This window comes from Mixta theicola (genome assembly GCF_002895925.1).
Classification (GTDB): domain Bacteria; phylum Pseudomonadota; class Gammaproteobacteria; order Enterobacterales; family Enterobacteriaceae; genus Mixta; species Mixta theicola.
Window position 1 is genome coordinate 115,051 of the sequence record NZ_NWUO01000011.1, and the last position, 43,419, is coordinate 158,469.

40 protein-coding genes, 1 tRNA gene and 2 pseudogenes (1 of these 43 only partly in view) are annotated in these 43,419 nt (G+C 49.0%); 22 read left to right on the plus strand and 21 right to left on the minus strand.

What is annotated here, in order from left to right:
• The 4 genes from ridA to argF form a co-directional block, all read right to left on the minus strand.
• Positions 1-160: the 5' portion of a 2-iminobutanoate/2-iminopropanoate deaminase gene (ridA, locus tag COO59_RS15075; RefSeq protein WP_103060584.1), read on the minus strand. Its footprint begins 227 nt before the window's first position; only the first 160 of its 387 coding nucleotides appear in the window; it begins with the start codon at positions 158-160; its stop codon lies off the left edge, out of view.
• A gap of 78 nt (positions 161-238) precedes the next feature.
• On the minus strand, positions 239-700 hold the full coding sequence (pyrI, locus tag COO59_RS15080; RefSeq protein WP_103060585.1) for an aspartate carbamoyltransferase regulatory subunit: 462 nt from the start codon (positions 698-700) through the stop codon (positions 239-241).
• Positions 701-712: 12 nt separating this feature from the next.
• The gene (gene pyrB, locus COO59_RS15085; RefSeq protein ID WP_103060586.1) at positions 713-1,645 is read right to left on the minus strand and encodes an aspartate carbamoyltransferase; all 933 of its coding nucleotides are present in this window, start codon (positions 1,643-1,645) and stop codon (positions 713-715) included.
• 238 nt (positions 1,646-1,883) lie between these two features.
• Positions 1,884-2,903 carry an ornithine carbamoyltransferase gene (argF, locus tag COO59_RS15090; protein WP_103060587.1) on the minus strand — a complete coding sequence of 340 codons (1,020 nt, stop codon included), beginning with the start codon at positions 2,901-2,903 and terminating at the stop codon, positions 1,884-1,886.
• 160 nt (positions 2,904-3,063) lie between these two features.
• Between argF and rraB the strand changes: the two genes are divergently transcribed.
• Together rraB and miaE are read left to right on the plus strand one after the other, a co-directional pair.
• Positions 3,064-3,480 (plus strand): ribonuclease E inhibitor RraB, encoded by a 417-nt coding sequence (rraB, locus tag COO59_RS15095; RefSeq protein ID WP_103060588.1) that lies wholly within the window; start codon positions 3,064-3,066, stop codon positions 3,478-3,480.
• A gap of 66 nt (positions 3,481-3,546) precedes the next feature.
• Entirely contained in the window at positions 3,547-4,317 is a 771-nt protein-coding gene (miaE, locus tag COO59_RS15100; RefSeq protein ID WP_103060589.1) for a tRNA isopentenyl-2-thiomethyl-A-37 hydroxylase MiaE, read from the plus strand.
• 113 nt (positions 4,318-4,430) lie between these two features.
• On the opposite strand, the gene COO59_RS15105 is transcribed toward miaE, so the two are convergent.
• Both COO59_RS15105 and COO59_RS15110 read right to left on the minus strand, forming a co-directional pair.
• Positions 4,431-4,670 (minus strand): hypothetical protein, encoded by a 240-nt coding sequence (locus COO59_RS15105; protein WP_103060590.1) that lies wholly within the window; start codon positions 4,668-4,670, stop codon positions 4,431-4,433.
• Positions 4,671-4,938: 268 nt separating this feature from the next.
• On the minus strand, positions 4,939-5,259 hold the full coding sequence (locus COO59_RS15110; RefSeq protein ID WP_103060591.1) for a DUF2645 family protein: 321 nt from the start codon (positions 5,257-5,259) through the stop codon (positions 4,939-4,941).
• A gap of 542 nt (positions 5,260-5,801) precedes the next feature.
• Between COO59_RS15110 and COO59_RS21295 the strand changes: the two genes are divergently transcribed.
• The gene (locus COO59_RS21295; protein ID WP_240614143.1) at positions 5,802-6,080 is read left to right on the plus strand and encodes a hypothetical protein; all 279 of its coding nucleotides are present in this window, start codon (positions 5,802-5,804) and stop codon (positions 6,078-6,080) included.
• Positions 6,081-6,191: 111 nt separating this feature from the next.
• A complete protein-coding gene (locus COO59_RS15120) occupies positions 6,192-6,539 on the plus strand; it encodes a putative T6SS immunity periplasmic lipoprotein (protein ID WP_103060592.1) in 348 nt (115 codons plus the stop codon).
• Positions 6,540-6,691: 152 nt separating this feature from the next.
• Here COO59_RS15120 and COO59_RS15125 read toward each other — a convergent pair whose 3' ends face one another.
• The 4 genes from COO59_RS15125 to pepA form a co-directional block, all read right to left on the minus strand.
• A complete protein-coding gene (locus COO59_RS15125) occupies positions 6,692-7,195 on the minus strand; it encodes a GNAT family N-acetyltransferase (RefSeq protein WP_103060593.1) in 504 nt (167 codons plus the stop codon).
• A 135-nt stretch (positions 7,196-7,330) separates the two neighbouring features.
• A complete protein-coding gene (locus COO59_RS15130) occupies positions 7,331-10,186 on the minus strand; it encodes a valine--tRNA ligase (RefSeq protein ID WP_103060594.1) in 2,856 nt (951 codons plus the stop codon).
• 5 nt (positions 10,187-10,191) lie between these two features.
• Complete coding sequence (locus COO59_RS15135) at positions 10,192-10,662, minus strand: DNA polymerase III subunit chi (RefSeq protein WP_103060595.1); 471 nt, start codon at positions 10,660-10,662, stop codon at positions 10,192-10,194.
• 259 nt (positions 10,663-10,921) lie between these two features.
• Positions 10,922-12,433, minus strand: coding sequence for a leucyl aminopeptidase (pepA, locus tag COO59_RS15140; RefSeq protein WP_103060596.1), 1,512 nt, complete (start codon positions 12,431-12,433; stop codon positions 10,922-10,924).
• 263 nt (positions 12,434-12,696) lie between these two features.
• Here pepA and lptF point away from each other — a divergent pair, with 263 nt between their 5' ends.
• From lptF to COO59_RS20715, 5 genes are all read left to right on the plus strand, one after another.
• Entirely contained in the window at positions 12,697-13,797 is a 1,101-nt protein-coding gene (gene lptF, locus COO59_RS15145) for an LPS export ABC transporter permease LptF (protein WP_103060597.1), read from the plus strand.
• Positions 13,797-14,873 carry an LPS export ABC transporter permease LptG gene (lptG, locus tag COO59_RS15150; RefSeq protein WP_103060598.1) on the plus strand — a complete coding sequence of 359 codons (1,077 nt, stop codon included), beginning with the start codon at positions 13,797-13,799 and terminating at the stop codon, positions 14,871-14,873. The genes lptF and lptG overlap by 1 nt, the downstream gene beginning before the upstream one ends.
• 560 nt (positions 14,874-15,433) lie before the next feature.
• Positions 15,434-15,841 (plus strand): DUF2382 domain-containing protein, encoded by a 408-nt coding sequence (locus COO59_RS15155; RefSeq protein WP_103060599.1) that lies wholly within the window; start codon positions 15,434-15,436, stop codon positions 15,839-15,841.
• A 30-nt stretch (positions 15,842-15,871) separates the two neighbouring features.
• Positions 15,872-16,810, plus strand: coding sequence for a YsnF/AvaK domain-containing protein (locus tag COO59_RS15160; RefSeq protein WP_103060600.1), 939 nt, complete (start codon positions 15,872-15,874; stop codon positions 16,808-16,810).
• Positions 16,807-16,953 carry a hypothetical protein gene (locus COO59_RS20715; RefSeq protein WP_165786523.1) on the plus strand — a complete coding sequence of 49 codons (147 nt, stop codon included), beginning with the start codon at positions 16,807-16,809 and terminating at the stop codon, positions 16,951-16,953. The genes COO59_RS15160 and COO59_RS20715 overlap by 4 nt, the downstream gene beginning before the upstream one ends.
• On the opposite strand, the gene COO59_RS15165 is transcribed toward COO59_RS20715, so the two are convergent.
• Together COO59_RS15165 and COO59_RS15170 are read right to left on the minus strand one after the other, a co-directional pair.
• Entirely contained in the window at positions 16,954-18,246 is a 1,293-nt protein-coding gene (locus COO59_RS15165) for a DUF445 domain-containing protein (protein ID WP_103060601.1), read from the minus strand.
• 41 nt (positions 18,247-18,287) lie between these two features.
• Positions 18,288-18,770 carry a winged helix-turn-helix domain-containing protein gene (locus tag COO59_RS15170; RefSeq protein WP_103060602.1) on the minus strand — a complete coding sequence of 161 codons (483 nt, stop codon included), beginning with the start codon at positions 18,768-18,770 and terminating at the stop codon, positions 18,288-18,290.
• Positions 18,771-19,360: 590 nt separating this feature from the next.
• Here COO59_RS15170 and COO59_RS15175 point away from each other — a divergent pair.
• The 4 genes from COO59_RS15175 to COO59_RS15190 are packed head-to-tail and all read left to right on the plus strand — an operon-like array spanning position 19,361 to position 24,130.
• On the plus strand, positions 19,361-19,882 hold the full coding sequence (locus tag COO59_RS15175; protein WP_103060603.1) for a fimbrial protein: 522 nt from the start codon (positions 19,361-19,363) through the stop codon (positions 19,880-19,882).
• Positions 19,883-19,937: 55 nt separating this feature from the next.
• On the plus strand, positions 19,938-20,621 hold the full coding sequence (locus COO59_RS15180; RefSeq protein WP_103060604.1) for a fimbrial biogenesis chaperone: 684 nt from the start codon (positions 19,938-19,940) through the stop codon (positions 20,619-20,621).
• Between the two features lie 27 nt (positions 20,622-20,648).
• The gene (locus tag COO59_RS15185; RefSeq protein WP_165786524.1) at positions 20,649-23,162 is read left to right on the plus strand and encodes a fimbria/pilus outer membrane usher protein; all 2,514 of its coding nucleotides are present in this window, start codon (positions 20,649-20,651) and stop codon (positions 23,160-23,162) included.
• Positions 23,163-23,185: 23 nt separating this feature from the next.
• The gene (locus COO59_RS15190) at positions 23,186-24,130 is read left to right on the plus strand and encodes a fimbrial protein (protein WP_103060605.1); all 945 of its coding nucleotides are present in this window, start codon (positions 23,186-23,188) and stop codon (positions 24,128-24,130) included.
• A 94-nt stretch (positions 24,131-24,224) separates the two neighbouring features.
• On the opposite strand, the gene COO59_RS15195 is transcribed toward COO59_RS15190, so the two are convergent.
• The gene (locus COO59_RS15195) at positions 24,225-24,737 is read right to left on the minus strand and encodes a YjjA family protein (protein WP_103060606.1); all 513 of its coding nucleotides are present in this window, start codon (positions 24,735-24,737) and stop codon (positions 24,225-24,227) included.
• A 238-nt stretch (positions 24,738-24,975) separates the two neighbouring features.
• On the opposite strand from COO59_RS15195, the gene COO59_RS15200 reads away from it, so the two are divergent.
• The 6 genes from COO59_RS15200 to COO59_RS15225 all read left to right on the plus strand — a co-directional run bounded on the left by COO59_RS15200 (position 24,976) and on the right by COO59_RS15225 (position 29,580).
• A tRNA-Leu gene (locus tag COO59_RS15200) sits at positions 24,976-25,060 on the plus strand.
• A 200-nt stretch (positions 25,061-25,260) separates the two neighbouring features.
• On the plus strand, positions 25,261-26,529 hold the full coding sequence (locus COO59_RS15205) for a tyrosine-type recombinase/integrase (RefSeq protein ID WP_103060607.1): 1,269 nt from the start codon (positions 25,261-25,263) through the stop codon (positions 26,527-26,529).
• Positions 26,530-26,729: 200 nt separating this feature from the next.
• Positions 26,730-27,605 (plus strand): phosphorothioated DNA-binding restriction endonuclease, encoded by an 876-nt coding sequence (locus COO59_RS15210; protein ID WP_103060608.1) that lies wholly within the window; start codon positions 26,730-26,732, stop codon positions 27,603-27,605.
• A gap of 220 nt (positions 27,606-27,825) precedes the next feature.
• Positions 27,826-28,635, plus strand: a complete 810-nt coding sequence (locus COO59_RS15215; protein ID WP_103060609.1) for a pentapeptide repeat-containing protein — start codon at positions 27,826-27,828, stop codon at positions 28,633-28,635.
• Between the two features lie 2 nt (positions 28,636-28,637).
• Positions 28,638-29,270 carry a nucleotidyltransferase domain-containing protein gene (locus COO59_RS15220; protein ID WP_103060610.1) on the plus strand — a complete coding sequence of 211 codons (633 nt, stop codon included), beginning with the start codon at positions 28,638-28,640 and terminating at the stop codon, positions 29,268-29,270.
• Positions 29,263-29,580, plus strand: a complete 318-nt coding sequence (locus COO59_RS15225; protein WP_103060611.1) for a hypothetical protein — start codon at positions 29,263-29,265, stop codon at positions 29,578-29,580. The genes COO59_RS15220 and COO59_RS15225 overlap by 8 nt, the downstream gene beginning before the upstream one ends.
• Positions 29,581-29,810: 230 nt before the next feature.
• Here the strand turns inward: COO59_RS15225 and COO59_RS21300 are convergent, their stop codons facing one another.
• Positions 29,811-29,996, minus strand: coding sequence for a hypothetical protein (locus tag COO59_RS21300; protein WP_240614144.1), 186 nt, complete (start codon positions 29,994-29,996; stop codon positions 29,811-29,813).
• Between the two features lie 327 nt (positions 29,997-30,323).
• Between COO59_RS21300 and COO59_RS15235 the strand changes: the two genes are divergently transcribed.
• Positions 30,324-31,193 carry a hypothetical protein gene (locus tag COO59_RS15235; RefSeq protein WP_103060612.1) on the plus strand — a complete coding sequence of 290 codons (870 nt, stop codon included), beginning with the start codon at positions 30,324-30,326 and terminating at the stop codon, positions 31,191-31,193.
• A 90-nt stretch (positions 31,194-31,283) separates the two neighbouring features.
• On the opposite strand, the pseudogene COO59_RS15240 reads toward COO59_RS15235, so the two are convergent.
• The 7 genes and pseudogenes from COO59_RS15240 to COO59_RS15265 form a co-directional block, all read right to left on the minus strand.
• Positions 31,284-31,933 (minus strand): annotated as a pseudogene (locus tag COO59_RS15240) (IS1 family transposase).
• A 196-nt stretch (positions 31,934-32,129) separates the two neighbouring features.
• A pseudogene (locus tag COO59_RS21660) lies at positions 32,130-32,330 on the minus strand (5'-nucleotidase); the annotation flags it as partial.
• A 24-nt stretch (positions 32,331-32,354) separates the two neighbouring features.
• Positions 32,355-34,811 carry a nuclease-related domain-containing DEAD/DEAH box helicase gene (locus COO59_RS15245; protein ID WP_103060613.1) on the minus strand — a complete coding sequence of 819 codons (2,457 nt, stop codon included), beginning with the start codon at positions 34,809-34,811 and terminating at the stop codon, positions 32,355-32,357.
• A gap of 46 nt (positions 34,812-34,857) precedes the next feature.
• Positions 34,858-37,992 (minus strand): type I restriction endonuclease subunit R, encoded by a 3,135-nt coding sequence (locus COO59_RS15250; protein WP_103060614.1) that lies wholly within the window; start codon positions 37,990-37,992, stop codon positions 34,858-34,860.
• Positions 37,993-38,007: 15 nt separating this feature from the next.
• A complete protein-coding gene (locus tag COO59_RS15255) occupies positions 38,008-39,204 on the minus strand; it encodes a DUF4268 domain-containing protein (protein ID WP_103060615.1) in 1,197 nt (398 codons plus the stop codon).
• Entirely contained in the window at positions 39,197-40,540 is a 1,344-nt protein-coding gene (locus tag COO59_RS15260) for a restriction endonuclease subunit S (RefSeq protein ID WP_103060616.1), read from the minus strand. The genes COO59_RS15255 and COO59_RS15260 overlap by 8 nt, the downstream gene beginning before the upstream one ends.
• On the minus strand, positions 40,530-42,236 hold the full coding sequence (locus tag COO59_RS15265) for a class I SAM-dependent DNA methyltransferase (protein ID WP_103060627.1): 1,707 nt from the start codon (positions 42,234-42,236) through the stop codon (positions 40,530-40,532). Before COO59_RS15265 ends, COO59_RS15260 begins: the two co-directional genes overlap by 11 nt.
• 215 nt (positions 42,237-42,451) lie before the next feature.
• Here COO59_RS15265 and COO59_RS15270 point away from each other — a divergent pair, with 215 nt between their 5' ends.
• Positions 42,452-43,243 (plus strand): toll/interleukin-1 receptor domain-containing protein, encoded by a 792-nt coding sequence (locus tag COO59_RS15270; protein ID WP_240614145.1) that lies wholly within the window; start codon positions 42,452-42,454, stop codon positions 43,241-43,243.
• A 67-nt stretch (positions 43,244-43,310) separates the two neighbouring features.
• Positions 43,311-43,419 (plus strand): transposase (locus COO59_RS20720; RefSeq protein WP_133158576.1); only part of this gene is annotated, 109 nt, incomplete at its 3' end.

Genomic DNA, 43,419 nt, shown 5'->3' on the forward strand with positions numbered 1-43,419 from the left:
GCGACTGACGCGCCTGCGCAGCAACGTCATCAGCGACCGCGCCGGTTTTAGGATCGACCGGGATCTGACCGGAGGTGATGATCATACTGCCCAGATCGACGCCCTGAACATAAGGACCAATGGCGGCAGGGGCTTTTTCCGTGCTGATTTCGCGTGACATAAATTCTCCTGATTAGTGGGGTGTCAGGCGGACAGCCTGTCCGCCATATCGCTTCCATTATAGGGAGACGAAAGGTGATTACCAGTTCGCCAGTACCACCTGGTGCGCAAATTCTTTTTCGCAATATTTACACTTCAGCTGAACGTTTTCAGCGCGTTTCCTGACGGCAAAACTGGAATAAACCGGCTCAGTGCGGCTGATGCAGTTGCCGTTCGGGCAGGTCAGCACGCGCTCAATGCGCTCCGGCAGCGTGGGAACAATTTTGGCCACCACTTCATACTCATCGATGCGGTTAACGGTGGCGTGCGGCGCATATACCGCCAGCTGGTTGATCTGATCGTCAGTCAGGAAGGTGTTTTCGATCTTAATCAGATCCTTGCGGCCCAGCGCGCCGGAAGGCAGGTTAAGCCCAATGGTAATACGCTGATCGGTTTCCGTCAGGCGGAACAGCGTTAAAAGTTTAAAGCCCACCTGCGCCGGAATATGATCGATTACCGTGCCGCGTTTGATGGCTTCAACCTGTAATTTATCTTGCGTCATACTGTTTCCTCCTTACAGAACCGGATCGCTGTTAAGCACTAATGCCAGAAGCGCCTGACGCGCATAAATGCCGTTGCCGGCCTGCTGGAAATACCAGGCGTAAGGCGTTTTATCCACGTCGGTGGCGATCTCATCAACGCGCGGCAGCGGATGCAATACTTTCAGATTGTCGCGCGCGTCCTGCAAATCGGCGGCGCGCAGAACAAACTGCGCCTTTACGTTGGCGTATTCGGACGGATCGAGGCGTTCTTTCTGTACGCGCGTCATATAAAGAATATCGACCTGCGGCACCACCTCTTCGATACTGGCGTGTCGGCTCCAGGCAATGCCTTTTTCATCCAGCATATCGGTAATATAGGCAGGCATCGCCAGCGCTTCGGGCGCGATAAAGAAGAAGCGGTTGCCGTCAAACTTGGCCAGCGCCTGCGTCAGGGAATGCACGGTGCGGCCATATTTCAGGTCGCCGACCATTGCCACGTTCAGTTTGCTCAGGCGGCTTTGCGTTTCCTGAATGGTGAACAGATCAAGCAGCGTCTGCGTTGGATGCTGATTCGCGCCGTCGCCCGCGTTTAGCACCGGAATGGTGCCGGAAAATTCGGTGGCGAGACGCGCCGCGCCCTCCTGCGGATGACGCATCACAATCGCATCGACATAGGTGCTGATAACGGAAATGGTATCAGCCAGCGTTTCGCCCTTTTTACCCAGCGAGGTATTGCTGCTGTCGGAAAAACCCACTACCGCCGCGCCCAGACGCTGGATCGCGGTCTCAAAGGAGAGGCGCGTGCGCGTGGAGGCCTCAAAGAAACAGCTGGCAATCACTTTATGTTTCAACAGCTCCGGCTGCGGGTTGGCTTTCAGGCTGGCCGCCGCATGCAATACCAGCTCCAGCTCCTCGCGGCTGAGATCGTTAATCGAAATGATATGCTTGTGATACAGTGGATTCATGCGTCACTCTCCTTTAGGCGTGCCGGATTAAGGCCGAAAAAAAAGCCCCTGCAATGAGGGGCTTTTTTACGATCGGTCGCTGACGGAAGGAAACAGGCGCGCCGCCTGTATTCAGGCGTGATTGAGCGATGTCTGTTTTATGGCTCAGCTGCATGCGTCCTCCCGACAAATTGTGGCGCATTATACGCATTCAGCATATGGCTTCAAGTAAAAAACGCCCGCCGGGTAACCGTTTGCGTTACGCTAATTTACCCGGTTTCGCCAGCGTGGCGACCATCACCGCTTTGATGGTATGCAGCCGGTTTTCCGCCTGATCGAAAACGATGCTGTGCTCCGATTCAAAAACCTCGTTGGTCACTTCCATTCCGCCGGGCAGTTGGTACTGTTCGGCCATCTGTTTCCCCAGCGTGGTCTGATCGTCATGCAGCGCGGGCAGGCAGTGGAGAAATTTAACTTTTGTATTGCCGGTGAGCTGCAGCATCGCCATATTCACCTGATAATCACGCAGCAGGGCGATACGTTCCTGCCAGCGCTCTTTGGCTTCGCCCATCGAGACCCAAACGTCGGTATAGATAAAGTCCGCCTGTTTAACGCCTTCGGCAATATCCTCCGTCAGGGTAATTTTTCCGCCGTTTAGCCTGGCAACTTCGCGGCATTCGTTGACCAGATGTTCTTCCGGCCAGCAGCTCTTTGGTGCCGTCAGCCGCAAGTCGATGCCCATCAGCGCCGCGGCCTCCATCAGGCTGTTGCCCATATTATTGCGTGCATCGCCTACGTAGGTCAGCACCATCGCGCGTAACGATTTTTCCGGCAGGTGTTCCTGCATGGTTAACAGATCGGCCAACAGCTGAGTGGGATGAAATTCATCGGTCAGGCCGTTCCAGACCGGCACGCCAGCATAGCCGGCTAAGGTTTCCACGATCTGCTGGCCGTGGCCGCGATACTGAATGCCGTCATACATGCGGCCCAGCACGCGTGCGGTATCCTTAATCGACTCCTTATGACCAATCTGGCTGCCGCTGGGGCCAAGATAAGTGACGCGCGCGCCCTGATCAAAGGCGGCAACTTCGAAAGAGCATCGGGTGCGGGTCGACTCTTTTTCGAAGATGAGCGCGATATTTTTTCCCTGCAGGAGCGGCACTTCCGCACCATTTTTTTTCGCGATTTTTAATTCAGCGGCGAGGGCCAGCAGAGCATTAATTTCAGCGGGGGTAAAATCGAGCAGCCTGAGGAAATGGCGTTGATAAAACTGACTCATATAGCGCTCCTTGTCTCTTTGAGAGTGAATTAAAATTCAATTTAACCGTATGAATATTCATTTTCAACCCTGTGCGCAATAAACTTTTGCTTTTGTGTAGTGGCGCGGAGTGCAGTGTGGGAAAATAATCACATTGTCTGCCAAAACAGAGGAACCCATCATGGCATATGAAGAATTGCTGGAAGAGCAGCGCGAAGAGACGCGAGCGATTATCGAAGAGCTGCTGGAAGATGGCAGCGATCCCGATGCGCTCTACACCATTGAACATCATCTTTCCTGCGACAGCTTCGAGGCGCTGGAAAAAGCGGCGGTAGATGCCTTTAAGCTGGGCTATGAAGTCACCGAGCCGGAAGAGCTGGAACTGGAAGATGGCTCAACCGTTATGTGTGTTGATATTCTGAGCGAGCTGGCGCTTAAACCTGAGCTGATCGATGCGCAGGTTGAACAGCTGGTTAACCTGGCCGGTAAGCACGATGTCGATTATGACGGCTGGGGCACCTACTTTGAAGATCCGGATGCGGAAGATGAAGAAGAGGGTGATTACCTTGATGAAGACGATGACGGCGTCCGTCATTAATAGCCTGCCGCTGTAAATATTGATCCGGCGTGCCGCTAAGGCGCGCCTTTTAACCGTAGCGATAATATGAATTACGCCGATCTTCTTGCTCCCATTCACCAGTTTCTGCATTGCCGTACGCCACAGGCGTGGATCGATGAGGCGCGCAAACCCGAAAATCTTCCCTTGCTGCTTACCGACCATATGGTTTGTGAACTGAAAGCGGCGCAGACGGCCACCTGGCTTATTCGTAAATATGTTGCCGATAAGCCCAGCGGCGAAGCGATTCTCGCCTGGTTAAAGCCTTATGAAGCCTTTGTGCATCGTGAAGATCACGACAGCGAGTTTATTAAAGCGCATAAAAATTTATCAAAGCGCATTATCGCCCGTAACGATATTCCCTGGGGCGACGAGCTGCTGGATAAGATGATTCTGCTGATCAAAGAAGAGCTGCACCACTTTTATCAGGTATGGGAAATCATGCAGGCGCGCGGCATCGCCTATCAGAAGATTACCGCCAGCCGGTATGCCAAAGGCTTGCTGCGTGAGGTGATTACTCACGAGCCGGAAACGCTGGTGGATAAGCTGATTTGCGGCGCCTATATTGAGGCGCGCTCCTGCGAACGTTTCGCCAGCCTGGCACCGTGGCTGGATGAGGAGCTGGCAGCGTTTTACGTTTCGCTGCTGCGCTCAGAGGCGCGTCACTATCAGGATTATCTGGCGCTGGCGGCACGCATTGCGCCTTTTGATATTACCAGCAGGGTGCATCAAATCGGCGAGGCCGAAGCGCGATTGATTCAGGAACCGGATAACGAACTACGCTTTCACAGCGGCGCGCCGGACTGGCATACAAATTAAGCGGCAGCTATTTTTTCATTGTGATAATCATTAAGGAACAATAACGGAGCAGCAGAAAGGCGGGTATTTCCATTATAAAACCATCTTCTTGCATATTTCATCCCCTTTATTGGCTATCTGTTTAACTTCGATAAAACAAACATCATCATCACTGCGACTAAACCTACAAACATATCCTTTAACAGCGGGCTGATATTTAAATAACTGACCCCTTTGCCAGCTAACATGCCAACAGGGATAACTAAAAAAATATTTGCCATAACTTCATAAGCAATTCTCCGTTCTGCTCTCCATGGAATGATAATTAATCTCATTTGCATTTTTAAAGCAAGGAGCTTACTGTTGATTGTCATGAAAATTATTTAATTTCTACTTTCCATACCCTAAATAATTCAAGTTGCCTGACAAAACGGTTAACCGTTTTGAACCGCGCTTGCGCGAGCCCCGGAGGGCCGAGTAATGCCAACACACATGCAACTTGAAGTATGACGGATATATTAGAGAAATAACCTGGCATTGCGAGTCGGTAATTATTAGCTTAGCAAATGCGTTACTCTTTCAATTAATAGCCTGTTACAGACATCAATCCGTTCACAAACAGCCATAAACTATTCTGGCTGATTAACATCCATACAGCCGGCCAAAAAAACGCCAGTACCAAAAGGCGATTAACAGCAGCGTGAACAGCGGTAAATAAAGCGTACGCTGCTTTTTACGCAGGCTAAGCCAGAGTAGTGGCGCGATCAGCAGAAACGTTAACGGAGCGGTAAAAGAGCGAATATCATCAACGACAAACGTTTTGTAAGCATCGCAGAGCGTTTTGATTTCATCACCATCGATATATTGCTCTTCTTTGAAATATGAGAGGTAAGCGATATTAATAAAGCAGAAAACGCTATAAAACAGCGTTAAGGTGAATTTTTTCCATAAGTTTATAGCCATGAAATTTTAAACCTGTATAGCGTGGCCGCCTGCCGTTCTATGTTATCGCTACCTGAAGAGGGCTGATTATAACAGGGGCCGTTTTCATCAGCGTTATGCTCCTTGTGTTTTTGCCGAATAATTTTTCACGCGTCAATAACGTGATCGTTAATCAAAAAGCAAAGGGCCTCCCAGCCCCCACTTTAATCTCCTGGATCGGTAAAATTTATCGCCACCTAATTGGTTGATTAATGCGATGGAATTATAAATAATTTAATAATAAGGATTGCGATAATAACGTTTCTTTTTATTTAAGATGAAAGCGAAGTGTTGCAAAACCTGATGCTAAGAACTTATATTTAGCTGGTGGTTCTTATTGATAACTGCCTTTAAATTAGGGATATGATTTATGAAGAGCAAGCAGGGAGGCATATATGGGATTGAAAAGAGGTGGTTTACGCCTGATGACACCAGGTGAAATTAACTTATCACAACAATTGTATGGTCAATCAATTTAATATAATAATGTTTGGGTACATCACGGTAGTTTCCTGCCTTTTGGTATGCAAGAAAACAATACGGCAATGACGCCAGCAGGTGAGATATGGTTTGAAACTAATATATATCGCGATGATTATGCTTATAGTTCTGTTGATCTACAACATCTCTTTATGCATGAAATGATGCATGTCTGGCAGAAGCAAAAGGGAATGAATGTTGTAATGCGAGGTCTGTTCTCATGGGCGGCTGATTACAATTATAGGTTGAACAAAACCAGGTTAGATGATTACTCAATGGAACAACAAGCTTCGATCGTTGCTGATTACTGGTTGCTCACATAGCACGGATTTAATAATTATTCCTATATTATTAAATACCAAAGACTATGATCGTGATGAGGATTATAATAATCTGGTTGAAAAATATAAGAAAATATTAAGGAATTTCCCGATATGAAAAAAATCATGTTGCTTTTTTTACTTATTTTAGCATCCTGCGGATCGGGTGATAAATTACAATTTAATCTACCTGGTGACGCCAATATTACGTTAAACTCGATTTGTATTAACGCAAAATCAGGCGAGATATTATCTTACTATTTGCTAAGCTCTTCGGTTAATCAGTATAAAAAACCACTTTCAATGGAAGATGACATACAGAAATTTTACCCCAATATGTGTGTTTTTAGCAGGTTTGAAAAGAATGAAAGCTACACGCTCATTTATATCCTCGACCAAAAGAAATACCGGGTAGAATTCAGGGTGGATCACGAAGGGAATATCATAAAAAAGTTTAGGTGAACTCTTGTGTTGTGCTGAGCTAATAAGTTCAGAAAAAAATAACCGCATTGTGCCTGGTCGTAAGTATACCCTTGAATCAGGCACAGGCTAATATCCTGTGTTATTGATAGTAATATAACGAAGCTATTAATCCATACACAATAAAAAGGCGCTTACAGCGCCTTTAACATCCGTACTTCGCAATCGTCGTGGCCGGTGCAGCCGAGCGGGCCATCAATATGCTGAAAGCCCAGCTTTTCATACAGGCGAATCGCCTGTGTCAGGCTGGCGGTGGTTTCCAGATAGCAGCGCTTAAAGCCTTGCTCGCGGGCGAAATCCAGCGCCTGCAACGCCAGACGATGCGCTATGCCCCGGCCGCGCAGCTGCGGCAGGAAATACATCTTTTGCAGCTCGCAAATATCCGGATCACTGCACTGCAGAGGCGCAACGCCGCCGCCGCCGACAATATTGCCATCCAGCTCAATAACCCAGTAGGCGCTATTCTGCTCGCTATACAGTTCAAACAGCCGGTCCAGATTGGGATCGGAAACGGTATAGCCTTTATCGGCGGTCAGGCCAAACTCAGCGGATACGGTACGAATGACCTGCGCAATATACGGATTATCTGCCGCGCTAATAGGGCGAACGCGAAGCGAAGTGTCGGAAGCGATATTCATACGTCTGGCTCAGATTAAGAAAAGGAAAAAGAGTGTAATAACACCGCTTGCCGCCTGATGCAATGGCGGCGGGCGATAGCATAAAAAAACCGTGGTCAGGTTGCCCTGCCACGGTCGTTTTAACACTTCAGCAAATTACAGCGCGGCAATAACGCTCTGCTGTTCAATCAGCTTAGCTTTACCCTGCTCCAGCTCCGCCATACGATCGCGCTCTTTCGCGACCACCGCTTCCGGCGCACGGGCAACGAAAGATTCGTTGGAGAGGCGAGAATCGATTTTTTCCATCTCGGCCTCCAGCTTCGCCAGCTCTTTCGCCAGACGATCCAGCTCCGCTTCCTTATCGACCAGACCGGCCATCGGGATCAGCAGCTCGGCGCCATCCACCAGCTTAGTGACGGAAAGCGGGCCTTTCTCACCCTGCGCCAGCACGGTAATGTCGCTTAAACGCGCCATCGCCTGCAGGAAGTTACGGTTTTCGCTGACGCGACGCTGGGCATCCATGTTGGCGCCGCGCAACAGCAGCTCCAGCGGTTTACCCGGAGAGATATTCATCTCGGCACGGATATTACGCACCGCCACGATCGCCTGTTTCAGCCATTCCGTATCAGCCAACGCCGCATCGTCCGCCTGCGCTGCATCATAAGCCGGGAAAGGCTGCAGCATAATGGTATCGTCGCTGATGCCTTTCAGCACTTTTACACGCTGCCAGATGGTTTCAGTGATAAACGGAATAATCGGGTGCGCCAGACGCAGCAGCGCCTCCAGCACGGTAACCAGCGTATGACGCGTACCGCGCAGCTCCGCTTCCGAACCGTTATGCATAACCGGCTTGGTCAGCTCCAGATACCAGTCGCAGAACTGATTCCAGGTGAACTCATACAGAATGTTCGCGGCAATATCGAAACGATAGCTGTCCAGCGCTTCACGATACGCTTTCACCGTGTTGTTGAACTCCGCCAGGATCCAGCGATCGGCCAGCGACAGCACCATTTCGCCGCCGTTCTGGCCGCAGTCCTTCTCTTCGGTATTCATCAGCACAAAGCGGCTGGCGTTCCACAGCTTATTACAGAAGTTGCGGTAGCCTTCCAGGCGCTTCATATCCCAGTTGATGTCGCGACCGGTAGAGGCCAGCGCCGCCAGAGTAAAGCGCAGAGCATCGGTGCCCGCCGGCTCGATACCGTTCGGGAACTGTTTCTCGGTGCGCTTGCGGATTTTTTCTGCCAGCTGCGGCTGCATCATATTGCCGGTGCGTTTTTCCAGCAGCGCGTCGAGAGAAATGCCGTCCACCATATCCAGCGGATCGATGACGTTACCTTTCGATTTCGACATCTTCTGGCCTTCTTCATCGCGGATCAAACCGGTCATATAGACGGTTTTGAACGGCACCTGCGGCTTACCGTTTTCATCCTTCATAAAGTGCATGGTCAGCATGATCATGCGCGCAATCCAGAAGAAGATAATATCGAAGCCGCTGACCAGCACGCTGGTTGGATGGAAGGTGCGCAGCGCTTCGGTATTCTCTGGCCAGCCAAGGGTAGAGAAGGTCCACAGGCCGGAAGAGAACCAGGTATCCAGCACGTCATCGTCCTGATGCAGCTCAACGCTGGCGTCAAGCTGGTTTTCCGCGCGCACTTCTTCTTCACTGCGGCCAACGTAAACATTGCCCTGCGCGTCATACCAGGCAGGAATACGATGGCCCCACCACAGCTGACGAGAAATACACCAGTCCTGAATATCGCGCATCCAGGAGAAGTACATATTTTCGTACTGCTTCGGCACGAACTGAATATCGCCGTTCTCAACCGCTTCAACCGCCACTTTTGCCAGCGGCGCGGTACGCACGTACCACTGATCGGTCAGCATCGGCTCGATCACCACGCCGCCGCGATCGCCGTAAGGCACGGTCAGATCATGGGCTTTCACCTCTTCCAGCAGGCCCAGCGCGTCAACGGCAGCGACGATCGCCTTACGCGCGGCAAAACGCTCCAGGCTGCGGAACTGTTCCGGCAGGGTGGTGGCGTAGACGTCGGTTTCTTCACCGTTGGTATCGTAAACCTGCGCGCTGTCACGAATATCGCCATCGAAAGTCAGAATATTGATCATCGGCAGCTTATGACGACGGCCAACTTCATAGTCGTTGAAATCGTGCGCCGGGGTGATCTTCACGCAGCCGGTGCCTTTTTCCATATCCGCATGCTCATCGCCCACAATCGGGATGCGACGATCGACCAACGGCAGCACGATATATTTACCGATCAGATCTTTATAACGCGGATCTTCCGGGTTAACCGCCACGCCGGTATCGCCCAGCAGAGTTTCCGGACGGGTAGTAGCGACCACCAGATAATCTTTACCGTCGGCGGTTTTCGCGCCGTCGGCCAGCGGATAGCGGATATGCCACATGGAACCTTTGGTTTCACGGTTTTCCACTTCCAGATCTGAAATGGCGGTGCGCAGCTTCGGATCCCAGTTGACCAGGCGTTTGCCACGGTAAATCAGGTTCTCTTTATACAGGCGAACAAACACCTCTTTCACCGCATTAGAGAGACCGTCATCCATGGTGAAACGCTCGCGCTCCCAGTCTACGGAGTTACCGAGACGGCGCATCTGATTGGTGATCGTGCCGCCGGATTCCGCTTTCCACTGCCACACCTTATCGATAAACGCATCGCGACCGTAGTCCTGACGCGTTTTTCCCTCTTCAGCGGCAATTTTGCGCTCTACAACCATCTGCGTGGCGATACCGGCGTGGTCGGTGCCGACCTGCCACAGGGTATTTTTCCCCTGCATGCGCTGGTAACGCACCATAGTATCCATAATGGTTTGCTGAAAGGCATGACCCATATGCAAGCTACCGGTGACGTTCGGCGGCGGGATCATGATGCAGAAGCTTTCCTGGCGGGTATCGCCATTTGGTTTAAAGTAGCCCTGCTTTTCCCAATGCTCGTAAAGCGGCTGTTCGATCTCTTGCGGATTATATGTCTTTTCCATTTCTGCTATGTCGTTTGCGGCTGTGGCGGGGTTGCCGTATTCAAGTGGAAGCCGACGCTGCGATAGGCTTTATAGCGTTCACGCGCCTGCTGTTTCAAAGATTCTTCGCTCGGGACAAAGTCTATCACTTCATGGAAAGCGGTGGCAAAATCTGCAAACTGCGGCAGCAGGCTGATCAGCAGATCGCGCGGCGCGTTGCCCCGACGCTGCGGCCAGGCCAGCTCCACCGGCGCGCCATATTTCGGGCCTTCTCCGGCCAGATTATGCGGGACGAAAGCGCTGGCGGGACGTTGCCACAGCGCCTCATCCAGGCGAATAGCCTGTTGCTCATCTTCACAGGCAATCAAAATTCGCTGGCCTTTACGCCAGTGTTCAGCAGCAAGGTCGCAGGTCAGCCGCTCAACGGCGTTCAGACCATCCGCTGCGGCGCCTTGGCCCGGAACCTGCTCCAGAAGATAGAACGTTGCGTTTTTCATGGTCTGGATTCTTTATGCGTGACAGAAAATTCCCCTTCCGGGCACCGACGCCGGAAGAAAAGGCACTTTACCATAAGTGAGTCAAAGTTTGCCTGCTCACCGCAAGGGGCGGCGGGCAATAGCGTACCCTGGCAGATCGGCAAAGATGAACTGCCTGGGTACGCGGTCGCGTTCAGGCGCTTGCCGGGCTAATCGACTCGCCGCGAAGCAAAAAAAATCCCTGGTGTTTAAGCCAGGGATTGTTTGTTGCGCGGGCGGCTTAATCGTCGCCGTTCAGTCCGGCGCGGTTCAACAGGAACTGCGACAGCAGGGCGACCGGCCGACCGGTCGCGCCTTTGGCTTTACCGGAACGCCAGGCGGTACCGGCAATATCCAGGTGCGCCCAGTTATATTTACGCGCGAAGCGGGCCAGGAAGCAGGCGGCGGTAATCGCACCGCCCGGACGGCCACCAATATTCGCCATATCGGCGAAGTTGGATTCCAGCTGTTCCTGATACTCATCCGCCATCGGCAGACGCCAGGCGCGGTCGCCCGCCTGTTCGGAAGCGCCGATCAGCTCGTGCGCCAGCGGATTGTGGTTCGATAGCAGGCCGCTGATATGATGACCCAGCGCAATCACGCAGGCACCGGTCAGCGTGGCAACGTCAATCACCACTTCCGGATCGAAACGCTCAACGTAGGTCAGCGCGTCGCACAGCACCAAACGCCCTTCGGCATCGGTATTCAATACTTCTACCGTCTGGCCGGACATGGTGGTCAGCACATCGCCCGGACGGAACGCCCGGCCGCCCGGCATGTTTTCACAGCCGGCCAGCACGCCGACCACGTTCAGCGGCAGGTTCAGCTCCGCCACCATGCGCATTACGCCATAGACGGAAGCCGCACCGCACATATCGTATTTCATCTCATCCATGCCTTCGGCAGGTTTGATCGAAATACCGCCGGAATCAAAGGTCAGCCCTTTGCCCACCAGCACGATAGGTTTGCTTTCCGGGTCCGGGCTGCCTTTATATTCCATTACCGACATCAGCGATTCATTTTGTGAACCGTGACCGACCGCCAGATAGGCGTTCATGCCCAGCTCTTTCATCTGCTGCTCGCCGATAACGCGCGTGGTGATGTTTTTGCTGTAGGCGTCTGCCAGCTGACGCGCCTGAGAGGCGAGATAGGCCGCGTTACAGATATTCGGCGGCATATTGCCAAGATCTTTCGCCGCTTTGATGCCGGCGGCAATCGCCAGGCCGTGCTGAATGGCGCGCTCACCGCTGGTCAGCTCGCGGCGCGTCGGCACGTTAAAGACCATTTTGCGCAGCGGACGACGCGGCTCGACTTTATTGCTTTTCAACTGATCGAAGCTGTAGAGGGTCTCTTTCGCCGTTTCCACCGCCTGGCGTACTTTCCAGTAAGTGTTGCGCCCTTTAACATGCAGTTCGGTCAGAAAGCAGACCGCTTCCATTGATCCGGTATCATTCAGCGTATTAATCGTTTTCTGAATCACCTGCTTATATTGACGTTCGTCCAGCTCACGCTCTTTCCCGCAGCCAATGAGCAAAATTCGCTCGGAAAGGATATTCGGCACATGATGCAGCAGCAGCGTTTGGCCCACTTTACCTTCCAGCTCGCCGCGGCGCAGCAGGGCGCTGATGTAGCCGTCGCTGATTTTATCCAGCTGTTCGGCGATCGGCGACAGACGGCGCGGCTCGAAGACACCCACAACGATACAGGCACTACGCTGTTTCTCCGGGCTACCGCTTTTTACACTGAACTCCATGCACTCTCCTGAATCTTAAAGACAACGGCGCTGGCTGCGGCTAGAATGTACCGCTTCGTAACGCTTACGCCGTTGCGTACGACGTTCTTAGTAACCAGGACGTCAGTTTGTGTTTCAGTGACATTTTTATTTTTTACGTCACCTGAACGCTTGTGTCATACAATAGATCTATGACAACGGCCATTGATGATGAAAAATGGCGAATAAGCGTTGAAACTATCGATTTTCCAGCAAAAAGACAAGTTTTCACAGGCATACGAAGCGTGATAATCATTAGATACCTGGTTCGGGAAACGCTCAAAAGCCAACTGGCAATACTCTTTATCCTGCTGTTGATCTTCTTCTGTCAGAAGCTGGTCAGGATCCTGGGCGCTGCCGTGGATGGTGAGATCCCGACAAACTTAGTTCTCACCCTGTTAGGGCTCGGCGTGCCGGAAATGGCACAGCTTATACTGCCGCTCAGTCTGTTTCTGGCCATCCTGATGACGCTGGGGCGACTGTACACCGAAAGCGAAATTACCGTGATGCACGCCTGCGGCTTAAGCAAGGCGGTGCTGGTCAAGGCGGCGATGGTGCTGATGCTGCTAACGGCGGCGGCGGCGGCGGTCAACGTTATCTGGCTTGGTCCCTGGTCATCGCGCTATCAAAGCGAGGTGACGCAGAATGCGAAAGCCAACCCTGGCGCTGCGGCGCTGGCGGCGGGGCAGTTTCAGCAGTCCAGCGACGGCAACAGCGTACTGTTTATTGAAAATGTGAAGGGCAATCAGTTCGGTCACGTTTTCCTGGCGCAGCTGCGTCCGAAAGGCAATTCTCGCCCGTCGGTCGTGCTGGCGGACAGCGGCCATATGGAACAGCGCCTGGACGGCTCGCAGGTGGTGACGCTGGATAAAGGCACCCGTTTTGAAGGCACCGCGCTGCTGCGTGATTTCCGCATTACCGATTTCACCCACTATCAGGCGATTGTCGGCTATAAAACCGCCACGCTCGATCCTAACGACGCTGAACAGGCGGAGTTTAAAGATCTGTTCGGTAATGCGTCGCCGGAGTTCCGCTCTGAGCTGCACTGGCGCTTAACGCTGATATTTTCAGTGCTGGCGATGGCGTTGATGGTGGTGCCGCTTAGCGTGGTGAACCCGCGCCAGGGACGCGTGCTTTCTATGCTGCCGGCCATGCTGCTCTATTTAATCTTCTTCCTGCTGCAGAGTTCGCTGAAGTCAAACGGCTCAAAAGGGCGGCTCGATCCGGCAATCTGGATGTGGGTGGTTAACCTGAGCTATCTGGCGCTGGCGCTGGCTTTGAACGTGTGGGATACGGTGCCGATGCGGCGTCTGCGCGCCCGCTTTACGCGTGGAGGCTCTTTCTGATGTTTGGCGTATTAGACCGCTATATCGGTAAAACTATCTTTAACACCATTATGATGACGCTTTTTATGCTGGTATCGCTCTCCGGCATTATTAAATTCGTCGATCAGCTGCGTAAAACCGGGCAGGGCGCCTATACCGCGCTGGATGCGGGCTATTACACCCTGCTCAGCGTGCCGAAGGATATTGAGATTTTCTTCCCGATGGCGGCGCTGCTTGGCGCGCTGCTGGGTCTCGGAACGCTGGCGCAGCGCAGCGAACTGGTGGTGATGCAGGCTTCCGGCTTTACCCGTCTCCAAATCGCGCTGTCGGTGATGAAAACCGCGATCCCGCTGGTGCTGTTGACCATGGCGATTGGTGAGTTTGTTGCGCCGCAGGGCGAGCAGATGGCGCGTAACTTCCGCGCTCAGCAGCTGCTTGGCGGCTCGCTGCTTTCTACGCAGTCCGGCCTGTGGGCAAAGGATGGCAACAGCTTTATTTATATTGAGCGCATCAAAGAAAATAGCCAGCTGGATGGCGTCAGCATCTATAACTTCAACGATCAGCGGCGGTTAATGAGCGTGCGCTATGCCGCCACGGCCACCTGGGATAAGGCGGCGCGTCGCTGGAGTCTGGGGCAGGTTGATGAGTCCGATCTGACCAATGCAAAACAGATTACCGGCAAGCAAAGTATTAACGGTCAATGGAAAACCAACCTGACGCCGGATAAGCTCGGCGTAGTGGCGCTGGACCCGGATGCGTTGTCGATTCGCGGGTTGTATAACTACTCAAAATATCTGATGCAGAGCGGCCAGGAATCGGGACGCTACCGGCTTAATATGTGGGGCAAGATTTTCCAGCCGCTGTCGGTGGCGGTAATGATGCTGATGGCGCTCTCGTTTATCTTTGGTCCGCTGCGTAGCGTATCGATGGGCGTGCGCGTGGTGACCGGCATCAGCTTTGGCTTTCTGTTCTACGTGCTGGATCAGATCTTTGGCCCGCTCAGCCTGGTATATGGCTTACCGCCTGTTCTGGGCGCGGTGCTGCCGAGCGCCGCCTTCTTTGCTATCAGCGTCTGGATGCTGATGAAGCGACGTTAAACTTCTGGTGCGGCAGGCTGCTGCCGCACCGGTTGATAGCCTGATTGCGTTTTTCTCTTTCTTCCCTGATCCCATCTCCTGGTTTACGCTGCTTCCTGCTTACCTCTGTTTTGTATTCTTAACAGGTATCTAATTTTTATGAAGCTTATTCGAAATCATAATTTTTTATTTTTGCAAATTTATTTCCTTGCGAAATATCTGAAACTTATTAGTAGTAATTTTTTCGCTCCTGATTAGATCAATGTAAAGCCCGGCATGAATTTTTATCTACCCGTCGCGCCTGTTAAATTGCTTGTAATTATAATAAGTTAACCGGCAATGCTAATTACGAAGCGTGAAAATAAAAATAAAATAAACCGCTACGTCAGATGAAACGGTAATAATCAGGATGGTTTACCCATTCATTGTCAACAGGATTTATATTTCTTAACAATTTGCCGCGCTTGATTATTACATAAACTCCCGTTTGGTCTATGCTTTATAACTATTACGGTAAATTATCGAAAACGCTCGATAATGAATGCAGGTTCTGAAACGGCGCTATTTGCGGAGGAAGAGTAATGTCTAAGAAAATTGCGCCGAACCAGGACGTAACGGAACAGCATGAAGCCATTCCGCTGGCAGAAGAGCAGGCGGCGGTGAGCACGCAGCGCGTGGTTGACCGTCGTATCCGTATTGATCGCTCTACGACGACGGCAGAAAAGCTGTTAGAGGCTGAGCTCTGGCATGAAGAAGTCGAGATAGAACACGTCGAAAAAAATGAACCGGTTACAGAGGGATATTTTCCGCAGGTTCGTCAGGAAGGCGATGTGTTAATTGTGCCGGTAATCGAAGAGCAGGTGGAAATTATTCGACACTATGTATTGAAAGAAGAAGTCCATATTCACAAGCTGAAAAAAAGTGAACAGTTTCAGCAGAAAGTGACATTGCGTAGCCAGGAGATAGAGATCAACAAGGAAGATACTTAACCGTTAACCTAAGCACGAGGAGACTATTATATGGCACATGAAAAAATCGTTACTGCTTTTAATCAGATACAGCAGGCGGAAGTGGCTAAAGAGAAACTCATTGCCGAAGGTATCGAGGAAAGGCATATTGATATTATTTCAGGTGAAAGATTACGCGTAGAAGATAAAGAGATCCGTCATCCCAGCTTCTGGCAGCGCCTGTTTGGCGATGACGTTGATGATGATTACGCGACCGAATATAACAAAGCGATTCAGGGCGGCGGCGTACTGCTGACCGTACGTGCTCCTAAAGAAGATGCAGACCGCGTGGAGGCGCTGCTGGATCAATATTCCACGGATTACTCTGCCTCTTATAATCGCTCTGGCAGCGCAAGCCTCACAGGCACCGATCGTGAATATCTGGGTGAAACCAACGATCTTACCGGCCGTACCACATCAGCAGGTTTTTCTGCTGGCGCCAGCGGCGTAGCCGGTAATACCAATCCGACAGCAGGCGTGCCGGGTACGCTGGATGATAAAAGCACCACTGCCAGTAAAACAGGCACAACCGATCTGGATAACGATCTCAGCACCACGGGCGTGACCGGGACGAGTACCGGCGCTATAGCCACCGGCCTGACGGGAACGGCCACAACAGACACAACGCTAACCGGCAGCGATAATCGTGACGCATTAAAACTGGCGGAAGAAGAGGTCGCCATTGGTAAACGTCAGGTGAGCGATGGCGTCGTGCGTCTGCGCCGTTATACCGTTGAAGATGAAGTGGCTGAAGACGTATCGCTGTTTGAACAGCATGCTGATGTGTTCCGTGCCGCAGTCGATGAACCAGCTTATCTGAGCGACGTTGACTGGTCCGATAAAACTATCGAAGTGGAAGAGTCCCACGAAGTGCCAACGGTAAGCAAAACGCGCGTATTAAAGAAGAGGTTGGCGTACGCAACGAAACTTCAGAGCGGGTTGAAACGGTGAAAGATACCGTCCGCCGTCAGGAAGTCGAAGTGGAGAAGTCCGGGTTGGAAAAAGATAGCCTGACCGGCACGACCGGTCTGGGAGAAGATAATCTGACCGGCACCGATCTTGAGAAAGATCGACTGACCGGCCTGAAGAAGTAGTTACTGTCCCTGGCCCGCGCTGAGCATTTGCCACAGCGCGGGCAGCTGCGTTATTAACCACAGCAGCAGCCCAACGCAGCCTCCTACCAGCGTCCCGTTGATGCGAATAAACTGTAAATCCTTACCGATATTCAACTCGATCTGTTGTGACATCTCACGCGCATCCCAGCTTTTTACCGTATCGCTAATATGGCGCGTCAGGAAAGCGGCAAAATCGGGCGCAACCGTGCGTGCCGCCTGTTCCATATGCTGATTCAGCGAAGCACGCAGCGCGCCATCTTTAACCAGCGTTTCACCCAGCCATAAACCCGCTTCCGTCACGCGCTGTCGCACGCGAGAGTCCTCGGCGTTCAGGTCCGTTTTCAGCCATTCACGTAAATCGCCCCACAGTTCTCCGATATAGCGATTCAGCGCTTCATCTTCCTTCAGATAACCTTTAATGATTTCTGCGCGTTCAGCCATATCCGGATCGTTCTTCAGCCGGATAATCAGCTGTTCGACGGCGCGATTAAAGCCCATACGTAGCTCATGCCCCTGATCCTGACTAACATCATCAAGCAGAGAATTAACCGCGCTGGAAACCAGATCGGCGCTATGCTCGCCCAGCCATTCGGTTGGCAAGACTTTGGCTTTAATCGGATGCTCGCGTTTCAGCCAGCGCACCAGCTGCATGGCGATAAACTCGCGCGTGCTTTCCCGGTTAATTAGCTGCAGCAGCTGCCCGACCGCAGCATCCAGCAGCGCCTGATGGCGATTATTTTTGGTCAGGCTTTCCAGCAGCAGGGCGCTGGTCTGCGTCAGGTCAACTTTATCAATCGCTTTATGCACGGCGCGACGAATAAAACCCTGGATACGTGCATCGTCGGTCAGATCAAGAAAACCGCGCATTAGCTGTAACAGATGCTGCCCCAGCCGCTGCGCATTATCCGGCGCGCTTAGCCAGTTGCCGATAAGCTGTGCCGGATCGTGACGACGGATCAGCGCCAGCAGCGAGTCCGCATCAAGGAATTTTTCCTGGACGAAGCGGCCCAGGTTTTCGCCGATGCGATCTTTATTACGGGGAATGATGGCCGTATGGCGAGAGATAAAGGGCACCGGAACGCGCCGAAACAGCGCAACTACGGCAAACCAGTCGGCCAGTGCCCCAACCATCGCGGCTTCTGCGATCGCTTTCAAACCGCTCACCCACAGCCGGGGCGGCATAAACAGCGTAGCAATAAAGGTTGCTGCAGCGATCAGCAGCAGTGAAAGCGCCAGGCGCTTGGCTCGTTTAAGTTCGTTTATTTTCTGCATGCTACCAGCATAGCGTAGCGAGTTAAGAAAATCGTGCCCCGCTAGTTAAACGCCATCCACAAAACCAGCAAGGTGACCGGCAGCAGCAACCACAGCATCAAAAACAGATTAAGGCCGCCTTTTCTATTTAACGGCGTATCGTCCTGTTGCGCCAGGGTTAACGGAGATGAAGAAGAGATAAAGGTCTTACCCGCCAGTGCCTCAACCTGAGCCGAAAGCGTAATCCCTTTTTTGGGCACGGTGATAATAATATTTTCATCAATGCCGACGCGTTTTAATGTTTTTCGCAGAATGGAGATATTTTGATAAAGCGTATTGACCGTTACTTCCATACCATGTTTTCGCCAGACTTCATTCATAAAGTCCTCCTGCGTAATAACGCTTCCTTTCCTCTCAATTAATAATGATAAACAGCGACTGGTCGGCTGATTGAGCTTTGTATCCTTTTCCGGAAAGAATTTACTTGAGGTTAAAGTATGTTTTAATGGATCGAAGATGACGTTATTATTAATACAGTAGAACATGGTTAATCCCTCAGCAACCTAATCCATAAGTAACAACACGTAACGGCGAATAGAGAGTCAAGCTAGCATAACGCTCTTTTCCATTCAAATTTCTTACCAAACAGAGAGTAAATTAATAGGATGTATAATCTTATTTTTCATAGCGTTCAAATTTTTCAATTTTTAATTACGTATTCACTTTGATTTAATTTTTTGATTTTAATCATTTTTAAGTACTGAATTAGCCTGATGATGTGCTGTGGTTTTCTTATATTATGAAGTTTCCTTTCTCTTTCCTGAATTATTCATTCTTCACTTTTCATTCTCCGGTTTTGTTGTAGTTTTGCTGTTGCAGCGCAATTCGCCTGTTGTTGTTAATTGTTTATGTGATATGACTGCAGCGAGCGGGATGCGGTGTCAGCTAATAAATTAATAACCTGGATGGTGGCTTATAACTCAGCTGTTCTGAGCCTCTTTTATGCCTGTCTGTTATTTTTTAGTCACTGGCATTGGGAATAATTTTTATATGACTACACCAGGGAATAAAAGGACGAATGTCCATCCAGGGCATTCGGTACTAATCATGTTTAAATCAGTTCATAAGGAAATATATGAAACGTCTTAATAAAATCTCATTAGGAATGGCGCTACTGTTTGCCTCGGCTTCAACGCTGGCCTATGACGGTACTGTCAATTTTAATGGTGAGATTATTGATAATACCTGTGTGGTTTCACTGGGCAGCGGTGGCAACAGCCTAATCGTGCCAATGGGATCGATCAATAAAAGCAGCTTTACCGGCAAAGGTTCTGTCGCCTCAACCACGCAATTTATTCTGTCCCTGAGCGATTGCCCTGCGGTTAATGCGCGCGTGAAGTTCGATGGCCCTACCTATGATGGCAATCAAGAAGTGCTGGCGCTTAATGCTGGCGCAGGCGTGGCAGAGGGCGTCGGTATTCAGCTTTACGATCAAAATATGACAAAACTGCCGCTTTTCACCGCGTCTAACCCTTATGAGTTACAGGCAAGCGCAGATAACGATCTGAAATTCTATGCCAGCTATATCGCGACGGCATCCAGCGTATCGCCCGGCCCGGCTAACGCCGTTGCTACTTTTACCATGAATTATAATTAATCCATCCTGCAATGGGTCGGTTACTGGCCCATTGCTTCTTCCTGGAATAGCCGGAATGTATAAAAGGATTTTTTGCTCGCTGTTTATGCTGGCACTGGTTAATAGCGTCGCGACAGCAGGCGTTATCGTGGGCGGCACGCGCATTATTTTCCACGGTGAAAAAAAAGAGACCGCGATTAGCGTAGCTAATCCTGATGACCACGCCTGGTTAATCCAGTCGTGGGTCGAAAGTCCCGATAAAAATAAAGCGCCCTTTATCTTCTCGCCGCCGCTTTTCCGCCTCGATAGCCAACAAAAAAATGTTTTACGCCTGATCTATACCGGTACTCCTTTACCGCAGGATCGTGAAAGCCTGTTTTGGGCCAATATAAAATCCATCCCCAGCGCGTCAAGTGAAGAAAATATATTGCAGATTGCGATTAAAACGCAGATCAAACTTATCTGGCGTCCCGCCAGCCTGGAAAAAACGGTTCACCGCTCAGAGATGGCCAAACTCAGCTGGAGCTGGCAGCAGGGTAAGCTGCAGGTAAACAACCCAACGCCGTATTACATGAATTTTCATTCAATAGATGTTAATGGCAAGGCCATTGCCGATATGAAATGGGTCGCGCCTTTTGCCGTTAAACAGTATGCCTTACCCCAGCTGGCGCGTTCCGGGAAAGTGAGCTGGCGGCTGATAAATGATTATGGCGCGATAACCCGCCCCTTTGAGGCGACTTATTCATCACACAGCAAATAAAGCAAATTTATCGTTAAGGAAAAGAATATGGCGGAGGGTAAATTACGCCACTTATTATTGCCGTGCATTATTACGGCAGGTATGCAGGTAAACAGCGGATATGCAGTCACGTTTAATCCAGCGCTGCTGGAACGCCACGGGCTGGAAAACGAAGCGGTCGATCTTTCCGCTTTTGAAAATAGTCCCCTTTTACCTGGCACTTATCGGGTTGAGATCGTTGTTAATAATCAGCCGAAGGAGACGCGTGACGTTACCTTTCGCCAGCAACGCACCAGCGACGGAACGCAGGAGCTCATGCCCTGCCTGAGCGTTGACAGTCTGGCTGGCTATGGCGTGAACGTGGCGCGCTATCCTGCACTTCAGCAGAACGACGGCTGTGCCGATCTGACGCAGATTAGCGACGCCGTTGCCCGGCTGGACGTTAATGCCCAGCGGCTGCTGTTAAGTATTCCGCAGGCGGCGTTAAATTATCAGGCCCGTGAGACAGTATCGCCGGAGCGGTGGGACAACGGTATCAACGCGCTGCTGCTTAACTATCGCTTCAGCGGGGCGCACAACGAGGCGCTGGTAGCTCATCGCCATAATGACGATAGCCAGTTTTTAAGCCTGCGGCCCGGCATTAACATCGGGCCGTGGCGAGTGCGTAACTACAGCACCTGGTCGCACAGCCGTAATAATCAGGGCGACTGGAATAATTTTTATACTTATCTGCAGCGCGAGATTGTGCCGCTACAGGGACAGCTTACGCTGGGGGAGAGCACCTCTCCTGGCGATATGTATGACAGCGTTAACTTTCGTGGCGTACAGCTGGCCTCGGATGAGGATATGCTGCCGGACAGCCTGAGAGGCTATGCGCCGGTGGTGCGCGGCATTGCCCGCAGCCATGCGCAGGTTAGCGTTTACCAGAACGGCCAAATTATCTATCAGACCTACGTCGCACCCGGCGCCTTCGCGATTGCGGATATTTATCCTACCGGCGGCAGCGGCGATCTTAGCGTTACCATTAACGAAGCGGACGGCAGCGAACAGCAGCTGGTGGTGCCTTTTGCCTCGGTTCCGGTATTACAGCGCGAAGGACATATTAAATACAGCCTGACCGGCGGCGAATATCGCGGCTACGATAACGGCCACGACGGCAAACTGTTTTTCCAGGCGACCGGCATTATCGGCCTGCCGCAGGCGTTTACGCTGTATGGCGGCACGCAGCAGGCGGAGAAGTATCGCTCGCTGGTGGCGGGCGTCGGTAAAAACCTGGGCCAGCTGGGCGCGTTATCGCTGGACGCCACGCTGGCGCATAGTCGGCCAGCCCATCTGGACAGTTCGCAGGGCCACGCCTGGCGGCTGCGCTACGGCAAAAATTTTATTAACACCGGCACCAGCGTGGCGCTGGCGGGTTATCGCTATGCGACCAGCGGCTTTTATAGTCTGAACGACGTGCTGGATAGCTACGAGCACGAGCGCCTATGGCAGTGGGATCGACGTCGGCAGCGGGCCGAGCTAACGCTAACGCAGAACCTGTGGACCGGGGCGGGCGCGCTAACGCTCAGTGCGATTAATGAAGATTACTGGGATGACCAGCATCAGACTCGCTCCCTGAATTTTGGCTACAACAATAGCTGGAGCAGCATCAGCTTTAGCCTGAACTACAGCTATAACCGCAACATCATCAAACCGGCATGGCGCGATAAAAGCGCGCGTGAGGATCAGGTGCTGGCGTTTTCGCTCAGCATACCGCTTAGCCGCAGTTCCGGTCATACCTGGGCCAACTATCAGATGACCAGCGCCCGCCACGGTAGCACCAGCCACTCGGCAGGGCTGAGCGGTACCGCGCTTGCCGATAATAACCTGAGCTGGAGCCTGCGTCAGGGCTATACCAACCACAACGAAGGCAGCGGCGGCAGCGCGGAAGTGGACTTTCGCGGCGGCTATGGCGAAGCGGATGCAGGCTACGCCTGGGATCGCCATAGCCGACGCCTGAGCTACGGCCTTAGCGGCGCGCTGGTAGCGCATCGGGACGGCATTACGTTCAGCCAGCCGCTGGGCGAGACGGTGGCGCTGGTTAAAGCGCCGGGCATCGCCGACGCTTCGGTACTTAATCAGACCGGCGTTAGTACCGACTTTCGCGGCTATACGCTGGTGCCCTATATGCGCGCTTATCGCGTGAACGAGATAATGCTCGATCCGCTGTCGCTGCCGGATACGGTTGAGCTGCAGAATAGCACTCAGCTGGTGGTTCCCACTCGCGGCGCGGTGGTACGGGCTGATTTTAGCGGCAGAATCGGTCAGCGCGCTTTAATTACGCTGGTTCGCCGTAATGGCCTGCCGGTTCCGTTTGGGGCAACGGTCACGCTTGCCGGTGAAGTGGATAATTACAGCAGCATCGTCGGCGATAATGGCGAGGTCTGGCTGAGCGGTCTGGCAGAGCAGGTGTCGCTACAGGTGAACTGGGGCAGCCGCAGCGATAGCCATTGTCGCGCCGATTTTACCCTGCCAGAGGTGAAAGACGACATCGTGACTCAGCTACAGACCACTTGCCAATAACCCGGCGCGAAGAGGAATACGCAATGAAAAAGCTAACGAGCGCGCTGGTGGTTATCGCTGGCATCATAACGGCAACCAGCGGCTGGGCTGCAGGCTGCGACATCGGCGTGCCAAAAACGCAGCGGTTAATCCTGTCGGATTTGATTGTCGATCCTAACCTGCCGCCCGGCAGCCTGCTTGACAGTAAAATTATCAACGTAGCGGGATGGATGGCGCAGAGCTGCACCGGCAGCGTCCAGTATCAATCCACCATGGCCGGCAGCTGGAGCAGGCCAAGCGCGATTATGCCGGGCGTTTATGACACGGACGTGCCGGGCGTCGGCGTTAAAATTACGGACTATCGATTCTCCGACAGCTTTGTACCGCTGGCCGCCACGCTGACGCCAGGAGACGATACCCCGATGCTTGGCTCCGATATTCAGCTGCTGTTTTACCGCACCGGCGATATTACGCCGGGCAGCTTTTCCGGTGGCGAGGTGGCGCGCTTCTCCCTGCCGGACAGCAATGGCAACTTAACCAACGTGCTTAGCCTGCAGATGGTATCCGGCGCTGTACGCATAAAAAGCTGCTATGCCAAAACACCTCATCTGACGGTGCAGCTGGGAAGCATTAGCCGCAGCGCCTTTGGTAGCTACGGCAGTACCGTTGCGCCCACTGCTTTTAATATTGAGCTGCTGTGTCAGGGCGATCTGCCGGTTAACGTCTCCTTTTCCTCCGCCAGCAGTACGCCGTCGCCGGAGCCGGGCATTGTTCCCATTGATAACGTACCCGGTGCGGCCACCGGCGTGGCGATTAAAATTATGTATCGCGATGGCAGCCCGCTCTATTTTGATACGCCACGAACCTATCACAACGCAGGAGAACGCGAGCTTACCATCCCGCTGCTGGCGGCCTATACGCCAATTGGCAATAACGTAACGTCCGGCACGGCGCGTGCGGCGATTACCTTTACGATTACCCAAAATTAAAACGCAGAGTAAATATGAAGAAAAAGCGCGGTGGATAACAGGGGAAGGGATACTTCACGCCCCGCTATAGCAGGACGTGAAGAAGTGGAGCGGCTCAGGAGATAAAGTTTTTACCCTGTTTCAGCACCACATCGCAGGCTTTGGTTTTCAGCTTCTCGCCGATTGGCGTATTACTCAGGCTTTTCAGGTTAAGCTGCTGACCGTTGCCGGTATTCAGCAGCCCCATCAGGCCCTGCTGATAATCGGTCTGCTGCGCCTGTTCGGTGGTGCTTTGCAGGCCCAGCTTGCTCAGCACCTGATCCTTAATGCTGGTGGCATTATTTTTAATCACGTTATTCTCTACGCAATATTCCATAATTCCGGCGGCATTGGTCATGCTGCTGCTGCTGACCGCCTTATCGCCGCCGTTCAGCAGCCCGGACAGGGAAGAGAGCGACAGGCCATTTTGGCTGGTGGTGCCGTTTTGGGTGTTGGTGGTGTTTTGCTGACTAAGCTGCGTTGCCGCGCTATTCAGCTGATCCTGCCAGCTGGCCGCCAGTGCCGTTCCCGTCACCATAAAAGAGATCACGCCCGTTGCCAGCGCCAGGCGCCGTAATGTTGTTTTCATTGCCAACCTCGGTTAATTCGGCGCGTCAACCACGGCGCGCCCGTTATCAGCTAGTTGGGACTGCCGGAGGCGGACAGAGTTCCGGAAAGCGCGCCATTCGCGGCCTTAAAGGCAGTGATTGAGAATTGTCTGTACGCTAAGGCGAAATTTTCGACACTTAGCGCACGGGGCGGACAATTGAGGTTGCGCAGGTGGCAGGTAAGGGTATAATCCACAACGTTTTCCGCATCCCTTCCGTGCCGGAGTGGCGAAATCGGTAGACGCAGTTGATTCAAAATCAACCGTAGAAATACGTGCCGGTTCGAGTCCGGCCTTCGGCACCATCGGAACATCAATAGACGTCAACGGACGTCTTTTTTTGTGCCTGAAATCCAGTATCCGCAAGGCTTTCCACGCTTTTTCACTCAACCTAAGTCAACCTGAGTCAACCCACATCAACAAGCTCGTGAGTATACTAATGAGTATATTTGCCGATTCGATATTACTTGTATACTCACGAGATACCAATGGAAGGAGGACCATTATGGCCCTAACGGATACTAAAGTTCGTTCTGCGAAACCTGAGGAGAAAGAGTATTCACTTGTTGACGGCGACGGCATGTCCTTACTTGTAAAACCTAGCGGTTCAAAGTATTGGCGATTTCGTTTCCGTTTTGGTGGTAAACAACATTTGATGGCGTTCGGCGTTTACCCGGATGTTTCGCTGGCGGATGCCAGGAAGAAAAGGGAAGAGGCCAGAAAGCTGGTAGCTGCTGGTATCGATCCTCGTGAGCATAAACGTGCTGTGAAAGAAGAGCAGGCGAAAGAGATTATTACTTTCGAGAAGGTTGCCAGAGAGTGGCTCACTACCAATCAGAAATGGTCGGAAGATCATGCTAATCGCGTAAAAAGGAGCCTTGAGGACAATATCTTCCCGGCAATTGGTACTCGCAATATTACTGAACTGGGTACCCGCGATCTGTTAATTCCCATCAAAGTCGTAGAGACATCTGGACGTCTTGAAGTGGCTTCCCGTCTTCAACAGCGCACCACGGCCATCATGCGTTATGCAGTGCAAAGCGGATTAATTGATTACAACCCGGCGCAGGAGATGGCGGGGGCGGTAGCTTCCAGTAATCGGCAGCATCGTCCGGCACTGGAGTTAAAGCGCATCCCTGAGTTACTTGAGAAAATAGACGGCTATACCGGCAGGCCGCTAACCCGCTGGGCAACGGAACTCACTCTGCTTATTTTTATTCGATCCAGTGAACTGCGTTTTGCTCGCTGGTCAGAGATCGATTTTGAAACGTCAATGTGGACCATCCCGCCAGAGCGAGAGCCTATTTCGGGCGTGAAACATTCTCAGCGGAGATCAAAGATGCGTACACCTCATCTGGTGCCGCTTTCAAAGCAGGCGCTGGCGATCCTAAAGCAGATAAAACAGTTCTGTGGTGAACATGAGCTGATTTTTATTGGCGATCACGATCCGCGTAAGCCCATGAGTGAGAATACGGTAAACAGTGCGCTGCGGGTGATGGGCTATGACACTAAAGTTGAGGTTTGCGGCCACGGCTTCCGTACAATGGCCTGTAGTTCGTTAATTGAGTCAGGGCTATGGTCGAAGGATGCGGTAGAACGGCAAATGAGTCATATGGAACGTAACTCAGTGCGGGCGGCGTATATCCATAAAGCGGAACATCTGGATGAGCGCAAGCTGATGTTGCAGTGGTGGGCTGATTTTCTGGATGCGAACCGGGAGAAGGGGATTACGCCGTTTGACTATGCGAAGATCAACCGGGGGAATGGCGAGTGAGTTGAATGCCTTTATTTCTCGGTTGATGTTTAAATTAAAGCGACCAACCAGCTCAATTAGGGCTAGTTGGTCACTGTATTTTTTACCGTTGTTATCAAAATTCTATCCGCCAGACAAAAAAGATGTCTGCAATAATGTCTTGAATGTACATATAGTTGCGAGCACCATCGCAAATATGTGCTCATGGATTATTCAACGTAATGACCTCTGACAAAACCCTAAAGCAAGCGATATCAAATATCACCATCTGGCGCAAAGGCGAACAGCGTGCGCCACATAAGCCATTATTGCTGCTGCACGTCCTCTCACACTATCGGCAGGGTCACGATCGCCTGTTTAACTATGGTTCTGAAATCTACGAGCCCCTGTTGGATCTCCTGGAACGTTATGGACCGCAGCGCCGTGATCAGCGCCCGGACATGCCCTTCTGGCGTTTGAAGGGCGATGGCTTCTGGGAACTACAAAACGCGGAACTGTGCTCAACCAATGGTAGCCGTCAGCCGCCCCGACGTGAACTCATCGAATATAATGTCGCGGGTGGATTTGATGCCGACAATTTTGCGTTGGTGACAAAAAATCACAGGTTAATTGATACGCTGGCGCAGCAGCTCTTGGAGGCGCATTTCCCGGCCAGTATTCAGGAAGACATCGCTGATGAGATGGGTTTTGATATTCGCACCTCTCTTCGTCAACGCGATCCGAAGTTCCGCCAGATGGTGCTACGTGCTTACAATTATCAGTGTGCTATCTGCGGCTTTAACATGCGCCACGACAATGCGCCGATTGCTCTGGAGGCTGCCCATATCAGATGGAAGCAGCACCATGGCCCTTGTGAAGTACCTAATGGCCTGGCATTGTGCGCAATCCATCATAAAGCGTTTGATCGCGGTTCGATTGGGCTGGATGAAAATATGCGTGTGATGGTTTCCGGCGCAGTAAATGGTGGTGGGGTGGTACAGCGGCTGTTCTGGGATTTTGCGGGAAAAGCGATTGCGTTGCCGCCGGTTAAAGAAAATTATCCGGGCGAACAGTTTGTGGAATGGCACAGGAAAGAGGTGTTCAGAGGCGAGCATTGATCTGGGGTAGGGCAGTTATTTTGCGTGTGGTATACAAACCATTCAGCTGTATTAGCTCAGATTTGACCTGACACATCTATTGTACAGATCCAAACCTGATCTGACAGGCTGTTCTGTGCCAAAAATGGACGTTGCTATAGTAGGTCAGCATGGCTTCAAATCAGCCCAAAAAAGCTTTATAATTCATAAAGTTTAGTCTATTAGCTTATAGAGAAAAAAAATGATAAAAGATAGCGGAAGAGAAAAGCTGTCAGACAAAAGATTTGACTCTGTAGTAGCCAAGGATAAGTTTGTTAATAAATTATTTGAAAGATTAGTTGCATTAAATATTGAATTTAAAAATGTTAACTTCAGCTACTGTATTTTCGATGCTGCTTACATCAGAAACTGTAGTTTTCAGGATTGTGACTTTACTGGTTGCAGATTTTTAAATTGCAACTTAATAGGGTCAAGCTTTAGTGGCTGCAAATTTGACTATGCCACTTTTGATAAGACCCATATTGATAATGACATTCTTGAAAATGGGTGTCCTGGACTGGACAACCTTAAGCTCAAGTTTGCGCGTTCTTTACGTTTTAATTATCAGCAAATAGGTGATTCAAAATCAGCAAATAAAGCCATAGCAATCGAACTACAGGCTACAGGAGAGCACCTTCATAAAGCATGGAAATCCAAAGAATCTTATTATCGAAAGAAATATAAAGGACTTGACCGCTTTAAAATGTTTGGCGAATGGTTTGAGTTTAAGGCACTAGATCTTATCTGGGGAAACGGAGAGTCTGCTTTTAAATTATGCAGGGCTGTTATTGTTATTCTGTGCATAATAACTTTACATCACGTTCTTAACTATGGTGATCCCAAACTACTTAGCTCATATTTTGACGCGTTAGCAATGTCCCCACAGCTATTTTTGGGGACATTACAACTCCCTGAGTATTCAACATCGTTTTTGTCAATAGTCGTTCTAGTAAGACTAATTATGTTTGGTTTCTTTATGTCCATAATAATTAAACGGTTTAATAGGCGATAATTATGCATATCTATGCTTTTGGTTCGATATGTCGCGGAGAGGTTGATTCATTTTCAGACATTGACATGTTAGCTATTGTCAGTGGTCGGGATGAAAGGTTTAATCCGAGAGATTACTCGATTTACTCGTATGAACGGATAAATGAACTCTGGAAAGAAGGTAATCCATTCGCTTGGCATCTTTTTTTGGAATCCAAAATTATTTATTCACCCGATAACATTGATTATTTGCGGAGTTTAGGTAAACCGAGTAACTATAATTCAGGATTGGCTGATTGTGAAAAGTTTCTAGAGATATTTATTAGTGCTAAAAATTCGATTGAAACATCTGATCTTACAGAGATCTTTGATCTATCTTCAGTGTTTTTGTCGATACGAAATTTTGCGACATGTTTTTCTTTAGATTGCGATGTAAGACCCGACTTTTCGCGAAATTCCGCACGTAATTTGGGCATTCATAGCATACCAATTTGTGATTTGACCTATGAATTATTAGAAAGGGCCAGAGTGCTTTGTACCAGAGGTACTGGTGAAATCCTGAATGCTGATGACATTAAAAAAGTTAAGACTCAATTAGGTTTAATTGAGTCTTGGATGCGAGAAATAATAAAAGTAATTGGTGGCAAATATGAGTGAGTTTAGTAATAGAATCAAAGCTCAAAGAGAAGCATTGAAAGTAGTCAATGGTTCAGGATTATTCCGTGAGTCGTTATTAAGTCTGACCGAGAAAGCCATAGATCGATGGTCTAATAACAATAATCTCAGTAATACTGATCGTGCTATTCTCTTGTTGAAAGAGATGTCAGGTACCTTATTTTTCCTTGCAAACAAGAGTCAGGAGCAGGTTACTGAAGACTATAAGGTTCTTTCTAAAAGAGTGAGTGACCAGTTATCGAAATTGGAAATTGAATTGAAAAATAGAGTTGTTTCCAAGAGAATTCGTTGAGAACTGAATAGCCATTTCTTCTATAGTCAGTTTGGAGGAGGTTAAAAGTGCCACCTCCGCTTCTCGCTCACAGCTGGCATTCACTCAGTTAACTCGTCTACTTTGTTCCAGTAGAAGATGATTGCTAATCACGCTGTGTATTACAGAAAGGGGAAACGGTCATGCTCAGTACAAAAAATACGTAAGACCATGACAAGGGAAATATGCGTGGAGTGACTTAGTTTATTGATTTAAATAATATTTCTGAGGGTGAATGCTTTGAATAAAAAGATCAAAAATTGAGAAGATTTAGCTAGTGCCAAAATAATTTGGACACCGCCTGTCATCAGACCCGCTACTACACTTACCATCCCAGCCCAAAAAGTTTCAATGAAACAAGATACATATAGTACTACATGGCGGAATAATTTACTCATAGGCTTCTCCTTATGGACGTAATCGTTAAGTAACACGTTGAGGTAACGGATAAATGCGATTATTGGGAGAGCTGTGATGAGGAGTGTAGGCATAGGAATTGAACCTATGGATGCACTAGCTAAATTCACTCTTTGGGAACTATACAGCATTGGACTGAGCTTGTAAAGACCCCAAAAAGTCAATCAGTCCGCTCCATGAATATTGTGTCAGTACTACTAAAGTTAAACGTGCTAAAATAGGCTTCCAATATTGGTGGGTACAATTACTACCTGTGTAACTGGCGGAAGTGCTGGCCTGACGACGATGCTTATTCAGGGTGCTTTGATATGGTCCGTTTTAACTTACTAGAAAATGCGTTGGATTCAGTGGAAACCGGGCTGGACTACTTTAACAAAGCGCTAGAAGGACATGATCGACGTGACTACAAACAGTGCCTGCTTAACCTCTTTCAGGCCGCTGAGCTATTGTTGAAGGCCGTAGTTTCGCGCAATGGGCCTGGAGCGATTTTTAATCCAGCATCGCTTCAGGAAAAATGCGTGGATCCGGCGCACCCAACCGAGTCAGAATTACACCAGTGTAAATCTGTCAACGTCAGCCAGCTTTGTAAGCTGTTAAAGATATATCACCCAGCCGAGTTTTCTGAATCTGCGTTACAAATGATGAAAACGGTGGGTCAGTTGCGTAATAACCTTCAGCATTTTGCCCTTGAGGTTCGTCCGCAAGAACTGGCAATGCAACTGAGTGAACTGTACCAACAAATTTTTCGTCCCGCATTCGTCATCATTCAGTCAGATGAGACCGAAAATTCATGGAACTCTGATTTACGTCAAGACATCATCGCTCTTGAGCAACAATTTCTTGATATAACTGTTAACCAAGAATACACCCTTGCACTTTGTCCCGTTTGTGAGAGTTTTTCACATTTTATCCTTTACCAAGGTGAAAGCTTTCCGACACGGACTCACTGTATATGTTGTGGTTTCAGTCTGAATAATCTGCAAACTTGGGATTTTCAGGAATGTCCGGAATGTAGTGCCCCATCCGTAATTTATTTACCGAAACAACGGGCCGGTGTCTGTCTCTGGTATAAATGTGAATACAGTAAGATGGATGGTTTTGTTCCTATGGAGCCTTGTGAATGTGGTGCATTCCGGATGGAAGGTCATTGCAGTAACTGCGATTCTGAGGAATCGTAAAATCGTCCGATGAGAACTACTGTTCAGGACTGCAAAAGTGCGGCCTTGTACATTCTCATTCAAGTTCAGCAGCCCGGTAATGACTCCAATTTATTGGTAATGATTTATCGTTAGATAATGCCTAATGACTTTGTCATGCAGTTCCACCGATTTTGAGAACGATAGTGACTTCCTGCCCAGTCTAGCCAAATGCTGCCTCAGATTCAGGTTATGCCGTTCAATGCGTTGAGTGTAACGTTTGCTGATAACGTGCAGCTTTCCCTTCAGGCGCGACTCATATAGCGGCCATCCATCTGTCATCCATACCACTATCTCAAAAGCCGACAGCAGGTCCAGAAGGCGCTCCAGTGTCACCATGGTACGTTCATCAAAGACGTGGGCCACGACCGTCCTTCGCACCCTGTCATACGCGTAAAACAACTAGCGTTGGATTGATTTAGCGCCAACATAGCCCCATTGTTCGGCCATTTCAGCGCAGACTATGACGTCACTGCCCGGTTGTATGCGCGAGGTTACTGAGTGCGGCCTGAGTTTTTTAAATGGCGGAAAATCGTGTTGAGGCCTACCCCCATAATGCGGGCTGTTGCATGGCATCCGACGCCATCCATGGCCATATCAATGATTTTCTGGTGAGTACCGGGCTGAGAGGCGGTGTAGGTGAAACTGAGTTGCCATGTTTTATGGCAGTGAGTGCAGATATAGCGCTGATGTCCAGCGGTACTTTTGCCGTTACGCACCACGCCTTCAGCAGCGGATCAGGAGGGACAACAGACGGAAATGGAAGCTACAGGAGTACCTAAATACCACCATCATACACTACAACAGTAAGTTGGGAGCATTACCATGTCCGCAGAACGCTCGAAGCAGACCGTCAGGTTTGCTTGTGTGCTATCGGTGAAAACTGCCAAGTCAATTTTGGGCTAATACAATTCAGCCTTAATGACCAAATGGTTTGTCAGCGACCATACAAGATGGTTCACATTCTGTAAGTTCGGAGTTACTGTCATAAGGAGCTTACAACCACGATAAAATGCACATACTGATCTTAAAAGAAAATGTGTGGCTTAAGCGCCTTCAGAACTTTTGTATTCCCTCCACCGCCGAGAAAAAAGTCTCATAAACATGTGCACCCCAACTTTAAATAAAGTTATATAAGAGTTTTTAGTCATCAATAGGTGAATATTTCCCTTTTTCAACTTTAATAAGATGCTTTTTATTGTAGCAAGTTGACAGTGCACAGGCTAAAGCATTCCTTAATTCAGAGCGATCTAATTGCTCAAGATGGATATAGCGTTTACGTAGTGCGTCTGTTATCTCATCCAATACTAGGGTTTTATCTGGTGGTAATAACGCAACCCAAGCCTGTATCAAAGCTAATGCACTTCTGTAGAGAAGTTTTCCGCCGGGTAATGATTCGCTGAGTACTTTACTTCTATATGCCTTTTCAAATGCCACTCTTCGGGCACTAGCCGCCGCTAACGGTATGGGTAATAATCGTCTCTTTTTTTTTTGAACAGCTGAATTAAAATTACCCTGAGAGATTGTTAAATCAAAGTCGCGAATTTCATTAATTTCATGTCTGGTTGGTGACGATTCTTCAGTTTTCTTATTGCAAAGCAAACAATTATTCTCAGAATCAAAAGGTATCATCTTTTCACATATGGCACAATTTTTTATTGATAAAATTGTCCCTACGCCTAATGTGTTTAATTCGAATTGTTGATTTGCAATGTAATAAACAACTCTTCGTGAGTTTACGGACCAATATATAATCGGCCAAGTATAATGAGAGTGTAAGTAATCAACCCATGTTTCCGCTGGTGAATTTTCTGCATCAAACTCAATAAGCCACGAAGAAAGATCTTCTGACCATGCTAATTTTACACTGTTAAGTTTCAGGTCCCCTTTTATGAAAAAATTAGCCATAAGAACTTTGGATGAGGAGTTATGCTTGGCTTCGGTAATTGCCCTCTGGGTTTCTTTTCTATTAACCAGCTGTTGCAGAAAAGTATTATTTTCTCTCCATGCTAATTTCTCGGAGTCATAAATTGCAATAAAAGCAGTCGTGGCTCTTGAATAAGCACAAAATAATTGAGCATCCTCCATATTTGAGGAATCCAGTGTAATAACAACAGGTGATTCCATACCACGAAAACGAGATACAGTTTCAATATTTATATCAAAATTTTTTATGTCTTTCTGGAGGAAGTTTTTCACTAAATCCGTAGGGACAAGGACGGTTATCTCATCAGATGGCACAGAACTTTCTTTCAGTCGTAAGATTTCATTAAGCAATGTGGAAAGTGGATCGATAACAACTAATTCTTTTAACGTATCTGGTTCGTTATTTCTGGGGGACGTAATTTGATATGATGAAGGCCTGATAGCCATTAAATAATCAGTAACGGCTTTGGGACATCTTAAAACAATAGTCAAGCTGAAGGAAAATTGGGAATTAATTATCCGTTGAAGATCAATGTGATTCGTCCCTTTTTCAAAAGAGAACGTTTGGGTTTCATCACAAAATGCAATAATTCTTTTATTTTCAAACCAAAAAAATAAGGTTTCCAACCACGAAGAATGTAACGCCTGTGCTTCGTCAATAATTAAAGCATCATAATCCTTTAGCTTGTTTTTCTTTAATGCACTAAGTAAATCCTCGCAGCATCCTGATTCAAACCAGCCTGCTGGAGACTCGGGAGGCAGGGCTAATCTATTACGAGCCTGATGACATAGTTTGTGCCAGGTAAAAACGTCGCATAATGAAACTGGAGTTTGTTGTCGAATGTATTCAGAAAGACGGTTATTGAAAGTAATAAATAAAACTTTTTTTTGTTCTTTAACCAACCGCCTGGCGAATTCAATTCCAATCAAAGTCTTTCCTGTTCCTGGCCATCCAGTTACAACAAACCGTTGATATTCTGACAGCAGTTCAATGACTTTAATTTGTTCATGTGTGAGTCTTAACCAGAGTTGATTATCATAAATAATTCGGGTTCCCCAGTCAGGCGTGCCATCAAATTGCGGGCATATAGATTTTATTATTAATTGAAGCCGTTCACTTCCTAAATCATTATTTCCTAATGCAGATTTCCAATATTGCATTATCTCAATAGTGTACTTTGCAATTTCCGGGAGTTGGCTTTTATCAACGAATATTTTTCTAAATGGTCTTACAGACGCATCAACCATTGCTGTATTTATAAGGTTATTATCGAAATAGCTATCAGGAAAAATAAAACCATAACCAATACGCAATCGTAACGTTGTTGCTCCTCCTAACCAACGGGCTAATCCATGAACATTGTTACGTGTTTGCTTCACTACATCGACATTATTATTAGTTTTGAGATGTACAAAAATAGGGCCATCTACGCGATATATCCCACTTTTTACTTCGAAAGCCAAAACACCATAGATACGGTGGAGAACAAGAAAATCTATTTCTCCACTTGGTGGTAATTTCATACCCAAATGCCGGGCTGCCGAACTCAACCAAGGAAGACTATGAATCACAGTGAAGTCATCGGACAGCCCTTCTTTTAGCAGGGCATAGACCGTTTTTTCTCCATAACTATCATTATCAATAGGTCCAAATGCCGGAATCATTTTGGCCATATTACTATTTCCTTATAACATGCTCCTGACAGAAATTTTCACGATGTTACATCGTCCAGTGATTCGAAATAACTTCCGCTTGTTTTAAAATTAACTCCACCGCCCCCGGTGTTTTATCGGGCGGATACTTGTATCGACGCAGAGTCTGGCGAACCAGGATACGCAGTCTTGCACGTACACTTTCACGTACCTGCCAGTCCACGGTTGTGGATTGCCGCAGCTTCAGTGTAACTTCTATCGCCAGTTTCTTAAGTACCTCATCCCCCAACTCACGAACGGCGCTTTCGTTTTCTGCCAGTGCGTCGTAGAAGGCGATCTCGTCAGGATTCAGGCCAAGAGCATCATCACGTTCCATTGCGGACTGAAAATCCTTCGCCATCTGGATCAGCTCTTCAATCACCTGCGCCGTCTCAATAGCCCGGTTGTTATATTTAATCAATACCGCCTGTAGACGTTCCGAATACTTCTTCTCCTGCACCACGTTATTTTTCGTGCGGGACTGGATACCATCATTAATAAGTTTTTCCAGCAACTCTACCGCCAGGTTACGATATGGCATATCGTGGACTTCCTGCAAGAACTCATCAGAAAGTAAGCCAATATTGGGCTTATCCAGCCCGGCCAGCGTAAAAATATCATCCACGCCATTAGCAATTACGGCATTATCCAGAATCTGTTTTAGCGCGGAGTTCTTCTCGGTCTGGCTTATTTTTTTGTCCACACTGGTAAATTTGCTGATAGCGGCCTTCACCGCAGACAAGAAAGCAATCTCCAGTTTATAAGGCTGCGCCGCATCCAGCGTGCAGCAAAGTGACCAGGCTTTAGTAATTGCCAGTACGTTATCCAGAAAACGCTTCTTACCGTCTTCAAGGCCGAGCATATAGTTTGCAACCGGCACCAGCAGCTTCTGCGCGTGCGCCTCAAATCCGGTATAATCAAAACCCGCTGACGTTGCTGTTTTGGCAAACATACCGTGGATGATGTCCAGCTTTTCCAGCATGATTGCCAGCGCTTCTTCAGCATTAATGGTCGCATCACCTTTACCGTTTGCATCGGTATAGGTTTTAAGCGCCAGTTTCAGTTCATTGGCGATACCGATGTAATCCACCACCAGCCCGCCGGGTTTATCTTTGAATACCCGGTTGACGCGGGCAATGGCCTGCATCAGGTTATGGCCGCGCATCGGCTTGTCGATATACATGGTGTGACAGCAGGGGGCGTCGAAGCCGGTCAACCACATATCGCGCACGATAACCAGCTTCAGCGGATCGTTCACATTCTTGAAGCGTGACTCTAGTCGTTTTTTAGTTCGCTTGTTGTAGATATGCGGTTGCAGCATTGCCTTATCGGACGCTGTACCGGTCATCACGATTTTGATTTGTCCTTTTTCAGGATCGTCATTGTGCCACTCCGGGCGTAGCGCGATAATTTCATCGTAAAGATGGACGCAGATTTCTCGGCTCATCGCGACAATCATCGCCTTGCCGTCCATTACGGTATTGCGCTTCTCAAAGTGGGAAATCAGATCAGCGGCAACCTGCTGGAGACGAGGTTTAGCACCAACCAGTTTCTCCAGACGGCTCCATTCACCTTTGGTTTTTTCACGCAGCTCCAACTCATCATCTTCAATCAGTTCATCAACCTGATCGGAGAGCGCCGCCAGTTCTTCATGATTGAGATCGAGTTTCGCCAGCCGGGATTCGTAGTGAATAGGCACTGTTGCGCCATCGTCCACCGCATCCTGAATATCGTAAATCGAGACGTAATCGCCAAATACAGCGCGGGTATCGCGATCCTCTGCCGAAACCGGTGTTCCAGTAAATCCCAGAAACGAGGCGTTGGGCAGCGCGTCACGCATATGTTTAGCGTAACCGTATTTATAGACGCCGGTTTCCCGGTCCAGATTAGCTTTCATGCCGTACTGGCTGCGGTGCGCTTCATCGGAAATAACAACGATGTTACTGCGCCCATTGAGTATCGGATGGGCGTTTTCCCCTTCCTCCGGTGAGAACTTCTGCACGGTAGTAAAGATAATGCCGCCGGCATCGCGGGTTGCAAGCAGTTCACGCAGTGCTTCGCGATCATCTGCCTGCACCGGCATCTGTTTGAGCAGTTCCTGCGCCTGACAAAACGTACCGTAAAGCTGACCGTCCAGGTCGTTACGATCGGTCACGACCACAATCGTTGGGTTGCCCATCTCCGGCTGTTGTAGCAGTTTGCCGACATAACAACACATGGAGATGCTTTTACCGGAACCCTGTGTATGCCAGACCACACCTGCTTTATTACTGCCAGGCTGAATGTTGCTGTGCAGGGCCAGTTGCTTACCGGTAGCAGCGACAATTGTCGCCTGCACGGCCTCGCGCACCGCGTGGAACTGGTGATAACCGGCTATTTTTTTAATCAGCCTTTCATCGTTGTTCTCGAACAAAACGAAGTAACGGATATAGTCGAGCAGCAGTTCCCGGTTACAGAACCCCCGCACCATAGTTTCCAGTTGCCATTCCAGTAGAGGCTTATCATTTTCATTGCTGATGGTCTTCCACGGCATAAAACGTTCTTCCGTAGCCGTCAGGGACCCCACACGTGCCAGATAGCCATCGCTGACAATCAGCGCTTCATTGCTGATAAACAAATCGCGAATTTCATCTTTATAGGTCTGTAACTGGTGGTAGGCATCCCAGATATCTACTTTATCGTCGATGGGGCTTTTCAGCTCCACAACCGCCAGCGGTAGTCCGTTAATAAAGCAGATGATATCCGGGCGACGAGGTTGTTTCGTTCCGCTGATGGTCATTTGATTGACCACCATAAAACGGTTGTTTTGCGGCTGGTTAAAATCCACCAGCAGAGCGTGATCGTGGATAAGTTCTTCGTCGCGGCGGTACTGAACCGGTACACCTTCCAGCAGCCAGTGATGGAAGGCTTTGTTACTGGCAATCAGATCCGGGCTTTCAGCACGAGTAATACGGGAGATAACCTGTTCGAAGACGTCTGCGGGCAGATGCGGGTTGAGTTTTTGCAGGCAGGAGGACAACACGGGTGTCAGGAATACATCATGATAGCTGGCGCGTTGCGGGTTACTACCATCAGGAGCAATATCCGGCCCGTGATGAATTTCCCAGCCTTGTTCGGCAAACCACCCCAGGCAAAGCTGTTCTAAGTCGTCTTCGGTTAGCATCGGTAACGTCCTGTGTTAAACGTGTTCGGCTTCTTCAGTGATAATTTCAGCTTCATCATGCCCGTTAAAGGTTCGCTTAATCAACTGATTAAGTTCCGGTAGACATGTTGAAAAGGCTTTTTCAAATGCCGTCATATGTTCTACCAACCAGTCGACCATCTCCGGCCACTTTTCCTGATCTGCGATGCCATTGATGGGTTTTCTGTAAGTAATACGACAGGATTTCTTATCCGGTAAGGCCTGCCAAACAATTTCATGCCCAAAGCGATTTTCGATAGCGGATTTGCGTTCATGAAGCCAGTCAAACGCGAATGTATTGGTTTGTGCTGACGGTTTGGCAATCCAAAGCTCAACCCTAATTTCTTTTTTGCTGAAGATAAGATTGTACGAAACGCCACTGATGCCAGAACCTGCGCTTAACCAGTGGTCGGTTGACGGGCTGATATTATTGTAGAGTGAACATGAGCTAACGCGGAATTTCTCCAGAGCCTGGGTCCAGAACGCCTTACGTAAATGGTGGCGAGCTTTGGATTCTCCAGTCGTGGACTGCTCCTCAGCCTCTTTCTGCGCCATACCGATCATGTAAGATTCCGCTTCCGGCGTTGGGATAACCTGCTTGATATCAATAAACACATCGTTACCATAACGGTAAGGTGTTACCTTAAAGCACTGTACGCGAATATTGAACTGCATTAACCAGAGTGCGGTATTGGTTGCTTCTTTGCGGAAATTTGCTGCGACCATCATAATGCGCTGTGAACGATTCTGGTTAATTTGCACCTCTTCCAGGCTATCGTGCTCAAGAAATTCAGCCAACACGTCAGCCGCAGGACGCGTTTCTTCTGGTTCGTTCTGATCGAGGTAACGCTGGAAGATCTCTACGATATGTTCTTTGCGCAGGTTCGCACAGTAACCCGCATATTTCAGCGCCTGCCAGACGACATCACGACCGGAATCGTCAAGTTTGTTCTCAATGATCACCAGATTACCGTCTTTGTCGATCGCCAGTAGATCAAGCCGCTCTTTGGTGTCGTCAAACCCGGCAAACTCTTTCTGGATGATAAGTAGTTCATCATCACTGTTGCGAGTCAATGCCTGCGGATGCTTCGCCAGCCATTCCTGCAAGTGATAGCGTTCGGTGAAACCCGCGTTAGTAAAGGTAGTTTCCTGGAGCGGTTGCAGGCTATTGCTGGGCTGATCAACTTTAAACATAGTCAGCTTCCTTGGCTATTTCCTCGGCTTCCGGTAACGTGATTTCGCCGGACAGGAGTTTGGGGAGTAGGGTATCGCGTAGCTGTGAAAGCAGTGTGTTTTGATTGTGCTTTACCCGATTATTATCAATGACAAAATTACTAAACTTACCAAATTTCACTAATAATTCGTCAGGAGGTATTACCCATGGCATATTTTGAAGCACTCCTGCATCAGCCCTTTGCCTTCCGCTGGTCCCCTGCATACTTTGAATGGCCGTTATTCTGAAGGATTCTAAGCGGGCAATAAAATAACTTATAGATAAAGGAAGATCCCGTTTTACCCTCATCACAATAAACTCAGTTGATCCCCAACCGACTGTGTCATTAGAGGATAGAAAGTCTACAAATGCAGTTTTTCCATTCTCAAGACAAGGTGTTATGCGAGCCAAGAGAGTGTCGCCATTTTTAAATTTTGTGCCACTAGTTACTTCTCGAAAAACAACTTCTTGTACTGAATGTCCTTTAACAGGAACATTTTTCATATCAAGATACGGAGCATTAATTCCTTTTTTTAATATTCTTTTTGGGTTGAATTCGATAATTTTTCCCAAATTGTCAATAGCCCATCCTTCTGGAATCTCACCTAAGTCACTTTTCTGCATTGCAGACGGAAACAGTTCTGCTGTGGCCTTTAACTCAGTATATTGCTCAGGGTGCTCACGCTCAAAAATCGCCAGCGCGTCAGCACTTTTCCCGGAAATCGCCGTCATGGCAGCAAGCGTCGCCTCTTCTTGCGAACCACCCGATTCCAGCACCGTGATTTTGGTTTTTACCGGTTCAAAATCAACAAACCAGCTTTTGAACAGGGCTTGTGCTATTTGTTCGAGCGTTTGATTTATTTTCGTATTATTATTAATTTTTGCATCTAGTGAAGCTAAAATACCAGCGATGTGATCCTGAATTTTCCTGTCCGCCCAAAAAACTTCAAGTGGATGAACATGATTGCGATTCAATGCCGGATTTGCTGCACCAACATCCATATCTTTCAATAACTGACTAATATTTTTAAAGAAATAATAAACGAAAATTGGGTTGTTATTTTTAAAGTCTTTAACCCAGAGAGTTGTATCATGCGGCCAATAGGGACCATCAATATAGAATACTGTACCAAGACTTCCTTTTCGTCCCAATACGACTCCAGGACCTGAAATTTTTGCTTCATTGTGATAGCTGGATATACCTCCAGAAGAAACAACAGGGATATTTCCTTCCACTTGATCTTTTTTGGTGATGTCGAAGCCTCTCTGCAAAATAACTTGTTCACCAATTTTTGTTTTATAGAAACTAAAGCTCATATCCCAACCCTTCCAGATTAGTTTTAATCTGCTTCTCCAGTTCCACACCTTCCAATAGTTGTTCTTTAAGCTGGGTTGTTAAACGCGACATCTTATCTACAAACGATTCATCATCTTCTTCTTGCTCAGCAGCACCAACATAGCGCCCTGGCGTCAGGACAAAATTATTTTTCTTTATATCATCCAGCGTGGCAGCAAAGCAGAAACCAGCTTCATCTTCATAATCTTTATCCGTCTGCCAGGCATGGAAAGTATCTGCAATCTTGCTGATATCATCCGACGAAAAGTCGCGTAATACGCGATCTTTCATAAAGCCAATCTGGCGAGCGTCGATAAACAACACTTCACCTTTACGGTGCGCTTTGCCGTTACCACCCGATTTATCTTTGGTTAGCAGCCAGATACAGGCCGGGATTTGGGTGTTGGTAAACAGTTGCCCAGGCAGCGCGACCATACACTCCACTAGATCCGCCTCGATAATCGCCCGGCGGATTTCACCTTCACTGTTGGTATTGGAACTCATCGATCCGTTTGCTAGCAACAGTGCCATCGAACCTTTCGGGGCCAGATGATGGATCATGTGCTGCATCCAGGCAAAGTTGGCGTTACCCTGTGGCGGTGTGCCGTACTGCCAGCGGACGTCATCTTCCAGCTTCGCATTCCACCACTCTTTCATATTGAAGGGTGGGTTAGCCATAACAAAATCGGCACGTAGATCCGGGTGCTGGTCGTTCAGGAACGTATCAGCGTTTTGTTTGCCGAAATTAAAATCAATACCGCGAATCACCATGTTCATCGCAGCCAGACGCCAGGTAGTAGGGTTAGATTCCTGCCCATAGACGGAGATATTGCGCTTTTGCTCAGCGGCGTTGTAATGCTTTTCATCAGCGTGCGCTTCGATAAAGCGATCGCTGGACACGAAGAACCCGCCAGAACCCATCGCAGGGTCATAAACGCGGCCATTATAGGGCTGGAGCATTTCAACAATCAGCGTGACGATGCTTTTTGGGGTGTAATACTGGCCGCCCTGTTTGCCTTCCGCCAGCGCAAACTGACCGAGGAAATATTCGTAAACGTGACCGAGAATATCTTTGCTCTTCAGATTGAGCTTCACACCGTTGTATTTAGGTTCGCTAAAACTGGTATCGGAGAAAACGTTAATTAGGCTGATTAACAGGTCATTGCCAAGCTGATAGTGCCCGATACGGTTAAGGATGTTTTTCAGTTTCGGGTTGCTGTTTTCGATAGTGTCAAGAGCGATATCTATCAGCTTTGATACTGACGTCATGATGATATTTTTGCCGCTATCGTCTTTCCCCAGAACCGTACCTACAGGCAAAGCAGCATTGGTTTTAAGCGTTTCCCAGCGAGCCAGTTTGGGCACCCAGAAGACGTTTTTCTCGGTGTAGTAATCCTGAACTTCCAGCTCTTCTGCGATCGCCTGCTGGTACGCTTCTTCCGTGCCGTAATCATCACGAGAAAGCGCGTAAATGTTGTCCGGGTTGGACTTGTCTTCAAACAGCCCTTTCAGTTCCTTTTGACGGGCGTCAAAGGCATCTGAAACATACTTCAGAAAGATAAGCCCCAGAACCACATGCTTGTAGTTGGCCGCGTCCATATTGGCGCGTAGCTTGTCTGCGGCTTTCCAGAACTTAGTATCCAGATCGTTCAGAAATTGCTGTTCAGCGTTGTCCATCAAAACCTCAAAAAAATCATCTGTGCCTGGTTCGGTATCCAGGTTGAGTAAAATCAGGGAAAGTACCAAGGATCATACCCTGACGTCAGCTCGATACCAAGATGAAGGGCTGATTTCCGCATCAATACCTAGTGGCAAGGGGGGATGACTCTTTAACACTTATAGGCGCAAAATAACGGTGTTTTTCATTTTCCTACCGGAGCATCTTACGCGCTATGACCACTCTCGTTTTTTCCTATTCTCATGCAGACGAAGCGCTGCGCAATGAGCTTGAGAAGCATCTTTCCCCCCTGAAGCGCATGGGCAAGATCACGACATGGCATGATCGTCGCATCATTCCAGGACAAGAGTTTGAGAACCAAATAGATCACTACTTTTCTCAGGCTGATATCATCCTGTTGTTGATTAGCAGTGATTTCATTGCTTCTGATTATTGCTATCAGGTAGAAATGACCAACGCTCTGGAGCGGCATAAACGGGGCGAGGCGGTGGTCATTCCGGTCATCTTAAGGGAGTGTGCTTGGCATCAGCTACCGTTCGGCAGCATTATGGCGGCGACCGTTGATGGTAAACCCATAACCAAGTTTGCCAGCCATGATGAAGGCTACGTTCAGGTCGTCAACGCAGTCTCCCGCGCCATTGCTAATATGGAAGCGAAGAAACCGCAGCAGAGTACTTATGCCCCTTCCCCTGCACCAGAGAACCCAATGTTCCAGGCAACGGATACCGTTTGGGCTCCTCGCTCCAGCAATCTTTCGCTGCCAAAGTGTTTTACCGACCTTGATAAGGATCGTGCCTGCCGTGATGGTTTTGAATATGTCGCCCGTTACTTTGAAGGATCGCTGACTGAACTCAAAAAACGCCATGCCGGGTTAGAGGTCGATTTTCAACAGCGTGATGCAGACGCCTTCACTTGCGCGGTCTACATGGGCGGGAGCAAAGTCGGTCAATGCGCAATCTGGCGTAATAGTGGGCGCAATATGGGTATGGGCGATATCGGTTTGTAGTGGTTTACTGAATTTGGCCACCTGAACAGAGGTGATATGCTCACCTCAGAACAATACAGGTGCCCCAATGAAAAGAAGAAATTTCAGTCCTGAATTCAAACGCGAATCCGCTCAGCTGGTTGTTGATCAAAATTACACCGTCTCTGACGCTGCTAAGGCTATGGATGTTGGTCTTT

What these genes read in the sequence shown, in the direction of transcription:
- pyrI (WP_103060585.1), bottom strand. Translation starts at nt 700, where the DNA reads ATGACGCAAGATAAATTACAGGTTGAAGCCATCAAACGCGGCACGGTA.
- pyrB (WP_103060586.1), bottom strand. Translation starts at nt 1,645, where the DNA reads ATGAATCCACTGTATCACAAGCATATCATTTCGATTAACGATCTCAGC.
- argF (WP_103060587.1), bottom strand. Translation starts at nt 2,903, where the DNA reads ATGAGTCAGTTTTATCAACGCCATTTCCTCAGGCTGCTCGATTTTACC.
- rraB (WP_103060588.1), top strand. Translation starts at nt 3,064, where the DNA reads ATGGCATATGAAGAATTGCTGGAAGAGCAGCGCGAAGAGACGCGAGCG.
- miaE (WP_103060589.1), top strand. Translation starts at nt 3,547, where the DNA reads ATGAATTACGCCGATCTTCTTGCTCCCATTCACCAGTTTCTGCATTGC.
- COO59_RS15105 (WP_103060590.1), bottom strand. Translation starts at nt 4,670, where the DNA reads ATGACAATCAACAGTAAGCTCCTTGCTTTAAAAATGCAAATGAGATTA.
- COO59_RS15110 (WP_103060591.1), bottom strand. Translation starts at nt 5,259, where the DNA reads ATGGCTATAAACTTATGGAAAAAATTCACCTTAACGCTGTTTTATAGC.
- COO59_RS21295 (WP_240614143.1), top strand. Translation starts at nt 5,802, where the DNA reads ATGCAAGAAAACAATACGGCAATGACGCCAGCAGGTGAGATATGGTTT.
- COO59_RS15120 (WP_103060592.1), top strand. Translation starts at nt 6,192, where the DNA reads ATGAAAAAAATCATGTTGCTTTTTTTACTTATTTTAGCATCCTGCGGA.
- COO59_RS15125 (WP_103060593.1), bottom strand. Translation starts at nt 7,195, where the DNA reads ATGAATATCGCTTCCGACACTTCGCTTCGCGTTCGCCCTATTAGCGCG.
- COO59_RS15130 (WP_103060594.1), bottom strand. Translation starts at nt 10,186, where the DNA reads ATGGAAAAGACATATAATCCGCAAGAGATCGAACAGCCGCTTTACGAG.
- COO59_RS15135 (WP_103060595.1), bottom strand. Translation starts at nt 10,662, where the DNA reads ATGAAAAACGCAACGTTCTATCTTCTGGAGCAGGTTCCGGGCCAAGGC.
- pepA (WP_103060596.1), bottom strand. Translation starts at nt 12,433, where the DNA reads ATGGAGTTCAGTGTAAAAAGCGGTAGCCCGGAGAAACAGCGTAGTGCC.
- lptG (WP_103060598.1), top strand. Translation starts at nt 13,797, where the DNA reads ATGTTTGGCGTATTAGACCGCTATATCGGTAAAACTATCTTTAACACC.
- COO59_RS15155 (WP_103060599.1), top strand. Translation starts at nt 15,434, where the DNA reads ATGTCTAAGAAAATTGCGCCGAACCAGGACGTAACGGAACAGCATGAA.
- COO59_RS15160 (WP_103060600.1), top strand. Translation starts at nt 15,872, where the DNA reads ATGGCACATGAAAAAATCGTTACTGCTTTTAATCAGATACAGCAGGCG.
- COO59_RS15165 (WP_103060601.1), bottom strand. Translation starts at nt 18,246, where the DNA reads ATGCAGAAAATAAACGAACTTAAACGAGCCAAGCGCCTGGCGCTTTCA.
- COO59_RS15170 (WP_103060602.1), bottom strand. Translation starts at nt 18,770, where the DNA reads ATGTTCTACTGTATTAATAATAACGTCATCTTCGATCCATTAAAACAT.
- COO59_RS15175 (WP_103060603.1), top strand. Translation starts at nt 19,361, where the DNA reads ATGAAACGTCTTAATAAAATCTCATTAGGAATGGCGCTACTGTTTGCC.
- COO59_RS15180 (WP_103060604.1), top strand. Translation starts at nt 19,938, where the DNA reads ATGTATAAAAGGATTTTTTGCTCGCTGTTTATGCTGGCACTGGTTAAT.
- COO59_RS15185 (WP_165786524.1), top strand. Translation starts at nt 20,649, where the DNA reads ATGGCGGAGGGTAAATTACGCCACTTATTATTGCCGTGCATTATTACG.
- COO59_RS15190 (WP_103060605.1), top strand. Translation starts at nt 23,186, where the DNA reads ATGAAAAAGCTAACGAGCGCGCTGGTGGTTATCGCTGGCATCATAACG.
- COO59_RS15195 (WP_103060606.1), bottom strand. Translation starts at nt 24,737, where the DNA reads ATGAAAACAACATTACGGCGCCTGGCGCTGGCAACGGGCGTGATCTCT.
- COO59_RS15205 (WP_103060607.1), top strand. Translation starts at nt 25,261, where the DNA reads ATGGCCCTAACGGATACTAAAGTTCGTTCTGCGAAACCTGAGGAGAAA.
- COO59_RS15210 (WP_103060608.1), top strand. Translation starts at nt 26,730, where the DNA reads ATGACCTCTGACAAAACCCTAAAGCAAGCGATATCAAATATCACCATC.
- COO59_RS15215 (WP_103060609.1), top strand. Translation starts at nt 27,826, where the DNA reads ATGATAAAAGATAGCGGAAGAGAAAAGCTGTCAGACAAAAGATTTGAC.
- COO59_RS15220 (WP_103060610.1), top strand. Translation starts at nt 28,638, where the DNA reads ATGCATATCTATGCTTTTGGTTCGATATGTCGCGGAGAGGTTGATTCA.
- COO59_RS15225 (WP_103060611.1), top strand. Translation starts at nt 29,263, where the DNA reads ATGAGTGAGTTTAGTAATAGAATCAAAGCTCAAAGAGAAGCATTGAAA.
- COO59_RS21300 (WP_240614144.1), bottom strand. Translation starts at nt 29,996, where the DNA reads ATGAGTAAATTATTCCGCCATGTAGTACTATATGTATCTTGTTTCATT.
- COO59_RS15235 (WP_103060612.1), top strand. Translation starts at nt 30,324, where the DNA reads ATGGTCCGTTTTAACTTACTAGAAAATGCGTTGGATTCAGTGGAAACC.
- COO59_RS15245 (WP_103060613.1), bottom strand. Translation starts at nt 34,811, where the DNA reads ATGGCCAAAATGATTCCGGCATTTGGACCTATTGATAATGATAGTTAT.
- COO59_RS15250 (WP_103060614.1), bottom strand. Translation starts at nt 37,992, where the DNA reads ATGCTAACCGAAGACGACTTAGAACAGCTTTGCCTGGGGTGGTTTGCC.
- COO59_RS15255 (WP_103060615.1), bottom strand. Translation starts at nt 39,204, where the DNA reads ATGTTTAAAGTTGATCAGCCCAGCAATAGCCTGCAACCGCTCCAGGAA.
- COO59_RS15260 (WP_103060616.1), bottom strand. Translation starts at nt 40,540, where the DNA reads ATGAGCTTTAGTTTCTATAAAACAAAAATTGGTGAACAAGTTATTTTG.
- COO59_RS15265 (WP_103060627.1), bottom strand. Translation starts at nt 42,236, where the DNA reads ATGGACAACGCTGAACAGCAATTTCTGAACGATCTGGATACTAAGTTC.
- COO59_RS15270 (WP_240614145.1), top strand. Translation starts at nt 42,452, where the DNA reads ATGACCACTCTCGTTTTTTCCTATTCTCATGCAGACGAAGCGCTGCGC.